Annotated in this window: 47 protein-coding genes (2 of these 47 cut by a window edge); 21 read left to right on the top strand and 26 right to left on the bottom strand. The window is 67.8% G+C overall.

Going from position 1 to position 57,671, the window contains the following annotated elements; translation table 11 throughout:
• Positions 1-1,084, top strand: the 3' portion of a protein-coding gene (locus DIE08_RS17350; protein WP_059608275.1) for an MFS transporter. 194 nt of this gene lie to the left of the window's left edge; 1,084 of the gene's 1,278 nt are visible here — the last part of the coding sequence; its start codon lies off the left edge, out of view; the stop codon is at positions 1,082-1,084.
• Between the two features lie 21 nt (positions 1,085-1,105).
• On the opposite strand, the gene DIE08_RS17345 is transcribed toward DIE08_RS17350, so the two are convergent.
• The 6 genes from DIE08_RS17345 to queA all read right to left on the bottom strand — a co-directional run bounded on the left by DIE08_RS17345 (position 1,106) and on the right by queA (position 8,904).
• Positions 1,106-2,644 (bottom strand): S41 family peptidase, encoded by a 1,539-nt coding sequence (locus tag DIE08_RS17345; protein ID WP_185715874.1) that lies wholly within the window; start codon positions 2,642-2,644, stop codon positions 1,106-1,108.
• A gap of 158 nt (positions 2,645-2,802) precedes the next feature.
• Entirely contained in the window at positions 2,803-3,753 is a 951-nt protein-coding gene (secF, locus tag DIE08_RS17340) for a protein translocase subunit SecF (RefSeq protein WP_059465429.1), read from the bottom strand.
• An 18-nt stretch (positions 3,754-3,771) separates the two neighbouring features.
• The gene (gene secD, locus DIE08_RS17335) at positions 3,772-5,793 is read right to left on the bottom strand and encodes a protein translocase subunit SecD (RefSeq protein WP_059608277.1); all 2,022 of its coding nucleotides are present in this window, start codon (positions 5,791-5,793) and stop codon (positions 3,772-3,774) included.
• 106 nt (positions 5,794-5,899) lie between these two features.
• Entirely contained in the window at positions 5,900-6,223 is a 324-nt protein-coding gene (yajC, locus tag DIE08_RS17330; RefSeq protein ID WP_006476868.1) for a preprotein translocase subunit YajC, read from the bottom strand.
• Between the two features lie 255 nt (positions 6,224-6,478).
• Positions 6,479-7,666 (bottom strand): tRNA guanosine(34) transglycosylase Tgt, encoded by a 1,188-nt coding sequence (tgt, locus tag DIE08_RS17325; RefSeq protein ID WP_059608278.1) that lies wholly within the window; start codon positions 7,664-7,666, stop codon positions 6,479-6,481.
• A 170-nt stretch (positions 7,667-7,836) separates the two neighbouring features.
• Positions 7,837-8,904 (bottom strand): tRNA preQ1(34) S-adenosylmethionine ribosyltransferase-isomerase QueA, encoded by a 1,068-nt coding sequence (gene queA, locus DIE08_RS17320; RefSeq protein WP_059608279.1) that lies wholly within the window; start codon positions 8,902-8,904, stop codon positions 7,837-7,839.
• A gap of 167 nt (positions 8,905-9,071) precedes the next feature.
• Between queA and recG the strand changes: the two genes are divergently transcribed.
• From recG to ubiA, 6 genes are all read left to right on the top strand, one after another.
• Positions 9,072-11,399, top strand: a complete 2,328-nt coding sequence (gene recG, locus DIE08_RS17315) for an ATP-dependent DNA helicase RecG (protein WP_124902676.1) — start codon at positions 9,072-9,074, stop codon at positions 11,397-11,399.
• A 137-nt stretch (positions 11,400-11,536) separates the two neighbouring features.
• On the top strand, positions 11,537-12,496 hold the full coding sequence (locus DIE08_RS17310; protein WP_059608281.1) for a hydrogen peroxide-inducible genes activator: 960 nt from the start codon (positions 11,537-11,539) through the stop codon (positions 12,494-12,496).
• Positions 12,497-13,038: 542 nt separating this feature from the next.
• Positions 13,039-15,225, top strand: coding sequence for a catalase/peroxidase HPI (gene katG, locus DIE08_RS17305; protein ID WP_124902674.1), 2,187 nt, complete (start codon positions 13,039-13,041; stop codon positions 15,223-15,225).
• Between the two features lie 99 nt (positions 15,226-15,324).
• Positions 15,325-15,480: a hypothetical protein gene (locus tag DIE08_RS35690; protein ID WP_185715873.1), complete on the top strand. Its 156-nt coding sequence runs from the start codon at positions 15,325-15,327 to the stop codon at positions 15,478-15,480.
• 95 nt (positions 15,481-15,575) lie between these two features.
• Positions 15,576-16,064 (top strand): Dps family protein, encoded by a 489-nt coding sequence (locus DIE08_RS17300; RefSeq protein ID WP_124902672.1) that lies wholly within the window; start codon positions 15,576-15,578, stop codon positions 16,062-16,064.
• Positions 16,065-16,324: 260 nt separating this feature from the next.
• A complete protein-coding gene (gene ubiA / locus DIE08_RS17295; protein WP_059608284.1) occupies positions 16,325-17,197 on the top strand; it encodes a 4-hydroxybenzoate octaprenyltransferase in 873 nt (290 codons plus the stop codon).
• 96 nt (positions 17,198-17,293) lie between these two features.
• On the opposite strand, the gene proC is transcribed toward ubiA, so the two are convergent.
• The 6 genes from proC to DIE08_RS17265 form a co-directional block, all read right to left on the bottom strand.
• On the bottom strand, positions 17,294-18,106 hold the full coding sequence (gene proC / locus DIE08_RS17290; RefSeq protein ID WP_124902670.1) for a pyrroline-5-carboxylate reductase: 813 nt from the start codon (positions 18,104-18,106) through the stop codon (positions 17,294-17,296).
• A 50-nt stretch (positions 18,107-18,156) separates the two neighbouring features.
• A complete protein-coding gene (locus DIE08_RS17285) occupies positions 18,157-18,855 on the bottom strand; it encodes a YggS family pyridoxal phosphate-dependent enzyme (RefSeq protein ID WP_124624919.1) in 699 nt (232 codons plus the stop codon).
• 116 nt (positions 18,856-18,971) lie between these two features.
• Positions 18,972-20,198, bottom strand: a complete 1,227-nt coding sequence (glcF, locus tag DIE08_RS17280) for a glycolate oxidase subunit GlcF (RefSeq protein ID WP_059608286.1) — start codon at positions 20,196-20,198, stop codon at positions 18,972-18,974.
• A 7-nt stretch (positions 20,199-20,205) separates the two neighbouring features.
• Positions 20,206-21,294 (bottom strand): glycolate oxidase subunit GlcE, encoded by a 1,089-nt coding sequence (gene glcE, locus DIE08_RS17275; protein ID WP_124902668.1) that lies wholly within the window; start codon positions 21,292-21,294, stop codon positions 20,206-20,208.
• Positions 21,295-21,436: 142 nt separating this feature from the next.
• A complete protein-coding gene (locus tag DIE08_RS17270) occupies positions 21,437-22,930 on the bottom strand; it encodes an FAD-linked oxidase C-terminal domain-containing protein (protein ID WP_124902666.1) in 1,494 nt (497 codons plus the stop codon).
• A gap of 38 nt (positions 22,931-22,968) precedes the next feature.
• The gene (locus DIE08_RS17265; RefSeq protein WP_124624927.1) at positions 22,969-24,378 is read right to left on the bottom strand and encodes an FAD-binding oxidoreductase; all 1,410 of its coding nucleotides are present in this window, start codon (positions 24,376-24,378) and stop codon (positions 22,969-22,971) included.
• A 140-nt stretch (positions 24,379-24,518) separates the two neighbouring features.
• On the opposite strand from DIE08_RS17265, the gene DIE08_RS17260 reads away from it, so the two are divergent.
• Both DIE08_RS17260 and hmpA read left to right on the top strand, forming a co-directional pair.
• Positions 24,519-25,070 carry a cob(I)yrinic acid a,c-diamide adenosyltransferase gene (locus tag DIE08_RS17260; protein WP_124902664.1) on the top strand — a complete coding sequence of 184 codons (552 nt, stop codon included), beginning with the start codon at positions 24,519-24,521 and terminating at the stop codon, positions 25,068-25,070.
• Between the two features lie 96 nt (positions 25,071-25,166).
• On the top strand, positions 25,167-26,375 hold the full coding sequence (hmpA, locus tag DIE08_RS17255; RefSeq protein WP_124902662.1) for an NO-inducible flavohemoprotein: 1,209 nt from the start codon (positions 25,167-25,169) through the stop codon (positions 26,373-26,375).
• A 106-nt stretch (positions 26,376-26,481) separates the two neighbouring features.
• On the opposite strand, the gene aroG is transcribed toward hmpA, so the two are convergent.
• Positions 26,482-27,555 carry a 3-deoxy-7-phosphoheptulonate synthase AroG gene (gene aroG, locus DIE08_RS17250; RefSeq protein ID WP_059465445.1) on the bottom strand — a complete coding sequence of 358 codons (1,074 nt, stop codon included), beginning with the start codon at positions 27,553-27,555 and terminating at the stop codon, positions 26,482-26,484.
• Between the two features lie 42 nt (positions 27,556-27,597).
• On the opposite strand from aroG, the gene DIE08_RS17245 reads away from it, so the two are divergent.
• The gene (locus DIE08_RS17245; protein ID WP_162499696.1) at positions 27,598-27,843 is read left to right on the top strand and encodes a hypothetical protein; all 246 of its coding nucleotides are present in this window, start codon (positions 27,598-27,600) and stop codon (positions 27,841-27,843) included.
• 110 nt (positions 27,844-27,953) lie between these two features.
• Here the strand turns inward: DIE08_RS17245 and tldD are convergent, their stop codons facing one another.
• The 3 genes from tldD to DIE08_RS17230 form a co-directional block, all read right to left on the bottom strand.
• Positions 27,954-29,420 (bottom strand): metalloprotease TldD, encoded by a 1,467-nt coding sequence (gene tldD, locus DIE08_RS17240; protein WP_059451318.1) that lies wholly within the window; start codon positions 29,418-29,420, stop codon positions 27,954-27,956.
• A gap of 93 nt (positions 29,421-29,513) precedes the next feature.
• The gene (locus DIE08_RS17235; protein WP_124902660.1) at positions 29,514-30,341 is read right to left on the bottom strand and encodes a carbon-nitrogen hydrolase family protein; all 828 of its coding nucleotides are present in this window, start codon (positions 30,339-30,341) and stop codon (positions 29,514-29,516) included.
• Between the two features lie 51 nt (positions 30,342-30,392).
• Positions 30,393-34,592 (bottom strand): YhdP family protein, encoded by a 4,200-nt coding sequence (locus DIE08_RS17230; RefSeq protein ID WP_124902658.1) that lies wholly within the window; start codon positions 34,590-34,592, stop codon positions 30,393-30,395.
• Positions 34,593-34,820: 228 nt separating this feature from the next.
• Between DIE08_RS17230 and glnE the strand changes: the two genes are divergently transcribed.
• Positions 34,821-37,622 carry a bifunctional [glutamate--ammonia ligase]-adenylyl-L-tyrosine phosphorylase/[glutamate--ammonia-ligase] adenylyltransferase gene (glnE, locus tag DIE08_RS17225; protein ID WP_124902656.1) on the top strand — a complete coding sequence of 934 codons (2,802 nt, stop codon included), beginning with the start codon at positions 34,821-34,823 and terminating at the stop codon, positions 37,620-37,622.
• 128 nt (positions 37,623-37,750) lie between these two features.
• On the opposite strand, the gene recN is transcribed toward glnE, so the two are convergent.
• Both recN and DIE08_RS17215 read right to left on the bottom strand, forming a co-directional pair.
• Positions 37,751-39,400 (bottom strand): DNA repair protein RecN, encoded by a 1,650-nt coding sequence (gene recN / locus DIE08_RS17220; protein WP_124902654.1) that lies wholly within the window; start codon positions 39,398-39,400, stop codon positions 37,751-37,753.
• Positions 39,401-39,419: 19 nt separating this feature from the next.
• Positions 39,420-40,322 (bottom strand): NAD kinase, encoded by a 903-nt coding sequence (locus DIE08_RS17215; RefSeq protein ID WP_124624948.1) that lies wholly within the window; start codon positions 40,320-40,322, stop codon positions 39,420-39,422.
• A 131-nt stretch (positions 40,323-40,453) separates the two neighbouring features.
• On the opposite strand from DIE08_RS17215, the gene hrcA reads away from it, so the two are divergent.
• The 3 genes from hrcA to DIE08_RS17200 all read left to right on the top strand — a co-directional run bounded on the left by hrcA (position 40,454) and on the right by DIE08_RS17200 (position 43,092).
• Entirely contained in the window at positions 40,454-41,476 is a 1,023-nt protein-coding gene (gene hrcA, locus DIE08_RS17210) for a heat-inducible transcriptional repressor HrcA (protein WP_011544637.1), read from the top strand.
• Between the two features lie 138 nt (positions 41,477-41,614).
• On the top strand, positions 41,615-42,679 hold the full coding sequence (gene hemH / locus DIE08_RS17205; protein ID WP_124902652.1) for a ferrochelatase: 1,065 nt from the start codon (positions 41,615-41,617) through the stop codon (positions 42,677-42,679).
• A gap of 5 nt (positions 42,680-42,684) precedes the next feature.
• On the top strand, positions 42,685-43,092 hold the full coding sequence (locus tag DIE08_RS17200) for an RNA-binding S4 domain-containing protein (protein ID WP_059608298.1): 408 nt from the start codon (positions 42,685-42,687) through the stop codon (positions 43,090-43,092).
• Here the strand turns inward: DIE08_RS17200 and DIE08_RS35685 are convergent.
• Complete coding sequence (locus DIE08_RS35685; RefSeq protein WP_006476841.1) at positions 43,064-43,225, bottom strand: hypothetical protein; 162 nt, start codon at positions 43,223-43,225, stop codon at positions 43,064-43,066. The genes DIE08_RS17200 and DIE08_RS35685 overlap by 29 nt on opposite strands.
• A 351-nt stretch (positions 43,226-43,576) precedes the next feature.
• Between DIE08_RS35685 and grpE the strand changes: the two genes are divergently transcribed.
• From grpE to DIE08_RS17170, 5 genes are all read left to right on the top strand, one after another.
• Positions 43,577-44,122 (top strand): nucleotide exchange factor GrpE, encoded by a 546-nt coding sequence (grpE, locus tag DIE08_RS17190; protein ID WP_059465453.1) that lies wholly within the window; start codon positions 43,577-43,579, stop codon positions 44,120-44,122.
• A 10-nt stretch (positions 44,123-44,132) separates the two neighbouring features.
• Positions 44,133-44,573, top strand: coding sequence for a thioredoxin family protein (locus tag DIE08_RS17185; protein ID WP_059608299.1), 441 nt, complete (start codon positions 44,133-44,135; stop codon positions 44,571-44,573).
• A gap of 147 nt (positions 44,574-44,720) precedes the next feature.
• Positions 44,721-46,673, top strand: coding sequence for a molecular chaperone DnaK (gene dnaK, locus DIE08_RS17180; RefSeq protein ID WP_059608300.1), 1,953 nt, complete (start codon positions 44,721-44,723; stop codon positions 46,671-46,673).
• 253 nt (positions 46,674-46,926) lie between these two features.
• Positions 46,927-48,063, top strand: coding sequence for a molecular chaperone DnaJ (dnaJ, locus tag DIE08_RS17175; RefSeq protein WP_098549687.1), 1,137 nt, complete (start codon positions 46,927-46,929; stop codon positions 48,061-48,063).
• A gap of 4 nt (positions 48,064-48,067) precedes the next feature.
• Positions 48,068-49,987, top strand: coding sequence for a chorismate-binding protein (locus DIE08_RS17170; RefSeq protein ID WP_124902650.1), 1,920 nt, complete (start codon positions 48,068-48,070; stop codon positions 49,985-49,987).
• 136 nt (positions 49,988-50,123) lie between these two features.
• On the opposite strand, the gene panB is transcribed toward DIE08_RS17170, so the two are convergent.
• The 6 genes from panB to hda are packed head-to-tail and all read right to left on the bottom strand — an operon-like array spanning position 50,124 to position 55,213.
• The gene (panB, locus tag DIE08_RS17165; protein ID WP_124902648.1) at positions 50,124-50,939 is read right to left on the bottom strand and encodes a 3-methyl-2-oxobutanoate hydroxymethyltransferase; all 816 of its coding nucleotides are present in this window, start codon (positions 50,937-50,939) and stop codon (positions 50,124-50,126) included.
• Positions 50,940-50,984: 45 nt separating this feature from the next.
• On the bottom strand, positions 50,985-51,671 hold the full coding sequence (locus tag DIE08_RS17160) for a deoxynucleoside kinase (RefSeq protein WP_059465459.1): 687 nt from the start codon (positions 51,669-51,671) through the stop codon (positions 50,985-50,987).
• A complete protein-coding gene (gene folK, locus DIE08_RS17155; protein ID WP_059465460.1) occupies positions 51,668-52,210 on the bottom strand; it encodes a 2-amino-4-hydroxy-6-hydroxymethyldihydropteridine diphosphokinase in 543 nt (180 codons plus the stop codon). The genes DIE08_RS17160 and folK overlap by 4 nt, the downstream gene beginning before the upstream one ends.
• Before the next feature lie 35 nt (positions 52,211-52,245).
• Positions 52,246-53,784 (bottom strand): polynucleotide adenylyltransferase PcnB, encoded by a 1,539-nt coding sequence (gene pcnB, locus DIE08_RS17150; RefSeq protein WP_124902646.1) that lies wholly within the window; start codon positions 53,782-53,784, stop codon positions 52,246-52,248.
• 5 nt (positions 53,785-53,789) lie between these two features.
• Complete coding sequence (locus DIE08_RS17145; RefSeq protein WP_124902644.1) at positions 53,790-54,467, bottom strand: HAD family phosphatase; 678 nt, start codon at positions 54,465-54,467, stop codon at positions 53,790-53,792.
• A gap of 11 nt (positions 54,468-54,478) precedes the next feature.
• Complete coding sequence (gene hda, locus DIE08_RS17140) at positions 54,479-55,213, bottom strand: DnaA regulatory inactivator Hda (protein WP_059608306.1); 735 nt, start codon at positions 55,211-55,213, stop codon at positions 54,479-54,481.
• A gap of 247 nt (positions 55,214-55,460) precedes the next feature.
• Here hda and purM point away from each other — a divergent pair, with 247 nt between their 5' ends.
• Both purM and DIE08_RS17130 read left to right on the top strand, forming a co-directional pair.
• A complete protein-coding gene (gene purM, locus DIE08_RS17135; RefSeq protein ID WP_059608307.1) occupies positions 55,461-56,516 on the top strand; it encodes a phosphoribosylformylglycinamidine cyclo-ligase in 1,056 nt (351 codons plus the stop codon).
• A gap of 107 nt (positions 56,517-56,623) precedes the next feature.
• Entirely contained in the window at positions 56,624-57,019 is a 396-nt protein-coding gene (locus tag DIE08_RS17130; protein WP_124624976.1) for an SgcJ/EcaC family oxidoreductase, read from the top strand.
• A 55-nt stretch (positions 57,020-57,074) separates the two neighbouring features.
• Here DIE08_RS17130 and miaA read toward each other — a convergent pair whose 3' ends face one another.
• Positions 57,075-57,671 carry the 3' portion of a tRNA (adenosine(37)-N6)-dimethylallyltransferase MiaA gene (gene miaA, locus DIE08_RS17125; protein WP_124902642.1) on the bottom strand. The gene runs 381 nt beyond the window's last position, so 597 of the gene's 978 nt are visible here — the last part of the coding sequence; its start codon lies off the right edge, out of view — the gene reads right to left on this strand; its stop codon occupies positions 57,075-57,077.

The raw sequence follows: 57,671 nt of genomic DNA, 5'->3' as shown, positions 1-57,671 counted from the left end.
CGGCGTGTCGTTCTTCATGCGCCCGCTCGGCGCGATCGTGCTCGGCGCGTACGCCGACCGCGCGGGCCGCAAGGCCGCGCTTACGCTGTCGATCCTGCTGATGATGGCCGGCACGCTGGTGATCGCGGTGCTGCCGACCTACCAGACGATCGGCGTTGCCGCGCCGCTGATCCTCGTCGCCGCGCGGCTGATGCAGGGTTTCTCCGCCGGCGGCGAATTCGGCAGCGCGACCGCGTTCCTGGCCGAGCACGTGCCGGGCCGGCGCGGCTTCTTCGCGAGCTGGCAGGTCGCGAGCCAGGGGCTCACGACGCTGCTTGCCGCCGGCTTCGGCACCGTGCTGAACGCGCAGCTCACCGCCGACCAGATGGCCGTGTGGGGATGGCGCATCCCGTTCTTCTTCGGGCTGCTGCTCGGGCCCGTCGCGTACTACATCCGCTCGAAGGTCGACGAGACGCCCGAATTCCTCGCCGCCGAAAGCACCGCGAGCCCGCTGCGCGACACGTTCGCGTCGCACAAGGCACGGCTCGTCGCCGCGATGGGCGTGGTGGTGCTCGGCACCGTCGCGACCTATCTCGTGCTGTTCATGCCGACCTACGGCGTGAAGCAGCTCGGCCTTGCGCCGTCGGCCGCGTTTGCCGCGATCCTCGTCGTCGGCGTGATCCAGATGGCGTTCGCACCGCTCGTCGGCCACTGGTCGGATCGTTACGGACGCGTGCGCGTGATGCTCGCGCCGGCCGTCGGCATCCTCGTGCTGATCTATCCGGCGTTCGCGTACCTGGTCGCGCATCCGGGCTTCGGCACGCTGATCGCGCTGCAGGTGCTGCTCGCGTTCCTGATGACCGGCTATTTCGCGGCGCTGCCCGGGCTGCTGTCCGAAGTGTTTCCGGTGCAGACGCGCACGACCGGGATGTCGCTTGCGTATAACGTCGCGGTGACGATCTTCGGTGGCTTCGGGCCGTTCATCATCGCGTGGCTGATCCGCGCAACCGGGATGAAGACCGCGCCGAGCTTCTACCTGATGTTCGCGGCCGTGCTGAGCCTCGCGGCGCTGATCGTGCTGCGCCGACGGTTCGGGTTCCGGTGACGCGGGGTGCGCGGCGGCGCGTCAGTCGCTGCCGCGCTCGCATACCGGCTGCGCCGGCATCAGTTGCGCGGGCGCGGCGATGGTCTGCACCGGCCGGCCGGCGAGTGCGTCAAGCGCCTGCCGGAGCTGCCAGTCGGCATCGGTGCCGAATTCCCGCTGCGGCAGCGCCGCGCTCTTCGACGTATCGATTTTCTCGCGCACGCGCGCTTCGCGCAGTTTCTGCCGTGCCTTGCGTACCTGCGCGAACGGATCGGGCGCCAGCCGGTCCGCATACGGCGCGCGGGCGAGATCGACTTCGCGGTACCACAGCAGCACGCCGTCGACGTCCGAGTCGTGGCGCGGCGGCACGAGCCAGTCCGGCACGACGCCGTAACCGTCCATCGGGCAGCCGTTCGGCCGCAGGTTGCGCGCGAACGTGAAATTGACGCGTGTGCCGTCGATCAGGTCGACGCCGGTCTGCGCGAGCCCCTTTCCGTAGGTCGGCATCCCGAGCAGCCGCGCGCGGCCGAGGTCCTTCAGTGCCGCCGCTGTCGCTTCGGCGGCCGACGCGCTCTGTCCGTCGACGAGCACGACGAGCGGCACGCTGCGCCACCAGTCGTCTGCCTGCAGCGGTGCGAGCGGATCCTGGCCGTGCATGACCGGCAGTTCGTAGTCGGGCCAGTTGGTCGTGAAGCGGCGACGCTTCGTGCCGTCGCGCTCGAGCGTCACCATCGCGGTGCGGTCGCGCCCGGCGAACAGCGCGGTGATGCCGATCGCCGCATTCAGCGCGCCGCCGCCGTTGATGCGCAGATCGAGGATCACGCCTTTCACTGGCGGCCCCGTGCGGCGCGTGGCCTGCACCGCGTCGATATAGTTGCCGACCGCGGGCTCCGGGAAGCTCGACAGCCGCGTGTACAGGATGTCGCCGGCGAGCCGCTTGGCGGTTGCCGGGTGTGGCCGGACGATTGCGCGGACCGGCGCGAAGGTCAGCGTCGAATGGTTTGGACCACGCCGGACCGTGAGCTTCAGCGGCATGCCCGCGTCGCCCTTCGCGAGATTCACGACCTCGCTGCTGTCGATCCCGACGACGCTCCGGTCGTTCATCGCGACGACGAGATCGTCGGGCCGCACGCCGGCCTGTTCGGCGGGCGCGTCGGGGATCACGTCGATGATGTGCAGGCCGTCGGGCCGCGTCTCGAACACGATGCCGATGCCCGGCGTGCCGTCGCGTGCGCGGCGCTCGTCGTCGCGCCGTTGCTGTTCCTCCTTTGCGTTGAAGAAGCGCGCATACGGCAGCGTCTTGATTCCGTCGTGCACTGTGGCGTCGAGCAACGCGCCGATGTCGACGTCGGTCAGGTGCTGCTTCTTCAGCACTTCGACCGCGGCCTTCAGTTCGCAGAGCTGCGGTTCCCAGTCGGGCGGGCAGGGTGACGGTTGTGACGCTGCGGCAGCAGCAGCGGCGGGCGGGGCGGACGCGGATTGCGCGCGGGCGGCCGATGCGCATGCAACGAACGCGGCCGCGGCGGCGGCACCGGTACTCCAGGCGACGATGCGATGAACGACACGCGTGGCAGGCATCATGAGGACCGCGGCTTCGACGGGTGGCGGGGCGGGATGGTGAAGCGATTGTAGCCGACGGCCCGTGCGGTCGCGCCGGAGGAAGCGGGCGCGGCTCGCGCATGAAGAAAGGCCGGTCCAACAGGACCGGCCTTCTGGTATCCGCCGAAACGACGCGGTGTTTAAACCTGCGCGCCCGCGTTCGGATCGTCCGGATCGTGCGCCGTCTTCTTTTCCTTGATCAGGTCTTCGCGCTTGATGCCGAGCCACATCGCGAGCGAGCCCGCGACGAACACCGACGAGTAGATGCCGAACATGATGCCGACCGTCAGCGCGAGCGCGAAGTAGTGCAGTGTCGGGCCGCCGAAGAAGAACATCGACAACACCATCATTTCCGTCGACGTGTGCGTGATGATCGTCCGCGACATCGTGGTCGTGATCGCGTGGTTGATCACCTCCGACACGCTCATCTTGCGTTCGCGGCGGAACGTTTCGCGGATCCGGTCGAAGATGACGACCGACTCGTTGACCGAGTAGCCGAGCACCGCGAGAATCGCCGCGAGCACCGCCAGCGAGAACTCCCACTGGAAGAACGCGAAGAAGCCGAGAATGATCACGACGTCGTGCAGGTTCGCAATGATGCCGGCGACCGCGTACTTCCATTCGAAGCGGATCGACAGGTAGATCACGATGCCGATCACCACGCACGCGAGCGCGAGGAGACCGTCGGTCGCGAGTTCGCGTCCGACCTGCGGGCCGACGAACTCGACGCGCTGCAGCGTAACGTCCGGGCTCTGCGCCTTCAGCGCGGTCATCACCTGGTCGCTCTGCTGCGCGGACGTGAGGCCTTCCTTCAGCTGCAGGCGGATCAGCACGTTGCGCGACGTGCCGAAGTTCTGCACCTGCGCGTCGGCGTAGCCGAGCTTGCCGAGCGTATCGCGCACGGGTTCGAGCTGCGCGGCCTGCTGGTACTGCACCTCGATCACCGTGCCGCCGGTGAATTCGACGGACAGGTGCAGCCCGCGGTGGAACAGGAAGAACACGGCGGCGAGGAACGTGACCAGCGAGATCACGTTGAACACCAGCGCGTGCCGCATGAACGGAATGTCTTTACGGATGCGGAAAAATTCCATGGCTTCGTCTCCGGGGCCTTATTGGGTCGAGCCCGGTTTCTTCGTCGACACGCCTTGCTGCGCGCGGTTGCGCAGCTGCGGCTTGCCGGCGCGCGGTGCGTTGCCCTTCGCGGGTGCGGCGAGCTTCGCGGCGCGTGCGGTATCGGTCGATTCGTCAGCCGCGGCGAACGAGGCGCCAGCCGTGGCGCCTTCCGGCTTCCACACCTGGCCGATCGCGAGCGACTTCAGCTTCTTGCGGCCGCCGTACCAGAGGTTGACGATCCCGCGCGAGAAGAACACCGCGGAGAACATCGACGTCAGGATGCCGAGGCAGTGCACGATCGCGAACGCGCGAACCGGGCCCGAGCCGAATGCGAGCAGCGCGAGGCCGGCGATCAGCGTCGTGACGTTCGAGTCGAGAATCGTCGCCCACGCGTGCGCGTAGCCGGCCTGGATCGCGATCTGCGGCGGCTGGCCGGCGCGCAGTTCTTCACGCACGCGCTCGTTGATCAGCACGTTCGAGTCGATCGCCATGCCGAGCGCGAGCGCGATTGCGGCGATACCCGGCAGCGTCAGCGTCGCCTGCATCAGCGACAGCACCGCGACGAGCAGCAGCAGGTTCACGGACAGGCCGATCACCGAGATCACGCCGAACAGCATGTAGTACGCGATCATGAACACGGCGATCGCGCAGAAGCCCCAGATCACCGAGTGGACGCCCATCTTGATGTTGTCCGCGCCGAGGCTCGGGCCGATCGTGCGTTCCTCGATGATGTCCATCGGTGCGGCGAGCGAACCGGCGCGCAGCAGCAGCGCGAGGTCTGCCGCCGCCTGCGGCGTCGGCTGGCCCGTGATCTGGAAGCGGTCGCCGAGTTCGGACTGGATCGTCGCGACCGTCAGCACCTCCCCCTTGCCCTTCTCGAACAGCACCATCGCCATCGGCTTGCCGATGTTCTCGCGCGACACCGCGCGCACCGAGCGGCCACCCGCCGAGTCGAGGCGGATGTTGACCGACGGACGCTGGTGTTCGTCGAAGCCGGCCGACGCATCGATGATGCGGTCGCCGGTGAAGATCACTTCCTTCTTCAGCAGAACGGGCGCCTGGTTGCCCTGCGTGAACAGCTCCTCGCCCGGCGGCACGGGGTCGTTCGGGTTCGGGTGCGTGTTGATCGGATCGGCGAGGCGCGCCTCGAGCGTCGCGGTGCGGCCGATGATGTCCTTCGCCTTCGCGGTGTCCTGCACGCCCGGCAGTTCGACGACGATGCGGTCGCTGCCTTGCTGTTGCAGGATCGGCTCGGACACGCCGAGTTCGTTCACGCGGTTGTGGAGCGTCGTCAGGTTCTGCTTGAGCGCGGCGTCCTCGACGGCCTTCTGCACGGCCGGCGTGAACGTGCCGACGACTTGCGTGCCGCCGCCGCCGGGCTGGGTCGCCCATTGCAGTTCGGTGACCGACGCGGCGAGCACCTTGCGGGCGTCTTCCGCCGTCTGCGCGTCGCTGAAATTGACGACGACGGACTGGTCGACGCGGCTCACGCCGCCGTCGCGGATGTTCTTGTCGCGCAGCAGCGTGCGCGCATCGGATGCGTCGGAGTCGAGCTTCTTCGTGAGCGCGCCCGTCATGTCGACCTGGAGCAGGAAGTGGACACCGCCGCGCAGGTCGAGGCCGAGATACATCGGCAGTGCGTGCAGCGCGGTCAGCCAGCGCGGCGACGCGCTTTGCAGGTTCAGTGCGACGACGTACTGCGGATCGTTCGGATCGGCGTTCAGCGACTTCTGCAGCAGGTCCTTGACGCGCAGTTGCGTATCGGTGTCCTTCAGGCGCACGCGGATGTTCGCGTTGGACGCCGTGTTCTCGAAGGTGACGTCGTCCGGCGTGATCTGCGCGGAGGCGAGCGCGGATTCGACCTGGGTCAGCGTGGTCGAGTCGAGCTTGACCGTGGCCTTGCCGCTCGACACCTGCACCGCCGGCGCTTCGCCGAAGAAGTTGGGCAATGTGTACAGAAGGCCGATGGCGAGCGCCACGACCATCACGACATATTTCCAGAGTGGATAACGATTCATGAGGGGGCCGAACGGGTGGTTGGCGTGAAAGCGTCGCGTCCGGCGCCGCGGCGGCCCGCTCTCTCAGGCGGGCACGACGCGGGGAGCCGGACGCTCGGTGAAAGCCTTACAGCGACTTGATCGTGCCCTTCGGCAGAATGGTCGTGACCGCAGCCTTCTGCACGGTGATTTCGGTGCCTTCGGCGATTTCGACGCCGATGTAGCCTTCGGTGACCTTCGTCACCTTGCCGACGAGGCCGCCGCTCGTGACGACTTCGTCGCCCTTCGCCATGGCCGCGAGCATGTTGCGGTGTTCCTTCTGGCGCTTCATCTGCGGACGGATCATGATGAAGTACAGCACCGCGAACATCAGGATGAGCGGCAGGAAGCTCATCAGGCTCGATTCGGCGCCACCGGCACCTTGCGCGAAGGCATTGGAAATGAACGGCACGTTGGTCTCTCCGTAGGGGAAGATCGAAAATTAAGCCGGTTATTCTACCACCGGCCCCATGTGCAAACGGCGCAGCAAATGCGCTTTCGGATCAAGCTGTTAAAGCATGAAACGGCACCGTTGCGACGCGTTTGGAAAGGTAATTGTAATATTCGGCGGCCACAACTGGCGGTCGGGACGCGATATTTAGTACACATCCTATGTGACGTGGCGCGGTGCGGGCAGCGGTGCGCAGCCACGCGGCCCGCCGGCCGGTCAGTCGACCCCTCTTGCGCGATCCTCCGCGAAGCGCTGGCGGAACGCGTCGAACGTATGGGTCTCGATCGCGTCGCGGATCTCGCTCATCAACTGCAGGTAGTAGTGCAGGTTGTGGATCGTGTTGAGCTGCGCGCCGAGGATTTCGCCGACGCGGTGCAGGTGGTGCAGGTAGCCGCGCGAGAAGTTCTGGCACGTGTAGCACGTGCAGCTCGCGTCGAGCGGCTTCAGCGAATTCTTGTGCGTCGCGTTGCGGATCTTCACGTCGCCGAAGCGCGTGAAGAGCCACCCGTTGCGTGCGTTGCGGGTCGGCATCACGCAGTCGAACATGTCGACGCCGTTCGCGACGCCCTCGACCAGATCCTCCGGCGTGCCGACGCCCATCAGGTAGTGCGGCTTGTTGGCCGGCAGCTTCGGGCCGACGTGGCGCAGCACGCGCATCATGTCTTCCTTCGGCTCGCCGACCGACAGCCCGCCGATCGCGAGGCCGTGGAAGCCGAGCTCCGACAGGCCCGCGAGCGATTCGTCGCGCAGGTCCTCGAACATCCCGCCCTGGACGATCCCGAACAGCGCGTTCGGGTTGCCGAGCCGGTCGAACTCGTCGAGCGAGCGTTTCGCCCAGCGCAGCGACATGCGCATCGAGTCGGCCGCTTCCTTGTGCGTGGTCGGCACGCCGTTGGTCGCGTACGGCGTGCATTCGTCGAACTGCATCACGATGTCGGAGTTCAGCACCTTCTGGATCTGCATCGACACTTCCGGCGACAGGAACAGCTTGTCGCCGTTGATCGGCGATGCGAACGTCACGCCGTCCTCGGTGATCTTGCGCAGGTCGCCGAGCGAGAACACCTGGAAGCCGCCCGAGTCGGTCAGGATCGGCTTGTTCCAGCCCATGAAGCCGTGCAGGCCGCCGTGCGCGTCGATCGTCTCGAGGCCGGGGCGCAGCCACAGGTGGAACGTGTTGCCGAGAATGATCTGCGCCTTGATCTCGTGCAACTCGCGCGGCTGGATCGCCTTCACGGTGCCGTACGTGCCGACCGGCATGAAGATCGGCGTCTCGACCACGCCGTGGTTGAGCTTCACGCGGCCGCGGCGCGCATGGCCGTCGGTCGTCAGCAGTTCGAATTCGAGCCCGTTGGCCGGGCGGTCCTGCACGGGAGCGTGCGTATCGTGGGATGAACCTTCGGTCATCGCGTCATTCTCCTTGCCACCGGAGAACAGTCCGGCGCATGTTGGAAACGCCGCCGGCAAGCCGGCGGCTGGGAAAAGCGGGCGCGCGCCATCCGAGCGCGCGCAGCGGGACAACGGGAGCCACGGCGGCTGCGCGGTCGCGGGCCGGTGCGTCTTCGCACCTGCCTCGCTTACGCGCGCGGCGCCTCCGGCGTGTCGCGCCGCGTGAGCAGCATCGCATCGCCGTAGCTGAAGAAGCGGTAGCGTTCGTCGATCGCGTGCCGGTACGCGGCGCGGATCGTCTCGACGCCCGCGAACGCGGACACCAGCATCAGCAGGGTCGACTTCGGCAGGTGGAAGTTCGTCACGAGCCGATCGACGACGCGGAAACCGTAGCCCGGCGTGATGAAGATGTCGGTCTCGGCCTGCGTCGCCGCGAGCGGGCGGCCCGCTTCGTCGGCGCTGCGCGCCGCGGCTTCGAGCGCGCGCATCGACGTCGTGCCGACCGCGATCACGTTGCCGCCGCGCGCGCGGGTCGCGGCGATCTTGTCGACGAGTGATTGCGGCAGGTCGTACCACTCGCTGTGCATCCGGTGCTCGGCGATGTTCTCGACGCGCACCGGCTGGAACGTTCCGGCGCCCACGTGCAGCGTCAGCGTCGCACGCTCGACGCCCATGGCGTCGAGCTTGTCGAGCAGCGGCTGGTCGAAATGGAGCCCGGCCGTGGGCGCCGCGACCGCGCCCGGGTTGCTCGCATAGACGGTCTGGTAGCGCGTCTCGTCGTTCGCGTCGGCGTCGTGCTCGATGTACGGCGGCAGCGGCAGGCGGCCGTGCTGCTCGATCAGCGTGAGGCACGGCTCCGGGAAATGCAGCGTGAAGAACGGCTCGACGCGCTCGCCGACCGTCACGTCGAACGCGTCGGCGAGGCGCAGCGTCGTGCCGGCGCCCGGCGACTTGCTCGCGCGGATCTGCGCGAGCGCGGTGTGCGTGCCGGTCACGCGCTCGATCAGCACCTCGATCTTGCCGCCACTGGCCTTCTGGCCGAAGAAGCGCGCCTTCAGCACCTTGGTATCGTTGAACACGAGCAGGTCGCCCGGCGCGATGCACGACGGCAGCTCGGCGAAGCGGCGGTCGACGAGGCGCGCGGGCTCGACGGTGCCATCGACCTCGAGCAGGCGGCTCGCGGTGCGGTCGGGCAGTGCGGTTTGCGCAATCAGCTCGGGAGGCAGATTGAAATCGAAATCGGAAAGCGTGAACATGCGGGCTGGTTCGAAACGGCCGGCGGGCGCCGCCGACAGGGCGGAAACGCATGAATGGGGCGCGCAAGCCGCTATGATGGCGGGATGCGCGGCCTGGCCGGCGTCGTTCGTTCGGACGACGTGAAAGCCGCTATTGTACTTGCCTTGCGAAGCACTCAGACGATCCGATGCCTGTGTCACCACGCCGTTCCTCCGCCGCTGTTGCCGATTCCGCCGATCCGTTCGACGCGGACGATGCTGCGTTACACGCGCAAAGTGTCGAGCCGCGCGGTGCCGCGCCGCGCCGCGCGGGCCCGAAGCGCGGCGCCGACGGGCGGCTCGCGCAGCCGGCCGCCGCCGCGCCCGACGTCGAACCGGGCGCGGGCAGCGACGACGCGGGGGCAGCCGGTACGCCCGGCGCGAAGCGCAAGAAGAAGCCGGCTGCCGACAAACCCGTGAAGACCGCCGACAAGCTTGCGAAGCTCGGCCTCACACGCTCGATCGATCTCGTGCTGCATCTGCCGATGCGCTACGAGGACGAAACCACGCTCACGCCGATCGGCGAACTGCTGCCGGGCGGCATCGCGCAGACCGAGGGCGTGGTGTTCGACAACGAAGTCGCATATCGGCCGCGGCGCCAACTCGTCGTGAAGATCCAGGACGACGACGGCGAGCAGCTCGTGCTGCGCTTTCTCAATTTCTACGGCTCGCAGGTCAAGCAGATGGCGGTCGGCCAGCGGCTGCGCGTGCGCGGCGACGTGCGCGGCGGCTTCTTCGGGATGGAGATGGTGCATCCGGCCGTGCGCGTCGTCGAAGCCGATGCGCCGCTGCCGCAGGTGCTCACGCCCGTCTATCCGAGCACGGCCGGCGTGTCGCAAGCCTATCTGCGCAAGGCGATCGAGAACGCGGTCGAGCGCACGCCGCTGCCCGAGCTGCTGCCGCCCGAGATCGAACGCGACTACCTGAAGCCGCTCGGCGTGCCGACGCTCGCGCAGGCCGTGCGCATCCTGCACCACCCGGGCGTCGATTCCGATGAAGCCGCGCTGATGGACGGCTCGCATCCGGCGTGGACCCGCATCAAGTTCGAGGAACTGCTCGCGCAGCAGCTGTCGCTCAAGCGTGCGCACGAGGAGCGCCGCACGCGCGCGGCGCCCGCGATGCCGCGCCGCACCGCGACCGATGCCGACGCGCTGACGACGCGTCTCTACGCGGCGCTGCCGTTCACGCTGACGGGCGCGCAGTCGCGCGTCGTCGACGAGATCGCGCACGACCTCACGCTCGCGCATCCGATGCAGCGTCTGCTGCAGGGCGACGTCGGCAGCGGCAAGACGGTCGTCGCGGCGCTGGCGGCCACGCAGGCGATCGACGCCGGCTACCAGGCCGCGCTGATGGCGCCGACCGAAATCCTCGCGGAGCAGCATGCGCGCAAGCTGCGCGCGTGGCTCGAACCGCTCGGCGTATCGGTCGCCTGGCTCGCGGGCAGCCTGAAGGCGAAGGAGAAGCGCGCGGCGATCGAGGCCGCGGCGCTCGGCACCGCGCAGCTCGTGATCGGCACGCACGCGATCATCCAGGACACGGTCGAATTCGCGCGGCTCGGCCTCGTGATCGTCGACGAGCAGCACCGCTTCGGCGTCGAGCAGCGTCTCGCGCTGCGCGCGAAGGCCGCGAACGCGGCCAACGGCGCGCGCGATTTCCAGCCGCACCAGCTGATGATGTCGGCCACGCCGATTCCGCGCACGCTCGCGATGACGTATTACGCGGATCTCGAGGTGTCGACGATTGACGAATTGCCGCCGGGCCGCACGCCGGTGCTGACGCGCCTCGTCGGCGATGCGCGGCGCGAAGAGGTGATTGCCCGCGTGCGCGAGGCCGCGCTGACCGGCCGCCAGGTCTATTGGGTGTGTCCGCTGATCGAGGAGAGCGAGACGCTGCAGCTGCAGACGGCCGTGGAGACCTACGAGACGCTGGCTGCGGCACTGCCCGAACTGAAGGTCGGGCTCGTGCACGGGCGGCTGTCGCCGGCCGACAAGGCGGCCGTGATGGAAGCCTTCACGCGCAACGACGTGCAGTTGCTCGTTGCGACGACCGTGATCGAGGTCGGCGTCGACGTGCCGAACGCGTCCCTGATGGTGATCGAGCACGCGGAGCGCTTCGGCCTCGCGCAGTTGCATCAGCTGCGCGGCCGCGTCGGGCGCGGCACCGCGGCGTCGGTCTGCGTGTTGCTGTACACGGGCCCGCTGTCGCTGACCGGCCGTGAGCGGCTGAAGACGATGCGCGAGACGACCGACGGCTTCGAGATCGCGCGGCGCGACCTCGAAATTCGCGGCCCCGGCGAATTTCTCGGCGCGCGCCAGTCCGGCGCCGCGATGCTGCGCTTCGCGAACCTCGAGACCGACGGCTGGCTGATCGACCCGGCCCGCGATGCGGCAGCGCGGCTGATCGCCGCGTATCCCGACGTGGTCACGCAGCACCTCGCACGCTGGCTCGGCGGGCGGGAGCAGTATCTGAAGGCCTGATTCGCGCATTCAGGGACGGATACGAAGCCGCCGTTCGGCGGTGATTCGGCGCATCGCGATGCAGAGAAACTTGGCGAACCGGTGCCAACGGGTGTATAAATTAAACCTATCGCCTGTATAATCCTGATTGACCCACAATGACCCTGACTGAATTGAAGTACATCGTCGCGGTCGCGCGAGAACGGCATTTCGGTCGCGCGGCCGAAGCATGCTTCGTGAGCCAGCCGACGCTATCGGTGGCGATCAAGAAGCTGGAAGACGAGCTCAACGTGCAGATTTTCGAGCGCGGCGCGAGCGAAGTGAGCGTGACCCCGATCGGCGACCAGATCGTCACGCAGGCGCAGCGCGTGCTCGAGCAGACCTTCGCGATCAAGGAGATCGCGAAGCAGGGCAAGGACCCGCTCGTCGGCCCGTTCCGTCTGGGCGTGATCTACACGATCGGGCCGTACCTGCTGCCGACGCTCGTCAAGCAGATGATCCAGCGCGTGCCGCAGATGCCGCTGATGCTGCAGGAGAATTACACGCTGAAGCTGCTCGAACTGCTGAAGCAGGGCGAGATCGACGCCGCGATCATGGCGCTGCCGTTCCCCGAAACCGGCCTGATGGTGCGGCCGCTGTACGACGAGCCGTTCGTCGTCGCGCTGCCGGCCGGCCATCCGTGGGAGAAGCGCCACGAGATCGACGCCGAGGACCTGAAGCAGGAAACCATGCTGCTGCTCGGCAACGGTCACTGTTTCCGCGACCACGTGCTCGGCGTGTGCCCGGAGCTGATGCGCTTTTCGCAGACGGCCGACGGTATCCAGAAGACCTTCGAGGGGTCGTCGCTCGAGACGATCCGCCATATGGTCGCGAGCGGTGTCGGCATCACGGTGCTGCCGCGGATGTCGGTCGCCGAAGTCGGCCCGCGCGCGAACGGCCCCGACGCCGAGTTGCTGTCGTACGTGCCGTTCAACGAACCGGTGCCGGATCGTCGCGTCGTGCTGGTGTGGCGCAAGAGCTTCACGCGGATGCCGGCGATCGACGCGATCAGCGACGCGATCGCGGCGTGCGACCTGCCAGGCGTCGCGAAGCTCGACATGCCGGCGACGATGAATTGAGCAGGGTGCGGTGCATCTGAGGCAGGCCAGGGACGGGGTCTAGCGACCCCGTTTATTTTTGCCTATCGAATAGATGAAATTTATCAAATTCAAATTAATGATAGAAATTCATAGAATCACTTCCATGGATTGCACTGGATCTGCGGTCCGATTTGCACACTGAATGCAGATGTCAAAGGAGGATGTCATGATGCGGTCGGTATTGCAGCACGCGCAGCGGAACATCCCGTCGCGCGACGTGGTCGTAAATCGCGCGAGGGCCGCGGCCCGAAGCCTGCGCCCGATAGCGTTCGCGTATCTGGCGGACCGTGTGTATGGCGGATGAGTGCCGCGGCGTCCCGGTTCCGTGTTCCCCCGACTCACCGCCATTCAGCCATGAGGGAGCATTGCATGTCCGAAGTCCCGCAGCCCGCATCGAAGGCAACTCCGCCTGACACCCCGTAGCACGACAGGACCAACCTGTTCCGTTTCATCCCCCTGCAATGCTCCACGAACCGCGCCCGGCAAGTGGGGGCTTACGAGCAAGTAAAGGAGAAAAAAGCATGTCGACCGAATCGAAATGTCCGTTCAACCATACGGCGGCCGGCGGCACGTCGAACAAGGACTGGTGGCCGAACCAGCTCAATCTCAACATCCTGCATCGGCACTCGGCGCTGTCCGATCCGATGGACAAGGATTTCGACTACGCGGAAGCGTTCAAGAAGCTCGACCTCGCGGCGGTGAAGCGCGACCTGCAGGCGCTGATGACGACGTCGCAGGACTGGTGGCCGGCCGACTTCGGTCACTACGGCGGCCTGTTCATCCGGATGGCCTGGCATAGCGCCGGCACGTACCGGACCGCCGACGGCCGCGGCGGCGCGGGCGGCGGGCAACAGCGCTTCGCCCCGCTGAACAGCTGGCCGGACAACGGCAACCTCGACAAGGCGCGCCGGCTGCTGTGGCCGATCAAGCAGAAATACGGCCGCAACATCTCGTGGGCCGACCTGATGATCCTGACCGGCAACGTCGCGCTCGAATCGATGGGCTTCAAGACCTTCGGCTTCGCCGGCGGCCGCGTCGACACGTGGGAGCCGGACGACGTCTACTGGGGTTCGGAAAAGATCTGGCTGGAACTGAGCGGCGGCCCGAACAGCCGTTACTCGGGCGACCGTGACCTCGAGAATCCGCTCGCGGCCGTGCAGATGGGCCTCATCTACGTGAACCCGGAAGGCCCGGACGGCAACCCCGACCCGGTCGCGGCGGCACGCGATATCCGCGAGACGTTCGCGCGGATGGCGATGAACGACGAAGAAACGGTCGCGCTGATCGCCGGCGGCCATACGTTCGGCAAGACGCACGGCGCGGGCCCCGCATCGAACGTCGGTCCGGAACCGGAAGCGGCGGGCATCGAGCAGCAGGGTCTCGGCTGGAAGAGCACGTACGCATCGGGCAAGGGCCGTGACGCGATCACGAGCGGCCTCGAAGTGACGTGGACGTCGACACCGACGAAGTGGAGCAACGATTTCTTCAAGCACCTGTTCAGCTACGAATGGGAATTGACGAAGAGCCCGGCCGGCGCGCATCAGTGGGTCGCGAAGGGCGCCGACGAGGTGATTCCGGATGCGTTCGATCCGGCGAAAAAGCATCGCCCGACGATGCTGACGACCGACCTGTCGCTGCGTTTCGACCCCGCCTACGAGAAGATCTCGCGCCGCTTCTACGAGAACCCGGCCGAGTTCGCCGACGCGTTCGCGCGCGCCTGGTTCAAGCTCACGCACCGCGACATGGGCCCGCGTGCGCGCTATCTCGGCCCGGAAGTGCCGGCCGAGCAACTGCTGTGGCAGGACCCGATTCCGGCCGTCGACCACGCGCTGATCGACGCTGCCGATGTTGCCGCGCTGAAGGCGAAGATCCTCGCGACGGGGTTGAGCGTGTCGCAGCTCGTATCGACCGCATGGGCGTCCGCATCGACGTTCCGCGGTTCGGACAAGCGCGGCGGCGCGAACGGTGCGCGCATCCGCCTCGCGCCGCAGAAGGACTGGGAAGTCAACCAGCCCGCGCAGCTTGCGAAGGTGCTCGAAACGCTCGAAGGCGTGCAGAAGGCGTTCAACGATGCGCAGACGGGCGGCAAGAAGGTGTCGCTCGCCGACCTGATCGTGCTGGCCGGTGCAGCCGGCGTCGAGCAGGCCGCGAAGAATGCGGGCGTGGCCGTGACGGTGCCGTTCGCGCCGGGCCGGATGGACGCGTCGCAGGAGCAGACCGATATCGAAGCGATGGCCGTGCTCGAGCCGGTTGCGGACGGTTTCCGCAACTACCTGAAGAGCGCGTACAAGACGCCGGCGGAGGCGCTGCTGGTCGACAAGGCCCAGCTGCTGACGCTGAGCGGGCCGGAGCTGACGGTGCTCGTCGGCGGCCTGCGTGTGCTCGGCGCGAACGTCGGTGACGCAAGGCACGGCGTGTTCACCGATCGTCCGGGCTCGCTGACCAACGACTTCTTCGTGAACCTGCTCGACATGGGCACGGAGTGGAAGCCGGTGTCGGCCGCTAACGACGTGTTCGAAGGGCGAGATCGAGCGACGGGCCAGGTCAAGTGGACGGGTACGCGCGTCGACCTGATCTTCGGTTCGCACTCGCAGTTGCGTGCGCTGGCCGAGGTGTACGGCAGCGCGGACGCGAACGAGAAGTTCGTGCGCGATTTCGTCGCGGCCTGGAACAAGGTGATGAACCTCGACCGTTTCGACCTCGCGTGAATGTCGCGATGCGGTAACGCAGTCACGCTGTAACGTGAAACGGCCGGTCGCACGACCGGCCGTTTTTTCTTCCAGGATCTTGTCGAAGGAGTGACGACCATGACGCAAACGATGCTGAACATGCGCACCGCGTTCACGCCGGCCGAGTGGGCGCGGCGTATCGTCGGTTTCGCGATCGTCGTCGGCGGTGCGGCCGAGCTGGCCGCGCAGGCGCTGCACGCGCTCGCGCCGCTCGTGTCGAGCGCTGGCGGCTGAGCGCGGCGAGTCCCGAACGGGTGCCGTGCAACGCGGCATGCGAATTGCTCGGCGCATTTTCTCCGGTTCAACATTTCGAATGAGGAGTTCCGAAGATGGCCAGGAAAGGCAACGCCACGCAGATCAACATCGGCATCAGCGACAAGGACCGCAGGAAAATCGCGGATGGCCTGTCGCGCCTGCTTGCCGATACGTTTTCGCTGTACCTGAAGACCCACAATTTCCACTGGAACGTCACGGGTCCGATGTTCAACACGCTGCACCTGATGTTCGAAGCGCAGTACAACGAACTGTGGCTCGCGGTCGACTCGATCGCCGAGCGCATTCGCACGCTCGGCGTCGTCGCGCCGGGCACGTTCGCGGATTTCACGAAGCTGTCGTCGGTGCCGGAAGCGAACGGGGTGCCGGGGGCGGAAGAGATGATCCGTCAGCTCGTAGAAGGGCACGAGACGGTCGTGCGCACCGCGCGCGAAATCTTCCCGATCGCCGATGCGGCGAGCGACGAGCCGACCGCCGACCTGCTGACGCAGCGCCTGCAGACGCATGAAAAGACCGCGTGGATGCTGCGGTCGCTGCTCGCGTAAGTTCGATGCGGCCGGTATCGGCGGGCAGTCCGACCTCAAACCGGGCCAGGTTGCCTGCATCGGATTGAATTCCGCCTGCCCGCCGGTGCATGTCCGCCGCACATCTGTCCCTGGATTGGCGGGCGGGACTGCCCCGGCCGCTTGCAGCGGGCCGGAGCGGCCGACGCGCGGGCCGCGCCACCCGGCCGCGGGCCATCCCGACATGACGCGAACCGTGCCTCCGCTCTAAAATGCCGGGATTATCTTCCCGGTGCTTCGCCATGCTTGCCCGCTTTCCCCTGTATCTGCGGCTCGTCCGGATGGACAAGCCGATCGGCAGCCTGCTGCTGCTCTGGCCGACGCTCAACGCACTGTGGATCGCATCGGACGGCCATCCGCGCTGGCCGCTGCTCGTGATCTTCGCACTCGGCACGCTGCTGATGCGCTCGGCCGGCTGCGCGATGAACGACTATGCCGACCGCGATTTCGACCGTCATGTGAAGCGCACGGCCGATCGGCCGCTGACGTCGGGCAAGATCCGCGCATGGGAAGCCATCGCGATCGCGGTGGTGCTGTCGTTCATCGCGTTTCTCCTGATCCTGCCGCTCAACACGCTGACGAAGGAGTTGTCGGTCGTCGCATTGTTCGTCGCCGGCTCGTATCCGTTCATGAAGCGATTCTTCGCGATTCCGCAGGCGTATCTCGGCATCGCGTTCGGCTTTGGCATCCCGATGGCCTTCGCGGCCGTGCAGGACACGGTGCCGATGCTCGCATGGGTGATGCTGATCGCGAACATCTTCTGGTCGGTCGCGTACGACACCGAATACGCGATGGTCGATCGCGACGACGACATCAAGATCGGGATTCGCACGTCCGCGCTGACGTTCGGCCGCTTCGACGTCGCGGCCGTGATGGCATGCTATGCGGTGACGCTCGGCATCTACGTATGGATCGGCGTGACGCTCGGCTTCGGCCTCGCATACTGGGCCGGCTGGGCGGCTGCGGTCGGCTGCGCGCTGTATCACTACACGCTGATCAAGGGGCGCGAGCGGATGCCGTGCTTCGCGGCGTTCCGGCACAACAACTGGCTCGGCGGCGTGCTGTTCGCGGGAATCGCCGCGCATTACCTGCTGGCGGGTGCGGCCGGCAACTGAAGGGGCCGCGCGCCGATGCGCGATGCCAGCAAAAAAAGCGGCCGAGGCCGCTTTTTTTTGTTGCCGGCGCCGGAAGCCCGGCGGCGGTCGCCGCGCTTACGCGCGGCCGAGCTCGTCGCCCATTTCCTTCGCGCGTGCCTCGGCTGCGAGCGCGCCGCGCACGATCGCTTCCTTCACGCCCTGCGCGTCGAACGACGCGAGCGCGGCGGCCGTCGTGCCGCCCTTCGACGTCACGCGCTCGCGCAGCACGCTTGCCGGCTCGCCCGATTGCGCGGCGAGTTGCGCGGCGCCCGCGAACGTCGCGACCGCAAGCGCGCGGCCCTGTTCGTCGTTCATGCCGAGGCGGCGCGCGGCTTCCTGCAGCGCTTCGATGAAGTAGAACACGTAGGCCGGGCCGCTGCCCGAGATTGCCGTGACCGCATCGAGCTGCGCTTCGTCGTCGAACCACACGATCTCGCCGACCGCGCCGAGCACGTTCGACGCGAGCTCGCGACCGGCCGCGTCGACGCCCGGCAGCGCGGCGAGACCCGTCACGCCCATGCCGACCAGCGCGGGCGTGTTCGGCATCGTGCGCACGACGCGCGCGTAGTCGCCGAGCCAACGGGCGAGGTCGGTGCCGCGGATGCCTGCCGCAATGCTGATCACGAGCTGCGATTTCAAATGCGGCGCGAGCGCTTGCGCGACGTCCTTCAGCGCCTGCGGTTTCACCGCGAGCACGATCGCGTCGTAGTCCGCGAGCGTCGCGTCGATGGCCGCGCCGGTGCGGACGCCGAACTGCTGCGCCGCGCGCGCGCGGGCGTCCTCGTTGACGTCGATGGCATACAGGCCGTCAGCGGCGACGCCGCGCTTGATCAGGCCGCCGATGAGGGCCGCGGCCATGTTGCCGCCGCCGATGAATGCGATTTTCATGATGTCAGATTGAGCAGGTGATTGAACGGAAAGGCGGAAAAGCGCAGCGCTCAGTGCGAATAGTCGCGCGCGCCGAAGATCGCGGTGCCGACGCGCACGATCGTCGCGCCTTCGAGCACCGCGGCTTCGAGATCGGCGGACATGCCCATCGACAACGTGTCGAGCGGCAGGCCCTCGGCGCGCAATGCGTCGAACAGCGCGCGCAGCGCGCGATGCGGCACGCGTTGCGCGTCGATATCGCCAGCCGGTTCGGGAATCGCCATCAGGCCGCGCAGCCGCAGCGCCGGCAGCGCGGCGATCGCTCGCGCAAGCTCGGCCACGTCGGCCGGCGCGACGCCGCTCTTGGACGCCTCGCCGCTGATGTTCACCTGCACGCACACGTTGAGCGGCGGCAGGTGCGCGGGGCGTTGTTCGGCGAGGCGCTGCGCGATCTTCAGCCGGTCGACCGAATGGACCCAGTCGAACCGTTCGGCGACCGGGCGCGTCTTGTTCGATTGCAGCGGCCCGATGAAATGCCATTCGAGGTCCGCGCGCAGGTCGGCGAGCGCGTCGATCTTGTCGATCGATTCCTGCACGTAGTTCTCGCCGAACGCGCGTTGTCCGGCCGCATGCGCGGTGCGCACGTCGTCGGCGGGAAAAGTCTTCGACACGGCGAGCAGCGAGACGGTGGCGGGATCGCGGCCGGCCGCGCGGGCGGCGTCGGCGATGCGGCGGTGAACGGAGTCGAGACGGGCGGCGAAGTCGGACATGACGGGCACGGAAGCAGGCACGGGGAACGAGTACGGCAGCGAGTACGGTGACGAATGCGGCACGGCACGCGCCGCTTCGAATCACCCATTATACGGACGCCGCCGCAGGCGCCGTGCTAGCCGTACAGCAGATGCTCGACGAGCTGGATCCAGTGCGCGACGGGAATCTGCGTGCCGCTTTGCAGGTGCGCGATGCAGCCGACGTTGCCGGACACGATCATCTGCGGCTCGAGTGCCTGCAGCTTCTGCAGCTTCTGCTTGCGCAGCCGGTACGACAGCGACGGCTGCGTCAGCGAATAGGTGCCGGCCGACCCGCAGCACAGATGGCTGTCGGCCGGCAGCCGCACGTCGATGCCGAGCGTCTCGAGCAGGCGCTCGACCTTGCCGCGCGACTGCTGGCCGTGCTGCAACGTGCACGGCGGGTGATACGCGACAGTATGGATCGCGCGGCGTCGCGCGAGCGTCGAGATCTCGGCCTCGAACGCGAGCAGCACGTCGGAGATGTCGCGCGTCAGCGCGACGATGTGCTGCGCCTTCTCCGCATAGGCCGGATCGTCGCGCAGCAGGTGCGCGTATTCGAGCACCGTCGCGCCGCAGCCCGATGCATTCATCACGATCGCCTCGGCGCCTTGCGCGACGTACGGCCACCACGCGTCGATGTTGCGGCGCGCGTCGTCGAGCGCTTCGTCGTGATAGTTCAGGTGCAGGCGGATCGCGCCGCAGCAGCCCGCGTCGGGCGCGACGATCGTCTCGACACCGAGCGCGTCGAGCACGCGCGCGGTCGCGATGTTGATGTTCGGCAGCATCGACGGCTGCACGCAGCCGGCGAGCATCAGCATCTTGCGCGGATGCGTGCGCTGCGGCCATTCGAGCAGTCGCGTGCGCGGCGGCACCTTGTCGCGCAGCCGTTTCGGCAAGAGCGGCCGCACGTGCTGGCCGAGCCGCATGATCGGCGAGAACAGCGTCGCGTTCGGCACGAGACTCGCGAGCAAGCGACGCACGAGCCGCTGCTGCACGGGGCGCTGCACTTGCGCTTCGACGTGCTTGCGGCCGATCTCGACGAGCCGGCCGTACTGGACACCCGACGGGCAGGTCGTCTCGCAGCTGCGGCAGGTGAGGCAGCGGTCGAGGTGCTGCTGCGTGCTGCGCGTGACGGGCGCGCCTTCGACCATCTGCTTGATCAGGTAGATGCGGCCGCGCGGGCCATCGAGTTCGTCGCCGAGCAGCTGATAGGTCGGGCACGTCGCGGTGCAGAAGCCGCAATGCACGCACTTGCGCAGGATCGCGTCGGCCTCGTCGCCGTCGGGCGTATTGCGGATGAAATCGGCGAGGTTCGTTTGCATCGAGCCCTCAGAGGTCGGGGTAGAGCCGGCCGCGGTTGAAGATGCGCGCGGGATCGAACGCCGTCTTCAGCCCGCGGTGAATCTTCATCAGCGGCGCGGGCAGCGGCGTGAACACGCCCGCGCTGCGGTCGTAGGAATCGCCCGCGCGGAACAGCGTCGCATGGCCGCCGGCCTGCTTCGCGCTCATGCGCACCGTCTGCGCGTCGGCGTCGGTGATCCACCAGCGCTGCGCACCGCCCCATTCCATCAGCTGGGTGCCGGGCAGGTGCATCGGTTCGGTGATCGACGGCAGCGCGAGGCGCCACAGCGCATAGCCGGGCGGAATGCCGTTAAAGAACGGATCGGTGTGCTCGCGCAGGCCGGCCCAGAATCGCTCGGCCTCGACCGCGTCGACGACTTCGCCGCCGAGCAGCGTCTTCGCCGATTTCACGGCGGCCTCGGCGCCCGACAGCCGCAGCACCAGCGTGCCGTTGCGCCAAGCGCTCGCGCTGACCGGCAGCGGATGGCCGCCCCATTCGTTGAGCTTGCGCACCGCGTCGGTCGCGGTCACCTCGAACTTCAGCGTGACTTCGGCGACCGGCACCGGCAGCACCTTGATCGACAGGTCGAGCATCAGCCCGAGCGTGCCGAGCGAGCCGGCCATCAGCCGCGACACGTCGTAGCCGGCGACGTTCTTCACGACCTGCCCGCCGAAGCGCAGCATTTCGCCGCGCCCGTTCATCAGCGTGACGCCGAGCACGAAATCGCGTGGCGCGCCGCAGGTCGCGCGGCGCGGGCCCGCGAGGCCCGCCGCGATGCAGCCGCCGACGGTGGCCGCGCGGCCGAAATGCGGCGGCTCGAAAGGCAGCATCTGGCCGCACTCGGCGAGGACGGTTTCAAGCTGCGCGAGCGGCGTGCCCGCGCGGACCGTGACGACGAGCTCGGCCGGATCGTACGACACGATGCCCTGAAACGAGCGCGTGTCGAGTATTTCGCCGTCCAGCGCCTGGCCGTACCAGTCCTTGGTGCCGCCACCGCGAATCCGCAGCGGCCGGCCGTCGGCACTGGCGGCACGGATACGCTCGGCCCATCCGGCGACGATGTCGTCCTCTTCCATGTTCTGTTGCTGCCTCGTTGTTGTCCGGTCGATTGTACCGGGGTGGCGCGAATCCACATCGCGACTATCCCTAAGCCCCGTATGACGAAGGCATGCAGCCGCCACGCGCACGGCCGGCACGGGCCGCGCGACTGCGCGGCGCTCAGAAGCGCGGCAGGTCGGGGTGCGGCAGCAGCCCCCCACGGACGTGCTGGCGGCCGTACTCGGCGCAACGCGCGCGGGTCGGGATGCCCTTGTCGGGGTTGAGCAGCCCGGCCGGATCGAATGCGCGCTTGACCGCGAAGAACGCATCGCGCTCCTGCGGCGAGAACTGTACGCACATCGAATTGAGCTTTTCGATGCCGACGCCGTGCTCGCCGGTCACGCTGCCGCCGAATTCCACGCAGCATTCGAGGATTTCCGCGCCGAACTGCTCGGCGCGGTGCAGCTCGTCCGGATCGTTCGCGTTGTAGAGGATCAGCGGATGCATGTTGCCGTCGCCGGCATGGAACACGTTGATGCAGCGCAGCCCGTAGCGCGTTTCGAGTTGCTCGATGCGCGCGAGCAAGGGGCCGATCGCACGGCGCGGCACGGTGCCGTCCATGCAGTAATAGTCGGCGGAAATGCGTCCCGCGGCAGGAAACGCGTTCTTGCGGCCGGACCAGAAACGCAGCCGCTCGCTTTCGTTGCGCGACACCTGGATTCGCGTCGCGCCATGCTCGCGCAGCACGGCCGTCATGCGGACGATTTCCTCCGCGACTTCCTCGGGCGTGCCGTCCGATTCGCACAGCAGGATCGCCTTCGCGTCGAGGTCGTAACCCGCGTGCGTGAACGCCTCGACGGCCTGCGTGGCCGGCTTGTCCATCATCTCCAGCCCGGCCGGGATGATGCCCGACGCGATGATCGCGGCGACCGCCTCGCCGCCCTTCACGACATCGTCGAAGCTCGCCATCACGAGCTGCGCGGTCTGCGGTTTCGGGATCAGCTTCACCGTGACCTCGGTGACGAGCGCGAACATTCCTTCGCTGCCGATCATCACCGCGAGCAGGTCGAGGCCCGGCGTGTCGAGGCCGAGTGAGCCGAATTCGACGATCTCGCCGTCGATCGTGACCGCGCGCACGCGCATCACGTTGTGCACCGTCAGCCCGTATTTCAGGCAGTGGACGCCGCCGGAATTCTCCGCCACGTTGCCGCCGATCGTGCAGGCGATCTGCGACGAAGGATCGGGTGCGTAGTACAGCCCGTACGGCGCGGCCGCTTCCGAAATCGCGAGGTTGCGCACGCCGGGCTGCACGGTGGCCGTGCGCGCGTACGGATCGACCTCGACGATGCGCGTGAAGCGCGCGAGCGACAGCACGACGCCGTTGACGATCGGCAGCGCGCCGCCGGACAGGCTCGTGCCCGCGCCGCGCGGCACGATCGGCACTTCCATGCGGCGGCAGATCTGCACGATCCGCTGCACCTGCGATTCGGTTTCGGGTAGCGCGACCGCGAGCGGCAGCCGGCGGTACGCGGACAGGCCGTCGCATTCGTACGGCGCCGTATCTTCGTCGCGGAACAGCAGGCAATGCGTCGGCAGCACGGCCATCAGCGCCTGCACGACTTCGCGCTGGCGTTGCGCGCGGGTTGCGCTCGACAGTTCGACGGAAGCGTTCATGGGGTCTCCAGCGGGCGGCGCGGCAGCGCGCCGCCGTGTCAGCACGTGAAGATCTTGCCGGGATTCATCAGGTTGCGCGGATCGAGCGCGAGCTTGATCGCGCGCATCGCGTCGATCGCGTTGTCGCCGTGCTCCTTCGGCAGGAAGCGCATCTTGTGCAGGCCGACGCCGTGCTCGCCGGTGCAGGTGCCGCCGAGGCGCAGCGCGCGTTCGACGATCCGGTCGTTGATGCGTTCGGCTTCGTCGATTTCCTCGGGCTTGTCGGGATCGATCAGGATCGCGACGTGGAAATTGCCGTCGCCGACGTGGCCGACGATCGGGCAGGGCAGCGACGATGCGCGCAGGTCGACTTCGGTTTCCTCGACGCACGCGGCGAGTTGCGAGATCGGCACGCACACGTCGGTCGTCACCGCGCGGCAGCCGGGTTTGAGCTGCAGCATCGCAAAATACGCGTTGTGGCGCGCGGCCCAGAGCCGCGTGCGATCCTCGGGGCGGGTCGCCCATTCGAAGCCCTGGCCATTGTTCTGGCCCGCAAGCGTCTGCACGAGCTCGGCCTGCTCCTTCACGCCGGCTTCGGTGCCGTGGAATTCGAAGAACAGCGTCGGCGCTTCGGCGAGCGTCAGGTTCGAGTGGCGGTTGATCGAGCGTACCGCGAGCGCGTCGACGAACTCGACGCGTGCGATCGGCACGCCGATCTGGATCGTCTCGATCACGGTGCGCACGGCGTCGCCCATCGACGGGAACGTGCAGATCGCGGCCGACACGGCTTCGGGCAGCGGATGCAGGCGTAGCGTGATCTCGGTGATCACGCCGAGCGTGCCTTCGGAGCCGACGAACAGGCGCGTGAGGTCGTAGCCGGCCGACGACTTGCGCGCGCGCGAGCCCGTCTTCACGACACGGCCGTCGGCGAGCACGGCGGTCAGGCCGAGCACGTTCTCGCGCATGGTTCCATAGCGCACGGCGTTGGTGCCCGATGCGCGGGTCGCGGTCATGCCGCCGATGCTGGCGTCGGCGCCCGGATCGATCGGGAAGAACAGGCCGGTGTCGCGCAGCGCTTCGTTGAGCGCCTTGCGCGTGATGCCCGGCTCGACCGTGACGGTCAGGTCTTCCGCGTTGATCGACAGCACCCGGTTCATTTCCGACAGGTCGAGCGAGACGCCGCCGCGCACGGCGAGGAGGTGGCCTTCGAGCGACGAGCCGGCGCCGTACGGGATCAGCGGTACGCCGTAGAGCGCGCACAGCGAGACCACTTCGCGAACTTCATCGGCGTTGTGGGCGAATACGACGGCATCGGGCAGTTGCGGATCGAACGGCGATTCGTCGCGACCGTGATGGGCGCGGACGGCGTCGGCGGTCGAGACGCGCTCGCCGAAGGCGGCGCGCAGCGCATCGAGCATGGCGGAGGGCAGCGGGCGGCGCGCGGTGGCCGGCGGGGCAGGGTGATTCACGAATGTCTCCTGACGACTGCTTGTCAAACTTTCGGCCCATTCTACGCTGTAACGCCCGCTGCGCCCGCCGCCGCGGGCTGCGATAATCGCGTTCCTAGGCAACCGGGCCGCATTGCGGCCGCGCACGAGAGGAGATTCGCATGGGCAACCGCTTGAGCAAGATCGCGACGCGCACGGGCGACGACGGCACCACGGGTCTCGGCGACGGACGGCGCATCGGCAAGGACGACGCGCGGATCGCCGCGATCGGCGACGTCGACGAACTGAACTCGAACCTCGGCGTGCTGCTTGCCGAGCCGCTGCCGGACGACGTGCGCACCGCGCTCGTCACGATCCAGCACGACCTGTTCGATCTCGGCGGCGAGCTGTGCATTCCCGGCCACGCGGTACTCGACGACACGCACCTCGCGCGCCTCGACCGGTGGCTCGCCGACTACAACGCGACGCTGCCGCCGCTGAAGGAATTCATCCTGCCGGCCGGCTCGCGCGCGGCGTCGCTCGCGCACGTATGCCGGACGGTGTGCCGCCGCGCGGAGCGCTCGATCGTCGCGCTCGGGCGGAACGACACGCTCAATGATGCGCCGCGGCGTTACGTGAACCGGCTGTCGGACCTGCTGTTCGTGCTGGCGCGCGTGCTGAACCGCGCGGGTGGCGGCTCGGATGTGCTGTGGGAGCGCGGGCGCGTCCGCTGACGCCCTGTCGCGTTTTTGCGCGCTGCGACAATTTGCCCGAGGGGCGTCGATTTTTAAAGATGTATCGTATGTGCATGTTTAACGGAGAAATCGAACATGACCCACATCACCGCTGACCAGATGGCTCGTGTGAAGGCCACTGCCCCTGTCCTCGCCGTGCACGGTGCGACGATCACGAAGCACTTCTACCAGCGCATGTTCGCGCGCCATCCGGAACTGAAGAACCTGTTCAACCAGACGCACCAGAAGACCGGCAGCCAGCCGGAAACGCTCGCGAAGGCGGTCTATGCGTATGCGGCGAACATCGACAACCTCGGCGCGCTCGGCGGGGCGGTGTCGCACATAGCGCACAAGCACGCGAGCCTGAACATCCGTCCCGAGCATTACCCGATCGTCGGCGAGAATCTGCTCGCGTCGATCGTTGAAGTGCTCGGCGACGCGGTCGACGCGGAGACGCTCGAGGCATGGCGTGTCGCGTACGGCCAGCTCGCGCAGATCCTGATCGGCGCCGAGGCCGACCTGTACGCGGGCGCCGCGTGGAGCGGCTTCCGTCCGTTCAGGGTCGCCCGCAAGGTGCGTGAAAGCGACGAGATCACGTCGTTCTACCTGACGCCTGCCGACGGCGGCGAGGCGCCGACCTTCGCGCCGGGCCAGTACGTCACGGTGAAGCGTTTCGTCGGCGACCTCGGCGTCGACCAGCCGCGCCAGTACAGCCTGTCCGACGCACCGCACGGCAAGTGGCTGCGCATCTCGGTGAAGCGCGAGGCCGGCCAGCCGGAAGCGATCCCGCCCGGCAAGGTATCGACGCTGATGCATGACGGCGTTGAGGAGGGCGCGATCGTCGAAGTGACCGCGCCGATGGGTGAATTCTCGCTGAAGCGCGGCGTCGATACGCCGGTCGTGCTGATCTCCGGCGGCGTCGGCCTGACGCCGATGGTGTCGATGGCATCGACGCTGGTCGGCGAAGGCAGCACGCGCGAGGTGCGGTTCGTCCACGCGTGCCGGTCGGGCGCGGTGCATGCGTTCCGCGACTGGCTGAACGATACGGTGCGCGAACACGCGAACGTGAAGCGCACGGTGCTGTACGAGCTGGTCGGCCCGAACGACCGGGGCGGCGTCGATCATGACCTCGAGGGGCGCTTGACGCCGGAACGCGTGAAGCAATACGCGCTGGTGCCGGATGCCGACTACTACGTCTGCGGCCCGATCGCGTTCATGAAGGCGCAGCGCGACGCGCTGGTCGCACTCGGCGTCGCGCCGGAGCGCATCAATACCGAGATCTTCGGTTCGGGCGCGCTCGAGTGAGCGCCTGACGACGGCTGCTTGCCAACCAGAAAGCCCGGCGCGAGCCGGGCTTTCTTCTTGCGGCGCAGGCCGCGGGTGGCACGCGCCGCCTCGGGCCTGCCGGCGATCAGTTGCCGCTGCCGCGCGCGACGCGCCGTGCCTTCACCGATTCCGCGAGGCCTTCGAGCACCTTCACGCTGTCGTCCCACGCGATGCACGCGTCGGTGATGCTCTGGCCGTAGGTCAGCGGGCAGCCTTCCTTCAGGTCCTGGCGCCCCTCGACGAGGTGCGACTCGATCATCACGCCGACGATGCGCTCGTCGCCGGCCGCAACCTGGCGGCCGATGTCCGCGCATACGGGGATCTGGTTCTCGTGCTTCTTCGAGCTGTTCGCGTGGCTCGCGTCGATCATCAGGCGCGCGGCGAGGCCCGCCTTGCCGATGTCCGCGCACGCGGCGTTCACGCTGTCCGCGTCGTAGTTCGGCGTCTTGCCGCCGCGCAGGATCACGTGGCAGTCCTCGTTGCCGGCCGTCGACACGATCGCCGAGTGGCCGCCCTTGGTCACCGACAGGAAATGGTGCGGCTGCGATGCGGCCTTGATTGCGTCGACCGCGATCTTCACGTTGCCGTCGGTGCCGTTCTTGAAACCGACCGGGCACGACAGCCCCGACGCGAGTTCGCGGTGCACCTGCGACTCGGTCGTGCGCGCGCCGATCGCGCCCCACGAGATCAGGTCGGCGATGTACTGCGGGCTGATCATGTCGAGGTATTCGGTCGCGGCCGGCAGCCCCATCTCGTTGATCTGCAGCAGCAGTTCGCGCGCGGTGCGCAGCCCTTCGTTGATCTTGAAGCTGTTGTCGAGGTGCGGATCGTTGATGAGCCCCTTCCAGCCGACCGTCGTGCGCGGCTTCTCGAAGTACACGCGCATCACGATTTCCAGCTCGCCCTTGAAGCGCTCGCGCTCCTTCACGAGCCGCCCCGCGTATTCGATCGCCGCCTTCGTATCGTGGATCGAACACGGCCCGATCACGACGATCAGCCGGTCGTCCATCCCGTGCAGGATGCGGTGCATCGACTGGCGCGAGTTGTAGATCAGCTCGGACGCGGCTTCGGAGCACGCGAATTCGCGGATCAGGTGGGCGGGCGGCGTCAGTTCCTTGAGTTCGCGAATGCGGACATCATCGGTGTTGTGCGGGGGCATGCTGTTTCTCCTAATTTTGCGGGCGCCGTTCGGTCAGTGCGCGTGCGGCAGATTCATCAATTCAAGCAATTCAGTGATTCCGGTCGGAACCGCGGGATCCGCTGCGGCGGGGACCGGGTGGCGAAGGGCGAAAAAAAACCGCCGGGTTCGCCGGCGGTTTTTTCGGGAATTTCGGTTGCGCTTTACGCGCCATCAACCCTCTCGATCCGCCAGCGGTCTGAGATGCCAAAAAAAGTAAAAATAAAACTTGGCGGACATGACGGAGATTCGGTTCGTCAAAAAAGTTGATTCGGAATTTATACCCCGGCGCCAGGCCGCTGGCAACCGGGGATGCGCGAAAATGCGGACAATCCGCGCGTTTTCGGCAAAATGCGCGGATTGTCTGCGCCGCGATGCGGTTATGCCGTACCGCCGACCGTCATCTTGTCGATCCGCAGGGTCGGCTGGCCGACGCCGACCGGCACGCTCTGGCCTTCCTTGCCGCACACGCCGACGCCCGAGTCGAGCGACATGTCGTTGCCGATCATGCTCACGTACTTCAGCGATTCCGGGCCGCTGCCGATCAGCGTCGCGCCCTTCACCGGGTAGGTGATCTTGCCGTTCTCGATCATGTACGCCTCGGACGCCGAGAACACGAACTTGCCGTTCGTGATGTCGACCTGGCCGCCGCCGAAGTTCACCGCGTACAAGCCGTTCTTCACGGATGCGATGATTTCCTGCGGATCCTTGTCGCCGTTCAGCATGTACGTATTGGTCATGCGCGGCATCGGCAATGCCGCATACGACTCGCGCCGCGCGTTGCCGGTGACGGGCATTTTCATCAGGCGCGCGTTCAGCGTGTCCTGGATGTAGCCCTTCAGGATGCCGTCCTCGATCAGCGTCGTGCACTGCGTCGGGTTGCCTTCGTCGTCGATGTTCAGCGAGCCGCGGCGATTCGGCAGTGTGCCATCGTCGACCACCGTCACGCCCTTCGCGGCGACCTGCTCGCCGATCCGGCCGGCGAACGCCGACGAACCCTTGCGGTTGAAGTCGCCCTCGAGGCCGTGGCCGATCGCCTCGTGCAGCAGCACGCCCGGCCAGCCCGGCCCGAGCACGACCGTCATCGCGCCAGCCGGGGCAGGGCGCGCGTCGAGGTTCACGAGCGCCGCGTGCACGGCGTCGTCGACGTAGCGCGACAGCACTTCGTCGGTGAAGTAGCCGTAGTCGAAGCGGCCGCCGCCGCCGCCGGAGCCGATTTCGCGGCGGCCGTTCTGTTCGGCGATCACCGTGACCGACACGCGCACGAGCGGCCGGATGTCGGCGGCGAGCGCGCCGTCGCTGCGCGCGACCAGCACAACATCGTATTCGCCGGCGAGCCCCGCCATCACCTGCGTGACGCGCGGGTCGCGACCGCGCGCCATCTGCTCGATGCGCTCGAGCAGCTTGACCTTGGCCGTCGCGTCGAGCGACGCGAGCGGATCGGACGGCAGATACAGGTCGCGGCCCGAGATGCCCTTCAGCGACGTTGCCGCCTTGATCTTCTGGCGGCCGCCGCCGGCCGCCGCGATCGCCTTGGTGGCCGCGGCCGCCTGGGCGATGGCTTCCGGCGACAGGTCGTCCGAGTAGGCGAACGCGGTGCGGTCGCCCGCGACCGCGCGCACGCCGACGCCCTGGTCGATGCTGAAGCTGCCCGACTTCACGATGCCTTCCTCGAGGCTCCACGCTTCGCTGCGGGTCGCCTGGAAGTACAGGTCCGCGTAGTCGACGCGATGCGTGAAGATGTCGGCGATCGTGCGCGTGAGCAGGCTCTCGTCGAGGCCGTACGGCGTGAGGAGGATGTCCTTCGCCAGCGCAAGATTGCGGATGCCGGGTTCGATGATGTTCATGCGGGTATCGAGGGTTCTCAAAAAGTTGTCGGGTGCGTTCTGGGCAGATGGGTTGGCCGGGCGGCGTTTCAAGCGCCAGGGCGGATCAGCGGTTCAGGCCAGCACGCGATGCCGCCACGCGGGCAGGCTCTGGCGCACGTCGGCGATGCGCTGCGGATCGAGCGTGCCGGTCACGACGCTCGCGCCTTCGTCGCGGACCGCGACGATTTCGCCCCACGGGTCGATCAGCATGCTGTGGCCCCAGGTGCGCCGGCCGTTCTCGTGCTTGCCGCCTTGCGCGGCCGCGAGCACGTAGCACTGGTTCTCGACGGCCCGCGCGCGCAGCAGCATTTCCCAGTGCGCGCGGCCCGTCGTATACGTAAACGCCGACGGCACGACGATCAGCGCGCAGTCGCCCATCCTGCGGTACAGCTCCGGAAAGCGCAGATCGTAACAGACCGACAGGCCGACCCGCCCGAACGGCGCGTCGAACGTGACGACCGTGTCGCCCGCGCGGATCGTGCGCGCCTCGTCGAACGATTCGTCGCCTTTCTCGAAGTTGAACAGGTGGATCTTGTCGTAGCGGGCCGCTTCGTTGCCGCTCGGGTCGAACACGAGCGTCGTGTTCAGCACGCGATCGGGTTCGGGCGCCTTCAGCGGCAGCGTGCCGCCGATCACCCAGATGCCGTGACGATGCGCGGCCTCCGCGAGGAAGCGCTGAATCGGACCGTCGCGGTAGGGTTCGGCGAGCGCGAGCTTGTCGGTGTCGCGATGGCCCATGAAGCAGAAATACTCGGGCAGCAGCACGAGCTGCGCGCCGTCACCGGCCGCTTCCGCGATCAGGCGTCCGGCTTCGGCGAGATTGCGTGCGACGTCCGGCGTGCTCACCATCTGCAGCGCGGCGACCCGAAAGGGCGTGGCGGAACGGGCGTGATCGGTCATCGCTGGATCGGTTGCGTCATAAATGGGGTGCGGCCCGGCACCCTGCGCGCGTCAGTGGCTCGCCGCATCGGCCGGACCGTGATTCATCTTACCCTGATCGCCTCGCACCCGCTCGATGTGCGGATGCGCCCACGAGCCGGTGATCGCGTAGTCGAGCGCGAACGCGTGCGACAGCGTCTCCGACAGCGCGTAGTTCGCCGCCAGCACGCCGACGCCGAGCAGCGGATTGATGATCGCGGCCGCGATCGCGGCCGTGCCGGCGCCGATCTTCGGCGCGACGTGCGCGTGCAGGTCCTGCGTCTCGGTGCCAAGGTCGACCGCGCCGCGCACGGTCACGTTCGCCGGCGCAGTCGTCATCGAAAAGTCGTCGGTGCGTGCGATCCCGTTCGAGATCCGGCTGGTGCCCGTGATCTTGTCGAACGGCAGTCCCTTGCCGATCACGTCGCGGAAATTCAGCGTCAGGAAGCGCGCGAGACTCTGCAGGCTCAGCACGCCGAGCAGTTTCGCGGCGCCCGGATCGACCTTCAGGATCTGGCCGTGCTCCAGGTCGAGCGCGATCTGGCCGCCGAGCGACGGCAGATCGACCGCGGTCGGGCCGCCGCGCCAGCCGACCTTGCCGGTCACCGTGCCGTGGCCGTCCGCCAGCGTGCGCGGCAGGCCGACGAGGTCGAGCAGCGCGCCCGCGTTGCCGACGTCGAGCTTGAAGTCGAACACGCTGCGGCGCGGTGCATCGTTTTCGTCGACGCCGCGGGCCAGCGCGCGGCGCGACGTGCGCCAGTTGCCGGTTGCCGTCAGCTTTGCGGCCGGGTTCGCCAGCTCGAGCTTGTCGAGCTGCCACACCGGCGCGCCGTCTTCCTCGATGTTGCGCGCATTGACGACGAGCCGGCCGATGTCGTGATCGCGTGCAACGACCTGGTCGACGATCAGGTCGACCGACGGCATCGGCCGGTCGGTCGGCGTCGGCAGGTTCATCGCGCGGCCGACGAGGTCGTGCTGCGCACTCTGCGGAATCACGAGCTTCGCGAGCCGCGCGTTCAGCACGCCCGCGCCGTTGTGGCCGCCGCCCGGCGCCCACGACAGGTAGCCCGAGACCTGGTTCGACGCGATGTTCGCCTGCCACAACTCGTCGATGTGCGACGCGCCGATGATCACGTTTTCCCAGTTGCGCTTGAGCAGCTTCAGCGTGCCGAAGTGGAGCGCGAAGCGTTTCGGCGTGAAGCTCGCGACGTCGATGCGCGGCGCGGCTTGCGGTTCCGGCGCGCGCGGCGCGTCGTGCTGCAGCGTGCGGGCCAGTGCGAGCCAGGCGTCGGCGTCGAGTTCGTCGACGTCGACGGCGGCGCTCACGCCGTCCTGCGGCAGGTCGGGCATCCGGTGGATGCCCATCGCGCCGCGCACCGCGCGCAGCGGCTGGCCGGGTGTTGCGTCGAGCAGGTAGGTCGCGGACACGGGGCCGAGCGTCAGGTCGGCATGCTCGAGGCGCTTGCCGCCCGCCTCGGCGGCCGGCTGCAGCGTGAAGCGGAACGGCATCGGCGTGCCGGCCGGTTTCGCGAACGGCGCCGGGAAGTTCAACGCGACGCCCGTCAGGTCGGAACGCGCGGTGACCTCCGGCAGGCGGCCCGGCGCGCCGCGCACGGCGAGCTGGTACGGTGCGTCGCCGACCACGTGCTCGAGCAGGGCCGCAGCCGTGCCGCGCAGGTTCATCCCGCGCGCGGCGTCGAGCGCGAGCTTGCCGTCGACGTCCACTGCGTACGGGCCGTGCGACTGGAAGTTGCCGTTCGCGCGCACGGGGCCGCCGAGGAAGCGCCCCGACAGGTCGTGCAGCGATGCGCCAGTCTCGGAGAAGCGCACGCTGCCGCGCAGCGCGGACAGCGGCGGCACGCCGTCGGTCGACAGCGTGTTGCCGCCGAACGCGAGTGCGCCTTCGACGTGGGTATGCGGATGCGGAACGTGCTGCGGAATCGTGATCTTGAGCGCGAGCGCCGCCGGCCCCTGCGCATCGATCCGCTGGCCGATGTGCCCGCTCATCGCGCCGAGCGAGCTGTTGTCCGCGTAGTCGATCAGGTCCGCGAGCGGGCCTTGCGCATGGCCGTCGATGACGAGCGGCGACGTCGACGGGTTGCCGAGATCGTTGATCCGGCCGGCGACCTTCGTCAGCGCGACGCGCTTGTAGTGCGCGCGCGCGATGTCGAAACGCAGCTTGTTCTGCGCGAGCTCGAACACGCCGTCGATCCCGTCGAGTGCGGGCCAGACGCTCGGCGTGCCGTTCGCGAGCTTGCGCGGCGGGTACGGCGTCGGCTCGAAGCGGCCGCCGGTGAACGGCGCGACGATATGGAACACGCCGGCATCCGGCTCGTGTTCGAACGGGAATTTCTCGAGCGGGCCGCGGGCGACGATCGACGCGCCCTTGGACACCTGGCCGTCCTGCAGCGCATGGCCGAGGTAGTCGCGCAGGTGCTCGGACATCCCCGTCGGCAGGTAGCGCGGAATGCGCGCCACCGACGCGCGCGCGAAATCCGCGCGCAGGTCGAGCGAGCCGCGGCCGTGGCCGGGGTTCGTGTACGAGCCCGACACCGCGATTTCCGCATCGGGGTTTGCGACGAACAGGTCCGGCAACGTCACGTCGACGCGCGCGTGCTTCTCGCCCGGCGCCGGCGTGATCACCCATTTCGCGTTGCCGCGCAGCCGGTCGAAGGTCAGGCGCGGCTCGTCGAATTCGCCGGGCACCGTGACCGCGGCGTTGACCGTGTCGAAGTGCGCAGCGCCGCCCGTCTCGTTCGCGTCGACGCGGCCCCACAGGTTCTCGACGCCCGGCCAGCCGGCGCGCGGATGGCCACGCGGCGAGAGGCCGGGGGGCGGCTCCTGCGCGGCGAAGCTGATGCCCTGCAGGTCGCCCAGGAAGCGGTAGCGGACGATCGGTGCGGCGCCGGTGCGACGCTCTTCGTCGGCGAGCTCGGCCCGCGCCGGCTTCGCGCGTTCGACCTCGATGTGGTAATTCGACACCATCCCGCGCGGGTCGAGCTTGATCAGTTCGTTGCGCAACCGCGCCGGCAGCGGCAGCCCGCGGATGAACTCGCTGAGGATGCCGAGATCGACGCGGTCGCCGACGACGCTCAGGAGCTGCCCCTGGTCGGCGGCCGGCACGCGGTAGCGGGCGGTCAGCGTCGACAGCGCGAGCGAGCGGGCGAGCGGCGTGCCGTCCGGCAGCGGCGGCTGCCCGAGCTCCGCGTTGAAGCGCGTCAGGTGCAGCGTGTAGTCGCGGCCGGCGTCCAGCGCCATATCCCAGCCGAAGCCGACCGTCGGCACGTCGAGGCGCGGCTGGGTCGGCCGCACGCGCAGCACGACGTCGGCGCCCTGCAGGTCGCCGCCGGCGGAGCGCAGGTGGCCGTTCTGGAAGGTCGCCCAGATTGCGTTGTCGATGCGGCCCGCGTGGATCGTGAGCGGTATGTCGAGATAGCGGCCGAGCGTCTGCAGGTCGACGGGGCCGGTCGACAGATACGCGTCGCCGGTCCAGTTCGTCGGCTTGCCGATCGGCGCGAGCGGCTTGTGCCGGAAGCGCGCGCGGAAATCGAGCGGGCCGAGCAGCAGGGTGCCGTTCGCGGGCGCCTGAAGCGCGGCCTTGTGCTCGCGGCCGTCGTTGAGCACCGCGAGGCGGATGCCGGACAGCGCGAGCTCCGGTGCATCGTGCTGCGCGTCGCGCCAGCGCAGCGTGCCGTTGCGCAGCACGATCGCTTCCTGCTTCAGCAGCCAGGTGCCGAACGTGTCGTTGCCGCCATGGGTGGTCGCGACGCCGACGCCCGCGATGCTCAGCGAGCCGTCGGCCGCGCGTGCGACGACGAGGTCCGGATGGTCGACGATCAGGCTCGACAGCGCGGGCGACAGCCGCAGCAGCGACAACCACGACAGCGCGGCCGTCGCGTGCGGGACCGACAGCGCGATCTGGCCGTCACGGCCGCGAATGGTGAGGTTGGCGACTTCGACGCCCGGCTGCATGCCGGACCAGTGGGGGGACAGTTTGCCGATCGAGAGCTGCGCGTGGAGCTTGTCGGACACCGCGCGCTCGATGCGCGGGCGAAATTCGTCGATGCGCGGCAGCACCACGTAGCGCAGCCCGAGGAACGCGCCGGCCGCGACGAAGTACGTGCCGATCCCGACTGCCAGCGTCACCCTGAACACGTGACGCAGGACTGGATGATCGTGCTTCGGAGGTCCCGCTTCGGGCTCAGCTAAGGCGGATTCCTGACGGTCGGACATGCGGCGGAAGGGCGGCGATATGGTAGTTTTGCAGACTGACGTTGAAATGTATCACAGGGGTTCGTGCCGGCGGCCGTTGCGGCAGCACGGCACGGGCTTTCCGGCGCGCGGTTTTCGCGGCGGCGCATCCGCGTCGCGACACCGCGCCGAGTCCACGGGGCCTGTCGGCGGCGGGGCGCGCAAGCGTTCTCCCGCGGCGGCGGGCCCGACCGCCAGGCCCGCTTTTCGATGACCGACGCTTCCGCCCTGATCAGCCAGTCCTACTCCCGCTATATCGCCCGCGCGGCCGCCGCGCGTCCCGCGCTGTCCGACCAGATCGCCGCGTGGGCCGCCGCGCCGCTCGCCCGTGCGCAGCTCGACGCGCGCCTGACCGAACTGCTCGCATCGCCGGCCGGCGCGGCCGCGCCGGGCGACGAGCAACTGAAGCGCGCGCTGCGGCAGTTGCGTGTCGAGGTGTTCGGCGCGGTCGCGGAGCGCGACCTGCGCGGCGTCGCGGACGTCGCCGAGGTGACGGGCGCGATGACCGATCTCGCCGAGGTGGCCGTGCAGCGCTCGCTCACGCTGCTGTCGGCCGAACTCGAGGCGATGTACGGCGAGCCGCGCGGCGCCGACGGCCAGCGCGTCGTGCTGGGCGTGGTCGGGATGGGCAAGCTCGGCGGCCGCGAGCTGAACGTGTCGTCCGACATCGACCTGATCTTCGTCTACGAGGACGACGGCGAGACCGCCGGCGGCACGCGCTCGCCGCTGTCCACCCAGGAATACTTCACGCGGCTCGGCCGGCGCCTGATCGGCGTGCTGTCCGAAGTCACGGCCGACGGCTACGTGTTTCGCGTCGACATGCGGCTGCGCCCGAACGGCGATTCGGGGCCGCTCGTGTGCAGCCTCGGGATGCTCGAGGAATATTTCTACGTGCAGGGGCGCGAATGGGAGCGCTACGCGTGGATCAAGGGGCGGCTCGTGTCGGAAGGCGACAGCGACGCGGCGCAGCGGCTCGCGTCGCAGCTCGAATCGATCGTCAAGCCGTTCGTGTACCGCCGCTATCTCGATTTCGGCGTGATCGGTGCGATCCGTTCGCTGCACCAGCAGATTCGCCAGGAAGCCGCGCGCCGCGCGTCGATGCGGCCCGACAAGGCCGACGACATCAAGCTCGGGCGCGGCGGGATCCGCGAGATCGAATTCAGCGCGCAGGTGTTCCAGTTGATCCGCGGCGGCCAGGATGCGGAATTCCGCGTACGGCCGACGCTCGCGGTGCTGCGCCATGCGCAGGCGCGCGGGCTGATCGGCGAGGACGTGCGCGAGCGCCTGACCGACGCCTACAACTTCCTGCGCACGCTCGAGCACCGGCTGCAGTACCGCGACGACGCGCAGACGCACGCGATGCCGGTCGATCCGGCCGAGCGCGCGGCGTTGGCCGCGTCGCTCGGCTTTGCCGACTACGCGGCGCTGATGACGGTGCTCGACGGCTACCGCACCTTCGTCGAGGCGCAGTTCGACCAGATCTTTGCCGACAAGGTGAGCGGCGGCCCGTGCGCGGCGGGCGAGGACACCACCGCGTCGTGGATCTGGAGCGGGGCGCTCGCCGACGACGGCGAAGACGACGCGCTGCGCGCGCGCCTCGACGGGCTGGGCTTCACCGATCCGGCGACCGTGCTCGCTCGGCTGCGCGCGATCTGGCAGTCGTCGCGCTACGCGGGCCTGCCGGAAAAGAGCCGGCAACGCTTCGACAGCGTCGCGCAGCGCGCGCTCGAGGCTGCGCCGCGGATCGACGCTGCGCGCCGCGACGACACCATCGTGCGGCTGTTCGACCTGCTCGAGACGGTCAGCCGGCGCGGCGTCTATCTGGCGCTGCTGACCGAGTATCCCGCCGCGCTCGATCGCGTGCTGTCGGTGCTCGGCGCGACGCGCTGGGGCGGCGGCTACCTGATCCGCCATCCACAACTGCTCGACGAACTGCTCGACGACGAAGCGATCGCAAGCCCGTTCGACTGGCCCGCGTTCAAGGACGCATTGCGTGCGCGCCTCGCGGCCGCCGACGGCCCCGAGCAGCAGATGGACCTGCTGCGGCATGCGCAGCACGCGGAGGTGTTCCGCATCCTGCTGATCGATCTGGCGGGCCAGCTGTCGGTCGAGCACGTGAGCGATCGCCTCTCGGAGCTCGCCGACGCTGTGCTCGACGTGACGATCGAGGTTGTCTGGTCGCAGCTCGCGAAGCGCCACCGTGACGTGCCGAAGTTCGCGGTGATCGCGTACGGCAAGCTCGGCGGCAAGGAGCTCGGCTACGCATCGGATCTCGACCTGATCTTCCTGTACGACGACCCCGACGAGCGCTCGGCGGACGTCTACACGACGTTCACGCGACGGCTGATCACGTGGCTCACGACCGCGACCGGCGCCGGCGCGCTGTTCGACATCGACCTGCGGCTGCGGCCGAACGGCGAGGCCGGACTGCTCGTGACCGATCTCGACGCGTTCCGCCGCTACCAGCTGCGCGAGGGCGACGCGGCGAACACCGCGTGGGTGTGGGAGCACCAGGCGCTGACGCGTGCCCGCTACAGCGCGGGCGACACGCAGATCGGCGCCGACTTCGAGGCGATCCGCCAGCAGGTGCTGACGACGCCGCGCGACGGGGCGGTGCTTGCGAAGGAGATCGTCGACATGCGCGGCAAGGTGTTCGCCGGCCACCCGAACCAGACCGAGCTGTTCGACCTGAAGCACGATCGCGGCGGGATGGTCGACATCGAGTTCATCGTCCAGTACTGGGTGCTGCTGCATGCGTCGAGTGATGCCGAGCTGATCCGCAATACCGGCAACATCGCGTTGCTGCGCGAGGTCGCCCGATTCGGGCTGATGGGCGAGGACGAAGCCGAGCGCGTCGGCGCTGCGTACCGCAAGTACCGGAAGCTGCAACACAAGCTGCGGCTCGACGGGATGGAAAAGGCGCGGGTCGATCCGGCGCTGGTGACCGACGAGCGGGCGGCCGTGACGGCGCTGTGGGAGCGGGTGTTCGGCGCGATTGAAACGAGTGTTTGATTCGGGCGTTCGAGTCGAGCGTTCGAATCACCGGAGCAGGGTGGGCGCGATCGGGCGGCCGCTGCTGCCGATGAAAAGAGACCGACGCATGCGCCGGTCTCTTTTCATTCGGGGAGCGGGTGCCTGCGTCAGGCCGCGAGCATTTCCTTCGCGTGCTTGCGCGTCGTCGCGGTGATCTCGAGCCCACCGAGCATCCGGGCGACTTCCTCGACCCGGCTCGCCTTGTCGAGCGGGACGACCGACGAGACGGTGCCGCCGCGGTCGTCGGCACCCTTCGCGACCTGGAAGTGATGGTCGCCGCGCGCGGCGACCTGTGGCAGGTGGGTCACGCACAGTACCTGGCGGTCACGCCCGAGCTGATGCAGCAGGCGGCCGACCACCTCGGCGACGCCGCCGCCGATGCCCGTGTCGACTTCGTCGAAGATCAGCGTCGGCGTCGGGCTGGCGGCACTCGCGATCACCGCGAGCGCAAGGCTGATCCGTGCGAGTTCGCCGCCCGACGCGACTTTCGCGAGCGGCCGCAGCGGCACGCCGGGGTGTCCGGCGACCCGGAATTCGACCTGCTCGAGCCCGTGCGCGCCACCATCGGCGAGCGGCACGAGCGCGACTTCGAAGCTGCCGCCCGCCATCGACAGTTCCTGCATGCCGGCCGTGACGGCCGTGCCGAGCGCCTTCGCGGCCTGCGCGCGCGCCTTCGACAGGCGTTTCGCGTCAGTGAGATAGGCTTCCCATGCCTTGGCCTGCGCGGCTTCGAGCGCGCCGAGATCGGCGGCTGCGTCGAGCGCGGCGAGCTGCGCGCGGCGTGCCGCATGTTCCTCGTGCAGCGTGTCGGGCGGCAGCCGGAACTTGCGTGCGGTCGAGTGCAGCGCGTCGAGGCGCGCTTCGACCTGCGCGAGCCGGGCCGGGTCGAGATCGAGGCGCTGCGCGTAGTGCGACAGCGAATAGACGGCTTCCTGCAACTGGATCTCGGCCGGTTCGAGCGATGCGAGCGCGTCGCCGAGCCCCGTGTCGTAGTCGGCCAGGCTGCGCAGTTTCGACACGATCGCGCCGAGTTGCGGGAGCATCGCGTCGTCGGCCTCGGACAGCGCGTTGAGCGCACCCTGCACGCCGGCGATCAGATTCGCCGAATGCGACAGGCGCTTGTGCTCGCTGCCGACTTCATCCCATTCGCCCGGTTGCGGTGCGAGCTTGTCGAGCTCGGCGAGCTGCCATGCGAGCTTCTCGCGTTCGAGCTGCAGTTCGCGCTCGTGCGCCTTCGCGGCGTCGATCGCCTGCGTCGCGTCGCGCCAGACGCGCCACGCGCGTGCGACGTTCGCGGCATCGGCGACGAGCCCCGCGTGCGTGTCGAACAGCTCTCGCTGCGCATCGGGGCGCATCAGCAACTGGTGCGCGTGCTGGCCGTGGATGTCGACCAGCATCTCGCCGAGCTCGCGCAGCTGCGCAAGCGTCGCGCTGGTGCCGTTGATGAATGCGCGCGAGCGGCCGTTCGCGTCGATCACGCGGCGCAGCATCACGGTGTCCTCGGTGTCGAACGCGTGTTCGTCGAGCCAGTGCGCGACGCGGTCGTGCGGCGTGAATTCTGCGGTGATGTCGGCGCGGCCGCAGCCGGCGCGCACGACGCTCGCGTCGGCGCGTTCGCCGAGCGCGAGGGCGAGGGCGTCGATCAGGATCGATTTGCCGGCGCCGGTTTCGCCGGAAAAGACGGTAAAGCCGCTGTCGAATTCGAGATCGAGCGCGGCGACGATGACGAAGTCGCGAATCGAGAGGTGGCGGAGCATGGTGTCGGGCTCAGGGGCGTCAGAACGCCTTGTCGTCTTCGTTCGACGCGTGTTCGTTCCAGTGCAGCTTCTTGCGCAGCGTCGAGAAATAGCTGTAGCCGACCGGGTGCAGGAACGGCACCGTGTGCTTCGAGCGGCGCACCTCGATCGTGTCGTTCAGTTCGAGCGCGGTGAACGACTGCATGTCGAAATTCACGTTGACGTCGCGCCCGGCGACGATCTGGATCGCGATCTTCGAATCGTCGGGCAGCACGATCGGCCGGTTCGACAGTGCGTGCGGCGCGATCGGCACGAGCACGATGCCCTGCAGCTGCGGATGGAGGATCGGGCCGGCCGACGACAGCGCGTACGCGGTCGAGCCCGTCGGCGTGGCGACGATCAGGCCGTCCGAACGCTGGTTGTACATGTACCGGCCGTCGACCGACGCGCGCAGCTCCACCATCCCCGAGAAGCCGCTGCGGTTCACGACGACGTCGTTGAACGCGAGCGCATGGTAGATCGGTTCGCCGTCGCGCACGATCCGGGCCTCGAGCAGCGAGCGCTCCTCGCGCTCGAACTTGCCCGCCAGCATCACGGGGATGCGTGCGTGCATGTCGGCCGCCGCGATGTCCGTGATGAAGCCGAGCCGCCCGTGGTTGATCCCGATCAGCGGTGTCCGGTACGGCGCAAGCTGGCGGCCGATGCCGAGCATCGTGCCGTCGCCGCCCAGCACGACCGCCACGTCCGCACGCGCCCCGATTTCGGCCGGGGTGAGCGCCGGATAGCCGGTGATGCCGAACTCGCGCGCGGTATCGCCTTCAAATACGACCTCGAAGCCCAGCTTCGCTAGGCTGGCAGCCAGGGTGGCGAGCGGCTCGGCGATGCCGGGCGTGTTGCTCCGGCCGACGAGCGCGACAGTGTTGAACTGATTACCGGTTTTCATGCCGGCATTACACCATAGCTCGTTGACGAAAAGAACCGGCTGTGCGACGGCGGGGCCGGATCGGGCCGGCCCGCGCAACAATGGCCGACGCCACTCGCCGCGGTCGCGTGGTTGCGCTAAAATTTTCCACTATGCTAGATCCTCGCGCACGAACCCTCCTGAAAACCCTGATCGAACGGTATATCGCCGACGGTCAGCCAGTCGGATCGCGCACGTTGTCCCGTTACTCCGGGCTCGAGCTGAGCCCGGCGACGATCCGCAACGTGATGTCCGACCTGGAGGAGCTCGGCCTCGTGTCGAGCCCGCACACGTCGGCCGGCCGCGTGCCGACGCCGCGCGGCTACCGGCTGTTCGTCGACACGATGCTGACGGTCGAGGCGCCGATCGACGCCGAGGCCGTCGCGCGGCAGGTGCAGAACACGCTGCAGGCCGGTGAGCCGCAGCAGCGGGTGGTGGCGGCCGCCGCGAGCGTGCTGTCGAACCTGTCGCAGTTCGCGGGTGTCGTGCTGACGCCGCGGCGCAGCCATGTGTTCAAGCAGATCGAGTTCATGCGCCTGTCGGACAAGCGCATCCTGCTGATCATCGTCACGCCCGAGGGCGACGTGCAGAACCGTATGCTCGCGACGCCGCGCGACTACTCGCCGTCGCAACTGACCGAGGCGTCCAATTACATCAACGCGCATTTCGCCGGCCTGTCGTTCGACGAGGTGCGCCGCCGCCTGCGCGACGAGATCGACCAGTTGCGCGGCGACATGACCACGCTGATGCATGCGGCCGTGACGGCCAGCACCGAGGTGCCCGACACCGAGGACACCGTGCTGATTTCCGGCGAGCGCAACCTGCTCGAAGTGGCGGATCTTTCCTCCGACATGGCGCGGCTGCGCAAGCTGTTCGACGTGTTCGACCAAAAGACGGGCCTCCTGCAATTGCTCGACGTGTCGAGCCACGCCCAGGGCGTGCAGATCTTCATCGGCGGCGAATCGACGCTGGTGCCGATCGAGGAAATGAGCGTCGTGACCGCGCCCTACGAGGTGAACGGCCAGATCGTCGGCACGCTCGGCGTGATCGGCCCGACCCGCATGGCGTACAACCGCGTGATCCCGATCGTCGACATCACCGCGCGGCTGCTGTCGCTCACGCTGAGCCAGCAGTAATCTGAACCGATCCCGTTCCGCCATCGTGCCGCGACGCCGCGTGCGCTGCCAGTCGGCCGAACGGCCAGCCAACCCCAGCGAGCCGGCCCGCTATAATTGAGGGCCGTCCGACTGCGTGCCTCGAGCACGTTCCTGCCCATGCGTTTCGATCTTGAGCCGCCTTCGAGCGTTGCGGCCGCCCATCGCATCGGCGTGCTGCTGATCAATCTCGGCACGCCCGACGCTCCGACACCGCGCGCGGTGCGGCGCTATCTGGCCGAATTCCTGTCGGATCCCCGCGTCGTCGAAATCCCGCAGGTCGTCTGGCAGATACTGCTGCGCACGCTGATCCTGCCGCTGCGCGGTCGCGCGTCCGCGAAGAAATATGCGGCAGTGTGGATGCCCGAGGGCTCGCCGCTGCGCGTGTACACCGAGCGCCAGACCGAAGGCGTGCGCCATCTGCTCGCATCGAACGGCTACCAGGTGACGGTCGACTACGCGATGCGCTACGGCAGCCCAGGCATTGCGCAGGCACTCGCGCAGTTCAAGCGCGCGGGCGTCGAGCGTGTGCTGCTGATGCCGATGTATCCGCAATACTCGGCGTCCACCACCGCGACCGCATTCGATGCCGCGTTCGCCGCGCTCGCGCGGATGCGCAACCAGCCGGAAGTGCGCACGGTGCGGCAATATGCCGACCATCCGGCCTACATCCACGCGCTTGCCGAGCAGGTGCGTCAGTACTGGGCGCAGCACGGCCGGCCAGACTTCGCGGCCGGCGACAAGCTCGTGCTGAGTTTTCACGGGGTGCCGAAACGCACGCTCGACCTGGGCGACCCTTATCATGACCAGTGCCAGCAGACGGGCGCGCTGCTGATGGCCGCGCTCGGGCTGTCGACGCTCGAGTGCCGCGTGACGTTCCAGTCCCGCTTCGGCAAGGCCGAGTGGCTGCAGCCGTACACCGCGCCGACGCTGCGCGAACTCGGCGAGGCCGGCGTGCGGCGGGTCGACGTGTTCTGTCCCGGGTTTACGGCCGATTGTCTGGAGACGATCGAGGAGATCGGGATGGAGGTGCGCGACGAGTTCATCGCGGGCGGCGGCCAGGCCTTCCACCGGATTCCGTGTCTGAACGGCGCGTCCGCGTGGATCGGCGCGGTGGGCGAGATTGTCGCCGAGAATTTGCAGGGCTGGCCGGTGAAGGCCGCACAGCCCGAAACGGTGAATTGAACGCGATGAACTACAGGATTTCGACGGAACCCGGCGCGAAGCTGCGCATCGACAAATGGCTGTGGGCCGCGCGATTCTTCAAGACGCGCTCGCTCGCGTCCGACGCGGTCGACAAGGGCCACGTGAAGATCGGCGGCGCGGCCGTCAAGCCGGCGAAGGACGTGCGCGTCGGCGACGAGGTCGAGATTGCGATCGACGGTGTCGTCTGGCACATTGCCGTGCTGGGCATTTGCGACGTGCGCGGACCCGCGAGCATCGCGCAGACGCTTTACGAGGAAACGGAAGCGGGGCGCGTCGCGCGGCTCGCTGAACTGGAGCGGCGCCGCACGTATCGTGAGCCGGCGGCGAATCTGCACGGCCGGCCGACCAAGCGCGACCGGCGCATCATCGACAGATTTTCTGGTGGGAGCTGAACATCTGGTCGAAAGTCGCCCGCGCGCTTCCGTATTCGGTCGTGCGGTCGGTCACGGCTCCGGACAGACAGATGGTGGTGGTGCCGGCGATCAGTACCAGCGCGACCACCGATATGGCAAAGGTCAGTTTCACGGTACTCGCCTCGATGGGACGGTGAATGCAGCGCCAGGTGGATGTCAGGCGGCGGTAAGCTAGGGTAAACGCGCTTTCTCGACGCTTGAGTGGAGTGTAGTGCAGCCCCCTGTGCCGAGCTAGTACTTGCCTGGTAAGCGTTGTTACCGACCGTTTCGTCCGATCTGGCGACAAATGCGCGCAATCGGGCGGGGTGCGGCGCGGTTGTTTCGCAGTGTTGGCGAATACCGGCGAATAACCCTCTTGAAACCGCAGTTTTCGCCCTTATTTGCACCAACAATGTGCGGTGTCGCCGGCATACGGTCCGGCGGTTGCCGATTTGGCTTCAACCTCTAATCGACTTTCAGCGACATGGAAAACACGCAAGAGAACCCGGCTACCCAATCGGCCGAAGACATCGGCAGCGAGAAGCAGGCGGCGCAAGGCGCTGCTCCCGCCGCCGAAGCAGCCGACGCTGCGCTCGCGGAGGCTCAAGCCAAGGTCGCCGAGCTGCAGGAGAGCTTCCTCCGGGCGAAGGCCGAGACCGAGAACGTCCGCCGCCGTGCGCAGGAAGACGTCTCGAAGGCGCACAAGTTTGCGATCGAGGGCTTCGCGGAGCACCTGCTGCCCGTGCTGGACAGCCTCGAGGCTGCCGTCAGCGATACGTCCGGCGACATCACGAAGGTGCGCGAAGGCGTCGAGCTGACGCTGCGCCAACTGACGAGCGCGCTCGAGAAGGGCCGCGTCGTGGCGATCAACCCGGTCGGCGAGAAGTTCGATCCGCACCAGCACCAGGCGATTTCGATGGTGCCGGCCGATCAAGAACCGAATACCGTCGTGACCGTCCTCCAAAAGGGTTACACGATCGCGGACCGCGTACTGCGCCCGGCGCTCGTCACGGTCGCCCAGCCGAAGTAAGGCTGCCGCGATGGTTCCCGCCGGCGTCGATCCGGCCGCGTTCGAAGCATTCGACATGCAGGCGCTGGCGGCCGACACGTTCGACGCCGCGATCGCCGGCGCCGGCGATGCACTCGCCGTGGTGTTCTTCTGGGGCGTCGACTGCTTCAACTGCGAGATCGCGAAGAAGGCGATGCTCGCCCAGACGGACGCGATGCGCGCGCTGGACCTGAAGTGGTTCCATTGCAACGTGTATGAACATCATGAGCTGGGGCGCCGCTTCGGCCTGCACGGTGTGCCGACATGGTTCTTTTTCCATCGCGGCAAGCGGCTCGGCCGCGCGACCGGCTGGCATGGCCTCGCGCAGTTCCAGGCGGCGGTGTCGGCGGCGCGCGCGAAGGTTGCCGCGGCGGCAGGCGCGCCGTCGGACCGCGACGACGGTCCGCACGATCCGGCTACCGGCATCGATTGAAAAAATTTAATACCCGCATCGCTTGGCGGGTCTTGAAAACGGATCGGCCGGACGCATTTCGGGAACAGAGTTGAATTCTGGCGCGCGAAACCGCCCAAAAACGCGGGGTTTCGCGCAGCAAACAGGCATTTCTGGAGATTAGCAAAAATGGGAAAGATCATCGGTATCGACCTCGGCACCACGAACTCGTGCGTCGCCATCATGGAAGGCAACCAGGTCAAGGTCATCGAGAACTCGGAAGGCACACGCACGACGCCGTCGATCATCGCCTACATGGACGATAACGAAGTGCTCGTCGGCGCACCGGCCAAGCGTCAGTCCGTGACCAACCCGAAGAACACGCTGTTCGCGGTGAAGCGCCTGATCGGCCGCCGCTTCGAAGAGAAGGAAGTCCAGAAGGACATCGGCCTGATGCCGTATACGATCATCAAGGCCGACAACGGCGACGCATGGGTCGAAGCGCACGGCGAGAAGCTGGCGCCGCCGCAGGTTTCGGCGGAAGTGCTGCGCAAGATGAAGAAGACGGCCGAAGACTACCTCGGCGAGCCGGTCACGGAAGCCGTGATCACGGTGCCGGCGTACTTCAACGACAGCCAGCGTCAGGCAACCAAGGACGCCGGCCGCATCGCGGGCCTCGAAGTCAAGCGGATCATCAACGAGCCGACCGCGGCTGCGCTCGCGTTCGGCCTCGACAAGGCCGAGAAGGGCGACCGCAAGATCGCCGTGTATGACCTCGGCGGCGGCACGTTCGACGTATCGATCATCGAGATCGCGGACGTCGACGGCGAAATGCAGTTCGAAGTGCTGTCGACCAACGGCGACACGTTCCTCGGCGGCGAGGACTTCGACCAGCGCATCATCGATTACATCATCGGCGAGTTCAAGAAGGAGCAGGGTGTCGACCTGTCGAAGGACGTGCTCGCGCTGCAGCGCCTGAAGGAAGCCGCTGAAAAGGCGAAGATCGAGCTGTCGTCGAGCCAGCAGACCGAAATCAACCTGCCGTACATCACGGCCGACGCATCGGGTCCGAAGCACTTGAACCTGAAGATTACCCGCGCGAAGCTGGAAGCGCTGGTCGAGGATCTGGTCGAGCGCACGATCGAACCGTGCCGCATCGCGATCAAGGACGCGGGCGTCAAGGTGTCGGACATCGACGACGTGATCCTGGTCGGCGGCCAGACCCGCATGCCGAAGGTGCAGGAGAAGGTGAAGGAGTTCTTCGGCAAGGACCCGCGCCGTGACGTGAACCCGGACGAAGCCGTCGCAGTCGGCGCGGCGATCCAGGGCCAGGTCCTGTCGGGCGACCGCAAGGACGTGCTGCTGCTCGACGTGACCCCGCTGTCGCTCGGCATCGAGACGCTCGGCGGCGTGATGACGAAGATGATCAACAAGAACACGACGATCCCGACGAAGCACGCACAGGTGTACTCGACGGCGGACGACAACCAGTCGGCCGTGACGATCAAGGTGTTCCAGGGCGAACGCGAGATGGCGGCAGGCAACAAGCTGCTCGGCGAGTTCAACCTCGAAGGCATCCCGCCGTCGCCGCGCGGCGTGCCGCAGATCGAAGTGACCTTCGACATCGACGCGAACGGCATCCTGCACGTCGGCGCGAAGGACAAGGCGACCGGCAAGGAAAACAAGATCACGATCAAGGCGAACTCGGGCCTGTCCGAAGCTGAAATCGACCAGATGATCAAGGACGCGGAAGCGAACGCAGCGGAAGACCACAAGCTGCGCGAGCTGGCCGATTCGCGCAACCAGGGCGACGCGCTGGTCCACAGCACGAAGAAGGCGCTCACCGAGTACGGCGACAAGCTGGAAGCGGGCGAGAAGGAAAAGATCGAAGCGGCGCTGAAGTCGCTCGAGGACGTGCTGAAGGATACGTCGGCCGACAAGGCGGCGATCGACGCGAAGGTCGAGGAACTCGGTCAGGCTTCGCAGAAGCTCGGCGAAAAGATGTACGCCGACATGCAGGCGCAGCAGGCCGGTGCGGCCGGCGCGGCGGGTGCAGCGGAAGGCGCGGCCCACGCGGGCGGCGCGCAGCAGGCTGCGGACGACGTCGTCGACGCCGAGTTCAAGGAAGTGAAGAAGGACTGAGCCGGGTTGCCATGGCACCGCACGCCGCGCGCGACACGCGCGCGGCGCGGCTGAACAGCGGTCTGTCTTTCCTTCCGGATGGCCGGATCGACTCCACGCCTGGCGGGCTTCGCGGCCCTCCGGGCACATTTGTTTTTTGGCGGGTGCTGCGCGAGCCGTCCGCGGACGGCGCAGCGCCAGACGAGTCGAGAGACTTTACTGCGGGCGAAAGGAGCCGCCGCGTGCGTGACGCGCGACGGCACAGCGAATCGATATGGCGAAACGGGATTACTACGAGGTTCTGGGCGTCGCGAAGAATGCGAGCGACGACGAAATCAAGAAGGCGTATCGCAAGCTTGCGATGAAGTATCACCCTGACCGCAATCCGGACAGCAAGGATGCGGAAGAGCATTTCAAGGAAGTGAAGGAAGCCTATGAGATGCTGTCGGACGACCAGAAGCGCGCGGCGTACGATCAGTACGGCCACGCGGGCGTCGATCCGAACATGGGCGGTGCGGGCGGACAGGGTTTCGGCGGCTTCGCGGATGCGTTCGGCGACATCTTCGGCGACATCTTCGGTCAGGCCGCGGGCGGCGCCGCGCGTGGCGGCCGCGGCGGTCCGCAGGTGTATCGCGGTGCCGACCTGCGCTACAGCATGGAAATCACGCTTGAGCAGGCCGCGCACGGCTACGACACGCAGATCCGCGTGCCGAGCTGGGTCTCATGCGAAGTCTGTCACGGGTCGGGCGCGAAGCCTGGCACGAAGCCGGAAACCTGCCCGACTTGCCACGGCCAGGGCACGGTGCGCATGTCGCAGGGCTTCTTCAGCATCCAGCAGACCTGCCCGAAGTGTCACGGCACCGGCACCTACATCCCCGAACCGTGCGCGCACTGCCACGGATCGGGCAAGGTGAAGGAAACCAAGACGCTCGAAGTGAAGATCCCGGCCGGCATCGACGACGGCATGCGGATCCGCTCGGCCGGCAACGGCGAGCCTGGCATCAACGGCGGGCCGCCGGGCGACCTGTACGTCGAGATCCACATCAAGCCGCACTCGGTGTTCGAGCGCGACGGCGACGATCTCCACTGCCAGATGCCGATCCCGTTCACGACCGCCGCACTCGGCGGCGAGATCGAGGTGCCGACGCTGGCCGGCCGTGCGTCGTTCCCGGTGCCGGAAGGCACGCAGTCGGGCAAGACGTTCCGCCTGCGCGGCAAGGGGATCAAGGGTCTGCGTTCGAGCATCGCGGGCGATCTGTACGTACACGTGCAGGTCGAGACGCCCGTGAAGCTGACCGACCAGCAGCGTGATCTGCTCAAGCAGTTCGAGAAGTCGCTGGCCGAGGGCGGTGCGCGTCACAGTCCGCAGAGCAAGAGCTGGTTCGACCGGGTGAAGAGCTTCTTCGAGTGACGGCATGACTGAAGGCAACGAGAGCGCGTCGTTCGCGCTCTTGGACGATTGCGACTCGACCGCGTCCACGCGGTCGAGTCGTTTGTATTCCGGTTTCGTGCGGGAGCGCGTGTGTACGGATCCGGCACGGCTCGACGAGCTCGATGCGGCGGTGGCGCAGGATCTGCGCGACGGGCTGCATGCGGTCGTCGTCGGCGATTACGAATTCGGACGCAATCTTGAAAGAGCGCAGCCGGGCCATGCCCCGCTGCGCTTTTTGCTCTATGCGCGCTGCGAGCGCCTGTCGCGCGACGAAGTCGATGCGTGGCTCGCGCAGCGGGACGGCGGCGGCCCGCCGTCGATCGCGGGCGTCGCGCATGTCGCGAAGAGCGTGTCGCGCGACGCGTTCGACGCGGCGATCGCCGCAGTGCACGACGCGCTGCGCGCGGGCGATTCGTACCAGATCAACTACACGTATCGGCTGAATTTCGACATGTTCGGCACGCCGCTCGCGCTGTACCGGCGGCTGCGCGCGCGTCAGCCCGTGCGTTACGGCGCGCTGATCGCGCTGCCCGACAGTGCGTGGGTCGTGTCGTGCTCGCCGGAGCTGTTCGTCGAGAAGCACGGCGACATGCTGCGCGCGCGGCCGATGAAAGGCACCGCGCCGCGCTCGGCCGATCCGCGCGACGACGCGGCGGCCGCCGCGTTCCTCGCGAACGATCCGAAGAACCGCGCGGAAAACGTGATGATCGTCGACCTGCTGCGCAATGACGTGTCGCGGATCGCGCGCACGGGCACGGTCAGGGTGCCGGCGCTGTTCTCGGTCGAGCCGTACGCGTCGGTATGGCAGATGACGTCGACGGTCGAGGCCGGCTGGCGCGACGGCACCACGTTCGCGCAGATGCTGCGTGCGCTGTTTCCATGCGGATCGATCACCGGTGCGCCGAAGCACAAGACGATGGAACTGATCGACGCGATCGAGTCGACGCCGCGCGGGCTCTATACGGGCGCGATCGGCTGGCTCGACGCGCCGCAGGAAGGGGCAGCGGCAGGCGATGCGTCGCCCGGCGATGCGACCGGCTGCGGCGATTTCTGCCTGTCGGTCGCAATCCGGACGCTGACGCTCGAGGCGGTCGATGTCGATGCTGCCGCAACGATCGACACGCGTGACGCGGCAGCGGCCGCTGGCGGCCGGCGACGCGGCACGATGGGGGTCGGCGCGGGCATCGTGCTCGACAGCGTCGCCACCGACGAATATGCGGAGTGCGAATTGAAAGCGCGATTCCTGACCGACGCCGATCCCGGCTTCCAGTTGTTCGAAACCACCGCCGCGACGCGTGCGGACGGCATCCGGCATCTCGAGCGCCATCTCGCGCGGCTGCGGCGCAGCGCGGATGCATTCGGCTTCCGCCTCGACGCCGATGCGTTGCGCCGCGAGATCGACGCGCGCTGCGCGGCGCTCGACGGCGATGGTCCGTACCGGATGAAGCTTGCGCTCGCGAAGGACGGCACGATCGACATCATGGCCGCGACGATGAAACCGCTTCCCGCTGGGCCGGTCGGCGTGATGCTCGCGTCCGCGCACGGGTTCGCACCGACCCGCACGGACGACGCGCTGCTGCTGCACAAGACGACGCGCCGTGCCGAATACGATCGCGCATGGCAGGCGGCGGAGGCGCTTGGTGGCTTCGACATGCTGTTTGTCAACGAGCGCGGCGAGGTGACGGAAGGCGGGCGCTCGAACCTGTTCGTGAAGCTCGACGGCCAGTGGGTGACCCCGCCGCTGTCGAGCGGTGTGCTGCCGGGCGTGATGCGCGGCGTGCTGCTCGACGATCGCACATTCGGCGCCCAGGAGCGCATCGTCACGCTCGACGATCTGGCGCGCGCCGAGGCGCTGCTGCTGACCAATGCACTGCGCGGCGCGCTCGATGCGGTATTGAAATGACGCGATGAACGACTGGGCCGCGTGCCCGACGAACCGATACCGCTGACCTTCGGCAACACCGCATCCAAGAAAAAAGCGCGGCGCCCTGCAAAGGGTGCCGCGCTTTTTTTCGTATCGAACGGGCGCCGGCCGCGCGTCAGAACGAGTGTTCCGGGCCCGGGAACGAGCCGTCCTTCACCGCGCTCACGTACGCCTCTACGGCCGCCTGGATGTTCGGCTGGCCCTGCATGAAATCCTTCACGAAACGCGGGCGCTTGCCGGGGAAAATCCCGAGCATGTCGTGCAGCACCAGCACCTGGCCCGAGCATTCGAGGCCCGCGCCGATGCCGATCGTCGGGATTTTCAGCATGTGCGTGACTTCGGACGCGACGAGCGTCGGCACCGCTTCGAGCACCACGAGCTGCGCGCCCGCGTCCTCGATCGCGCGCGCATCGCGCAGCAGCTGCGCGGCGCCAGCTTCCGTGCGGCCTTGCACCTTGAAGCCGCCGAACGCATGCACCGACTGCGGCGTGAGGCCGAGGTGCGCGCACACCGGCACCGAGCGTTCAACGAGGAAGCGGACCGTGTCGGCGAGCCATTCACCGCCTTCGAGCTTGACCATCTGCGCGCCGGCGCGCATCAGCGTGACCGCGTTCGCGAACGCCTCGGCCGGTGTGCCGTACGTGCCGAACGGCAGATCGGCGACGACGAGCGCGCGCGGCTGCGCACGCGCGACGCATGCGGTGTGGTACGCGATGTCGTCGATCGACACGGGGAGCGTGGTGGTGTGGCCCTGCAGCACGTTGCCGAGCGAGTCGCCGATCAGCAGCACGTCGGTGCCGGCGCGATCGAGCAGCGCGGAAAAGCTCGCGTCGTAGCAGGTGAGCATCGCGATCTTCTCGCCGGCCTCGCGCATTGCCTGCAGCTTGGGCACAGTGACGGCAGGCCGGCTCGATTCCTGGAGATAGGTCATGGGGAAATCCGGTTCGAAGGAGGAGGAACGACAGGCGAGGACGCGTCAGCGCGTCGTTTCGCCCTTGACGAAGAATTCCTTGCGGCCGCGCATCGTGTCGATGCGCTCGATCAGAAGCGCGAGGTCTTCGGGGGAGTCTTGCGGGTTCAGGTGTTCGGCTGCGACCGTGAGTACCGGCGTTCGGTCGTAGTGATAGAAGAATTCGTTGTACGCATCGACGAGCGAGCGCAGGTACGCGTCGCTGATCTGCAGCTCCATTGGCAGCCCGCGCTTCTGGATGCGCGAGAACAGCACCTCGGGGCTCGCCTGCAGATAGACGACGAGATCGGGCGCGGGGGCTTGCGGGACGTCGAGGTGCGTCGCGATCGACCGGTACAACTGCCATTCGTCTTCCGGCAGGTTCAGCCGCGCGAAGATGTCGTTCTTCTGCGGCATGAAATCGGCGACGACGGGCCGGCCCGTATCGAGCGCGCCGATCAGTTCGCGCGCCTGCTGCGCGCGCTGCAGCGCGAACGACAACTGCGCGGGCAGCGCGTAGCGCGCGGTGTCGCGATAGAAGCGTTCGAGGAACGGGTTGTCCTGCGGGCGCTCGAGCAGCGTCTGCATCGACCAGCGCTCGGCGAAGAGGCGCGCGAGCGTCGTCTTGCCGACGCCGATCGGCCCTTCGATCACCAGATAGCGATGCGGGGCGCGCAGGTCGGGTGCGGTGACGGTCAGCGGAGTGATGTTCATCGGCAGCGGTTCTTGTCGGCGTCAGCGCCGGCGGCAAGGGCCTTCTGCATCAGGCATTGACAGGTCTGCACCTTCTCGACGCGCTGATCCGCGACAGAGGCGAGGTACGCATCGGCGCGGCCGCGCGCGGGGATGTCGAGCGCCGGCTCGATCTCGACGAGCGGCACGAGCGCGAATGCGCGATCGGTGAGGCGCGGATGCGGGACGATCAGGTCGGGTTCGTCGATCGAATCGGAGCCGAACAGCAGGATATCGAGGTCGAGCGTGCGCGGCGCGTTGCGATACGGGCGCTCGCGCCCGAAGTGATGTTCGATCTTCTGGCAGAGCGCGAGCAGCTCACGGGCCGACAGCGTCGTGTCGAGCTTGACGACGCAGTTGTAGTAATCGTCGCCGCCCGCTTCGAAGGGCGCCGTGCGATACAGGCTCGATTTGCCGAGGATCGAGATGGTGCGCTGCTGCGCGAGGCACACCACCGCGTCCTTCAGGGTCTGGCGCGCATCGCCGAGATTCGCCCCCAGTCCGATATATGCAACCGTCATGGCATCACTTCCTACGTCGTTCGCCGGCGCGCGCGTCAGTCGTCGGAACCGCCCGCGGTGTCCGGCGCCTGCTCGGCGGCGCCTTCGCCCGGCTTGCGGTTTCGCGCACCGCCGCGGCGGCGCCGCTTGCGGGGCGATTTTTCCTTCGAGCCGCCCTGCGTGAGGAGTGCCTCGCGCGCGGCCGCGTCGCCTTCGATGAAATCCGTCCACCACTGTCCGACTTCCGCATCGAGCTCGCCGGATTCGCAGCGTAACAGGAGGAAATCATACCCCGCTCTAAACCTTTGGTGTTCCAGCAGCCGCATCGCGCTGCGGCCCGAGCGTTTTTCGAGGCGCAACTGCAGGCCCCAGATCTCGCGCATGTCGGCCGAATAGCGCTTGTGGATCGCGAGTTTCTCGGTCTGCATGTCGATGACGTCGTCCATCGCGCGATGGAGCGCCGGCACCGGGAATTCGCCTTCCGCCGTGTATTGCTCGAAGCGCTGGCGCATGTCGTGCCACAGCAGCGTCGCGAACAGGAAGCCCGGCGATACCGTCTTGCCGGCGCGCACGCGCGCGTCGGTGTTGTTCAGCGCGAGCGTGATGAACTTCTCGCCCTGCGGTTGTTCGAGCACCACGTCGAGGAGCGGCAGCAGCCCGTGGTGCAGGCCTTCCTTGCGCAGCCGCTGCAGGCACGCGAGCGCGTGGCCCGACAGCAGCAGCTTCAGCATTTCGTCGAACAGGCGCGCGGCCGGCACGTTGTTGATCAGGTCGGCGAGCGCCTTGATCGGCTCGCGCGTATGCGGCTCGATCTCGAAGCCGAGTTTCGCCGCGAAACGCACGACGCGCAGCATCCGCACCGGATCCTCGCGGAAGCGCGTGGCCGGGTCGCCGATCATCCGCAGCAGGCGGGCGCGCATGTCGGCCATCCCGTCGTGGTAGTCGAGCACCGTCTGCGTCGACGGATCGTAGTACATCGCGTTGATCGTGAAGTCGCGGCGCGCGGCGTCTTCGTGCTGTTCGCCCCACACGTTGTCGCGCAGCACGCGGCCGCTGGCGTCGACCGCGTGCGTGCGGCGATCGAGTTCGTCGCGCTTCAGGCGCTTCGGCGGCTCGGCCGACGCGGCAGCCTCGGGCGGCGCATCGACCAGTGCGCGGAACGTCGACACCTCGATCAGTTCCTGGCCGAACTGCACGTGGACGATCTGGAAGCGGCGGCCGATCAGGCGCGCGCGGCGGAACAGTCGCTGGACTTCGGTCGGCGTCGCGTCGGTCGCGACGTCGAAGTCCTTCGGCGCGATGCCGAGCAGCAGGTCGCGCACCGCGCCGCCGACGATGAATGCGCGAAAGCCCGCCTGCTGCAGCGTGTCGGTCACGCGGACGGCATTGCGCGAGATCAGTGACGGATCGATCTGGTGCACGCTGGCCGGCACGACGGTCGGTTCGTGATTGCTGCGCGGCTTCTTGGCGCCGCCACCGCGGCTACCCTTCGCGGGGCGCTGGGCAGGGGCCGTGTCGGCGGCGGGCGCCTCGGCGGGTGACGTTTGTTCGGCGCCGTCCTGGCCGAGCAGCTTGCGAATGAATTTTTTGATCACGACGTTCAGAAGAGATCGAGGATGCGCCAGCCGCGCGCGCTTGCATGCGCACGCAACGTGTCGTCGGGGTTGGTCGCGATCGGGTCGGTGACTTTCTCGAGCAACGGGATGTCGTTGTGCGAGTCGCTGTAGAAGTAGCTGTGCTCGAAGTCGTTCCAGCGCTTGCCGAGCGACGCGAGCCATGCTTCGGTGCGCACGATCTTGCCTTCGCGATAGCTCGGCGTGCCGGTCGGCCGGCCCGTGTACGGCGAATCGGGATGCCCGTCGGTCGTTTCGACCTCGCACGCGATCAGCGTGTCGACGCCGAACGCGGTCGCGATCGGACGCGTGATGAATTCGTTGGTGGCCGTCACGACGCAGCACAGGTCGCCGGCATCGAGGTGCTTGCGCACGAGTTCGAGCGCGGCGGGCGTCATCGCGGGGCGGATCACCTCGTGCATGTACTGCTCGTGCCATTCGGCGAGCTGCGCGCGCGAATACTTCGCGAGCGGCGTGAGCATCGCGCACAGGTACGCATGGATGTCGAGCTTGCCGGCCTTGTAGTCGGCGAAGAACTGATCGTTCTGACGCGAGAAGCTTTCCGCGTCGACGATGCCGAGCTTCACCATGAAGCGGCCCCATTCGTGGTCGCTATCGGTCGGGATCAGCGTGTGATCGAGGTCAAAGAGTGCCAGATTAGTCATGGATGCGCATTTTACTCGAAGCGGTTCGGGCCTGTGCCCGGCGGTGCGATGTCGTCGCCGGGGCGGGCCAGCATCCGGCGCAGCAGCGGCAGCGTGACGGCGCGCTTCTGCTCGAGCGAGAAGCGGTCGAGCGCGTCGAGCAGCGCCATCAGGCTCGGCATGTCGCGGCGGAAATGGGTCAGCAGGTAGGCGGCGATGTCGTCGGTGAGCGCGATCCCGCGCTCTTTCGCCGCGAGCTTCAGCACGGCGATCTTGCCGGCATCGGACGGCGGCGACAGGTGAAACACGAGCCCCCAGCCGAGGCGCGTGCGCAGATCCTCGCGCACGTCGAGCGCGAGCGGCGCCGCCGGGCCCGCCGCGACGAACGCGCTCGACGGGTGCGCGCGGACCTCGTTGAACAGGTTGAACAGCGCGACCTGCTGCGTGTCGCTCATCCGGTCGCAGTCGTCGATCGCGTAGATGCCGATGCGCGCGTCGAACGTGAACGCGCCGAGCGGGCTTTGCGGCGTCAGGTAGCGCGCGTTGCCGTACGACGCGTCGCTCACGAGCGCCTGCAGCAGATGGGTGCGGCCGCTGCCGGGCTCGCCCCAGATATAGAACGACCGGTCCGGCACGGGCCCCGCCGCGAGCGCGAGGTCGAGCTTCTGGAGCCGCGAGATGAGCTCGTCGTTCTCCTCATTCATGATGAAGTTGTCGAACGTGGCGGGCGGCGGCGTGCCGAGATCGAGCGTCAGTTGACGGGACACAACAGTCACAATGCGGGTCGGTTGATGAAACGCGCGCCGTACGCCGGGCACGCGCGCGGGGCTGCTCCGGTGCCTGCACACGCGGCCGCACGCACGGCGGCGCGCGGGTTTCGGCGCGGCTCGCGTAGCGATGAAAACGGGGACGTGTCGAGCAAGATGCAATCCCTGACGATTCGGTGCTGGGAATTCCGGCCAACGGGCCGGCTTCGGGTAAAATCGCATTTTACCGACCTTCTCGCATTCCCCCATGAATCCTCCGAAATCCGCTCCCGACGCTCAGGGTCTGTCCTACCGCGACGCAGGCGTCGACATCGACGCAGGCGACGCGCTCATCGACAAGATCAAGCCTTTTGCGAAGAAAACCCTGCGCGACGGCGTGCTCGGCGGCATCGGCGGGTTCGGCGCGCTGTTCGAAGTGCCGAAGAAGTACAAGGAGCCCGTGCTCGTGTCGGGCACCGACGGCGTGGGCACCAAGCTCAAGCTGGCCTTTCATCTGAACAAACACGACACCGTCGGCCAGGATCTGGTGGCGATGAGCGTGAACGACATCCTCGTGCAGGGTGCCGAGCCGCTGTTCTTCCTCGACTACTTCGCGTGCGGCAAGCTCGACGTCGACACGGCCGCAACGGTCGTCAAGGGCATCGCGCACGGCTGCGAACTGTCGGGCTGCGCGCTGATCGGCGGCGAGACGGCCGAAATGCCGGGCATGTACCCGGACGGCGAATACGACCTGGCCGGTTTCGCGGTCGGCGCGGTCGAGAAGAGCAAGATCATCGACGGCAGCACGATCGCCGAAGGCGACGTGGTGCTCGGCCTTGCTTCGAGCGGCATCCACTCGAACGGCTTCTCGCTCGTGCGCAAGATCATCGAGCGCGCGAACCCCGACCTGTCGGCCGATTTCCACGGCCGCTCGCTGGCCGACACGCTGATGGCACCCACGCGCATCTACGTGAAGCCGCTGCTCGCGCTGATGCAGAAGCTGCCGGTGAAGGGCATGGCCCACATCACGGGTGGCGGCCTCGTCGAGAACATTCCGCGCGTGCTGCGCGATGGCCTCACGGCCGAGCTCGACCAGAACGCGTGGCCGCTCCCGCCGCTGTTCAAGTGGCTGCAGGAGCACGGCGGCGTCGCCGACGCCGAAATGCACCGCGTGTTCAACTGCGGGATCGGGATGGCCGTGATCGTCGCGGCGGCCGATGCCGACGCGGCCATCGCCGACCTGACGGCCGCCGGCGAACAGGTGTGGAAGATCGGCACCGTGCGTGCGAGCCGCGAAGGCGAGGCGCAGACGGTCGTGGTCTGACGCACCGCACGCAAGATGCAGCAAGGAAAGCCGCCCGGAGTCGATCCGGGCGGCTTTTTTTCTGGCGTGGCCCGGCGTATCGGCGGGCCGCCGAAGGAGCAACGACGATGACCGAAGACGAACGCGCGATTCGCGATCTGGTGGAAACCTGGTTCGTGTCGAGCCGGCGCGGTGATCTGGCCACTGTGCTCGACCTGATCGCCGACGACGCGATTTTCATGGTGGCCGGCAAGCCGCCGTTCGACAAGGCGGCGTTCGCGGCCGCATCGCGCGACGCAAATGCGGCGGCTGGCAATGGGCCGAAAGTCGATGGCCGTTACCGGATCGACGAACTTCGCGTGATGGGCGACTGGGCGTACATGCGTAATTTCATCGAGATCGATGTGACGCCGCCGGGTGGTGACGCCGTGCGCCGCTCCGGCCATACGCTGACGATCTTCCGCAAGTCGGATGGCCGATGGCAGCTCGCGCGGGACGCGAATCTCGTCATGCTCGCGCATTGAGCGGGGCAGGGGCATCACGCGTGTGCAGCGGGCGACGCGCGCCGATCCGGCCCCGTTAGTGATCCTCGATACGGCCGTCCAGCACGCGTTCGAGCGCGTCAACCGCCCGGTCGGTCGAATCCGGCGCGACGCAGTCGACGACGATCCGCTCGGGCATCGCGCGCAGCCATGTGATCTGCCGTTTGCACAGCTGGCGCGTCGCGAAGATGCCTTTGTCGCGCATGGTCCGGTAGTCGGTGTCGCCGTCGAGGAACTCCCATGCCTGCCGGTAGCCGACGCAGCGCATCGACGGCAGGCCGAGGTGCAGATCCTCGCGGCGGCGCAGCCGTTCGACTTCGTCGATGAAGCCCGCGTCGAGCATCGCGTCGAAGCGTTGCGCGATGCGCGCGTGCAGCACCGCGCGGTCCGACGGCTCGAGCGCCACCGGCACGAAGCGGTACGCGGCGGCCGCATCGTCCGCTCGCCGCGGCGCGGCAAGCAGCGCCGACATCGGCTGCCCGCTCAGCAGGAACACTTCGAGCGCGCGCTGGATCCGCTGCGAATCGTTCGGGGCGAGCCGCGCGGCCGTCGCGGGGTCGACCTGCGCGAGCCGCGCATGGAGTGCCGGCCAGCCGTCGCGCGCGGCGTCGGCATCGAGCTCCGCGCGCACGGC

This window comes from Burkholderia sp. Bp9004 (assembly GCF_003858025.1).
GTDB lineage: Bacteria > Pseudomonadota > Gammaproteobacteria > Burkholderiales > Burkholderiaceae > Burkholderia > Burkholderia diffusa.
This window is presented reverse-complemented; position numbering and strand designations above follow the sequence as displayed.

What these genes read in the sequence shown, in the direction of transcription:
- DIE08_RS17345 (WP_185715874.1), bottom strand. Translation starts at nt 2,644, where the DNA reads ATGATGCCTGCCACGCGTGTCGTTCATCGCATCGTCGCCTGGAGTACC.
- secF (WP_059465429.1), bottom strand. Translation starts at nt 3,753, where the DNA reads ATGGAATTTTTCCGCATCCGTAAAGACATTCCGTTCATGCGGCACGCG.
- secD (WP_059608277.1), bottom strand. Translation starts at nt 5,793, where the DNA reads ATGAATCGTTATCCACTCTGGAAATATGTCGTGATGGTCGTGGCGCTC.
- tgt (WP_059608278.1), bottom strand. Translation starts at nt 7,666, where the DNA reads ATGACCGAAGGTTCATCCCACGATACGCACGCTCCCGTGCAGGACCGC.
- queA (WP_059608279.1), bottom strand. Translation starts at nt 8,904, where the DNA reads ATGTTCACGCTTTCCGATTTCGATTTCAATCTGCCTCCCGAGCTGATT.
- recG (WP_124902676.1), top strand. Translation starts at nt 9,072, where the DNA reads ATGCCTGTGTCACCACGCCGTTCCTCCGCCGCTGTTGCCGATTCCGCC.
- DIE08_RS17310 (WP_059608281.1), top strand. Translation starts at nt 11,537, where the DNA reads ATGACCCTGACTGAATTGAAGTACATCGTCGCGGTCGCGCGAGAACGG.
- katG (WP_124902674.1), top strand. Translation starts at nt 13,039, where the DNA reads ATGTCGACCGAATCGAAATGTCCGTTCAACCATACGGCGGCCGGCGGC.
- DIE08_RS35690 (WP_185715873.1), top strand. Translation starts at nt 15,325, where the DNA reads ATGACGCAAACGATGCTGAACATGCGCACCGCGTTCACGCCGGCCGAG.
- DIE08_RS17300 (WP_124902672.1), top strand. Translation starts at nt 15,576, where the DNA reads ATGGCCAGGAAAGGCAACGCCACGCAGATCAACATCGGCATCAGCGAC.
- ubiA (WP_059608284.1), top strand. Translation starts at nt 16,325, where the DNA reads ATGCTTGCCCGCTTTCCCCTGTATCTGCGGCTCGTCCGGATGGACAAG.
- proC (WP_124902670.1), bottom strand. Translation starts at nt 18,106, where the DNA reads ATGAAAATCGCATTCATCGGCGGCGGCAACATGGCCGCGGCCCTCATC.
- DIE08_RS17285 (WP_124624919.1), bottom strand. Translation starts at nt 18,855, where the DNA reads ATGTCCGACTTCGCCGCCCGTCTCGACTCCGTTCACCGCCGCATCGCC.
- glcF (WP_059608286.1), bottom strand. Translation starts at nt 20,198, where the DNA reads ATGCAAACGAACCTCGCCGATTTCATCCGCAATACGCCCGACGGCGAC.
- glcE (WP_124902668.1), bottom strand. Translation starts at nt 21,294, where the DNA reads ATGGAAGAGGACGACATCGTCGCCGGATGGGCCGAGCGTATCCGTGCC.
- DIE08_RS17270 (WP_124902666.1), bottom strand. Translation starts at nt 22,930, where the DNA reads ATGAACGCTTCCGTCGAACTGTCGAGCGCAACCCGCGCGCAACGCCAG.
- DIE08_RS17260 (WP_124902664.1), top strand. Translation starts at nt 24,519, where the DNA reads ATGGGCAACCGCTTGAGCAAGATCGCGACGCGCACGGGCGACGACGGC.
- hmpA (WP_124902662.1), top strand. Translation starts at nt 25,167, where the DNA reads ATGACCCACATCACCGCTGACCAGATGGCTCGTGTGAAGGCCACTGCC.
- aroG (WP_059465445.1), bottom strand. Translation starts at nt 27,555, where the DNA reads ATGCCCCCGCACAACACCGATGATGTCCGCATTCGCGAACTCAAGGAA.
- tldD (WP_059451318.1), bottom strand. Translation starts at nt 29,420, where the DNA reads ATGAACATCATCGAACCCGGCATCCGCAATCTTGCGCTGGCGAAGGAC.
- DIE08_RS17235 (WP_124902660.1), bottom strand. Translation starts at nt 30,341, where the DNA reads ATGACCGATCACGCCCGTTCCGCCACGCCCTTTCGGGTCGCCGCGCTG.
- DIE08_RS17230 (WP_124902658.1), bottom strand. Translation starts at nt 34,592, where the DNA reads ATGTCCGACCGTCAGGAATCCGCCTTAGCTGAGCCCGAAGCGGGACCT.
- glnE (WP_124902656.1), top strand. Translation starts at nt 34,821, where the DNA reads ATGACCGACGCTTCCGCCCTGATCAGCCAGTCCTACTCCCGCTATATC.
- recN (WP_124902654.1), bottom strand. Translation starts at nt 39,400, where the DNA reads ATGCTCCGCCACCTCTCGATTCGCGACTTCGTCATCGTCGCCGCGCTC.
- DIE08_RS17215 (WP_124624948.1), bottom strand. Translation starts at nt 40,322, where the DNA reads ATGAAAACCGGTAATCAGTTCAACACTGTCGCGCTCGTCGGCCGGAGC.
- hrcA (WP_011544637.1), top strand. Translation starts at nt 40,454, where the DNA reads ATGCTAGATCCTCGCGCACGAACCCTCCTGAAAACCCTGATCGAACGG.
- hemH (WP_124902652.1), top strand. Translation starts at nt 41,615, where the DNA reads ATGCGTTTCGATCTTGAGCCGCCTTCGAGCGTTGCGGCCGCCCATCGC.
- DIE08_RS17200 (WP_059608298.1), top strand. Translation starts at nt 42,685, where the DNA reads ATGAACTACAGGATTTCGACGGAACCCGGCGCGAAGCTGCGCATCGAC.
- grpE (WP_059465453.1), top strand. Translation starts at nt 43,577, where the DNA reads ATGGAAAACACGCAAGAGAACCCGGCTACCCAATCGGCCGAAGACATC.
- DIE08_RS17185 (WP_059608299.1), top strand. Translation starts at nt 44,133, where the DNA reads ATGGTTCCCGCCGGCGTCGATCCGGCCGCGTTCGAAGCATTCGACATG.
- dnaK (WP_059608300.1), top strand. Translation starts at nt 44,721, where the DNA reads ATGGGAAAGATCATCGGTATCGACCTCGGCACCACGAACTCGTGCGTC.
- dnaJ (WP_098549687.1), top strand. Translation starts at nt 46,927, where the DNA reads ATGGCGAAACGGGATTACTACGAGGTTCTGGGCGTCGCGAAGAATGCG.
- DIE08_RS17170 (WP_124902650.1), top strand. Translation starts at nt 48,068, where the DNA reads ATGACTGAAGGCAACGAGAGCGCGTCGTTCGCGCTCTTGGACGATTGC.
- panB (WP_124902648.1), bottom strand. Translation starts at nt 50,939, where the DNA reads ATGACCTATCTCCAGGAATCGAGCCGGCCTGCCGTCACTGTGCCCAAG.
- DIE08_RS17160 (WP_059465459.1), bottom strand. Translation starts at nt 51,671, where the DNA reads ATGAACATCACTCCGCTGACCGTCACCGCACCCGACCTGCGCGCCCCG.
- folK (WP_059465460.1), bottom strand. Translation starts at nt 52,210, where the DNA reads ATGACGGTTGCATATATCGGACTGGGGGCGAATCTCGGCGATGCGCGC.
- DIE08_RS17145 (WP_124902644.1), bottom strand. Translation starts at nt 54,467, where the DNA reads ATGACTAATCTGGCACTCTTTGACCTCGATCACACGCTGATCCCGACC.
- purM (WP_059608307.1), top strand. Translation starts at nt 55,461, where the DNA reads ATGAATCCTCCGAAATCCGCTCCCGACGCTCAGGGTCTGTCCTACCGC.
- DIE08_RS17130 (WP_124624976.1), top strand. Translation starts at nt 56,624, where the DNA reads ATGACCGAAGACGAACGCGCGATTCGCGATCTGGTGGAAACCTGGTTC.